The sequence below is a fragment of the Amycolatopsis sp. NPDC031561 genome (assembly GCF_055580625.1).
This window is the reverse complement of sequence record NZ_JBVILA010000001.1, coordinates 378,424-434,727: the sequence shown is the minus strand read 5'-3', so window position 1 is coordinate 434,727 and position 56,304 is coordinate 378,424. Positions and strand designations below refer to the sequence as shown.

Genomic DNA, 56,304 nt, shown 5'->3' with positions numbered 1-56,304 from the left:
GAGGTGTCAAGGTGGACGCATGGACGTCGCCGCATACCTCGACCGCCTCGGGCTCGACCGTCCCGCCACCGCGGACGTCGCCGCGCTGCGGGTGCTGCAGGAACGCCATCTCTCGGTGGTGCCGTTCGAGAACCTGAGCATCCACCTCGGCGAGCCGATCGTCCTGGAAACCGAAGCGCTGTTCGACAAGATCGTGCGACGGCGTCGCGGCGGCTTCTGTTACGAGCTGAACGGGCTTTTCGCCGCCTTGCTGCGAGAACTGGGCTTCGACGCCACGCTGAAGGCCGCGAAGGTCTTCCGGCCGGAAGGCACCCTCGGACCGCCGTTCGACCACGTGGCCGTCCGCGTGGAGCTCGACGAGCCGTGGCTGTCCGACGTCGGCTTCGGCCGGTTCAGCCGGTTCCCGCTACGCCTGTCCGCCACCGAGGCGCAGGCCGACCCGGACGGCGAGTTCCTGGTCCTCGACGCCGCCTACGGCGACATCGACGTCCTCCGGGACGGCGAGCCCCAGTACCGGCTGGAGCAGCGGTCACGGACGCTGAACGAGTTCATCCCGACGGCGTTCTGGCAGTCGGCTTCACCGGAGTCGGGCTTCACGCGGGGACCGAGGTGCTCGCTGCCCGGCAAGCACGGCCGGGTCACCCTGGCGGGTGACAAGCTGATCGTCACCACCCACGGTGTCCGCGAGGAGACCAGGCTTTCGAGTGATCAGGAGATCCTGGACGTCTACCGGAAAGAGTTCGGGATCGAACTCGCCCGGGTGCCGGAACGGCCTTGACCAGACCGGCGGGGTCATCGACCATGAACCCCCGGCATGAACGAAGCCCCGCCTCCGGGGGTAACCCGGTTGCGGGGCTTCGTCCGTTCCCGAACTGACTGCCGCTCCCACCACGAAGCGGACATGTATGAGGTTAGCCTAACCTCATCTACCCCGGCAAGGGGTACGACCGAGAGACGCCGATCTCACCCTTCCGAGTGACGGCAAACTGGTCTCATGAGTCTTCTGAGCGGCAAGGCCGTGGTGATCACCGGCTCCGGACAGGGCCTGGGCAGGGCTTTCGCACACCACGCGGCCGCACAGGGCGCCGCGGTCGTGGTGAACGACGTCGAAGCCGGACTCGCGGACGAGGTCGCGCGTGAGATCCGCGCCGGGGGCGGACGCGCTGTGTCCAATGCGACTCGGTCGCCGACGCCGGACATGCGGCCGGACTGATCGACCAGTGCGTCGCCGAGTTCGGCACACTCGACGGCCTGGTCAACAACGCCGGCGTCAACTACCGCGCCGAACCGTGGGCGGACGACCCCGCCCGGATGCGCGAAGTGGTCGAGGTCAACGTGCTGGGCCCGCTCTTCTGCGGGACCGCGGCGGCGGCGGTGATGCGCGAGCGGGGCGGCGGAGTGATCGTGAACGTGGGCTCCGGCTCGATGATCGGCCAGCGGCGCGCGGCCGCGTACTCGGCCTCGAAAGGCGCCGTCGCCTCCATGACCGCCTCCTGGGCGGCCGATCTGGCCGACCACGGTATCCGCGTCAACGCCGTCGCGCCGGTGGCCTGGACGCGGATGGCCCGGCGGGACCCGAGCGTCGTCCAGACCCCGGAGCACACCCCGGAACGGGTGGCGCCGCTGGTGACCTACCTGCTCAGCGACCTTTCGACGGGGGTCACCGGGCAGATCCTCCGGTTCCGCGGCGACATCCTGTGCGTCCTCCGCCAGACCGCGATCAAGGACCCCGTCCTCGAGCGGGACGAGTGGACCGTCGAGGACATCGCGGAGGCGGTGGGCGGCGACCTGCGGGAGGCGCTGGAGCCGCCTCCCTCGGCCCGGTGGAGGTGACTCAGGGCCGATGCGATCCACCCATCGGGTTGGCGTTTCGCCGGACAGCGGGCGCCCGACGGGCTAGCTTCTCCCCGTGGCCACCGGGAACGATTACCGCAGCATCGCGCGCAAGACCGACCGTCCGATGTGGATCTGGGCGGGCTGCGCGCTGACGAGTGTCCTGCTGCTGTCCGGCGTCGCCATCGCCGTCGCGATCACCGTGCTGAACAAGGACGACCCCGGCACCGGGGCCGAACTGCCGGAGGTCTGGCCGTCCAAATCCGGGCAGGCGCTCCGCCCGGTCCCGATGCCGACGGGCGAGATGGTGACCGCGCTGACGGACGACACCGGCGCGCAGGTGCTCTGCCAGGCGATCCCGGAACGGCGCTGGGAGGAGATCCTCGGCGGCCGCACGCTGCGGGAGGCAGGTGGAGCCTGCCACGCGGTCACCGCGGAACTCGACGTCAGCGCGCAGATGATCCCCGAGTTGCCCAAGGACACGAGCCGGGGCCTGCCGACGAGGACCACCGTCGCCGGCAAGGTCGCGGTCGTCGCCACCGACAAGGAAGGCACCAGCCTGAGCGTCGAACTGGTCGAGGTCGCGCCGCACCACGGCGCCTCGCCGGTGCTGCGCGTCTCCCTCCGCGGCAGGGCCATCGAGAATCCCGAGACCGAGGGCAAGGCGAAAGCGCTCGCCGAGGCGCTGATCGCGGGGGTGACACCGCCGGGGCCGGCGTTGCCGAAAATCGGCGAAGACGGCGAGATCCCGCTGGAGAAGCGCGAACCCGGTCCGATCAAGGACCAGCCGCTCCCGGTGGTCTCCTGGCTGCTGTGCGGGGCACTCGGCCGCGCGCTCGGGGTCCCGGCCGACAACGCGAAACCGACCTTCTTCGCCGCCTGCGAGTTGAACGGGGTGACCGCGGACTACAGCGCGCTGTCCTCGCTCGTCCGCCCGACCACGAGCGTCGCGGGGCTGCCCGCGCAGGTCGACGACGGATCCGTCATCGTGCAGCTCACCAATGACCCGGGCGGGCAGACGCTGAAGTTCAAGGGCACCGGCGATCTCACGGCGCTCGCCGAAAAGATGGTGCCGCCGCTCCTCGGGCGCTAGGCCCGGTAGTTCGACAGCAGGTCGCGGAGCAGGGTCTCGTACGCCTTCCGATCGAACCGGGGCACAGCGAAGGCGAACTCCTGAGCGGGGTCGAAAGGCTCGTAGTCGTACTGCCAGCCGAAACCCCGCCACTCGACCCAGTCATCGCCGAAGACGACCTCGACGCTGTAGCCGCCACAGCCGAGATCGCCGCACAGCGGGCAGAACAGCAACGCGACCCGGCCGTCGTCGAAATCGCCCGGTAGATCGCCGAGCAGGCGGCAAAGCGTCGCGACCGCCGACTCGCGCCACAGGTCCTTGTCCAGGGACAACGGCGTCCGCTCCTGCACAGGGACAATCGAGCGCAACGCGACACCGTCGATCGTCCAGTCCAGGAAGCGGGCTTCGCCGTCGTTCCATCGGGTCACCGACGGTTCGACACCGAGCTTGTTCACACCCGCTCCCTCTTCAGCACGCGCAGCCCGTTTCCGAACCGCCGCACCGGCAAACTCACCCCACCGCGCCGGATCAGCACGACGGCGCACACTACCGCGGCGAGCGCCGAGATCGCACCGCCGATGTAGAACGGCGAGCGGCCACCGAAGGCGTCGGCCATCCAGCCGGTCATCGGGCCGCCGATGGGGTTCCCGCCGATCAGCACCAGGACGTAGAGACCCATCACGCGGCCGCGCATCTCCGGGCTGACGGCGGTCTGCACCAGCGCGTTCGCGGTGTTGAGGAAGGTGATCGTGGCGAAGCCGAGCGGGATCAGCGCGAGGCCGAAGGTCAGGTACGTCGGCATGAACGCGGTGACCACCTCGAACGCGCCGAGCAGGAACGCCGAGATCAGCAGCAGCCGCACGCGGGGACCGCCGCGGGTGTTGCGGCGGGCCGACATCAGCGCGCCGGTGAAGGTGCCGACGGCGACCAGCGTCGACAGGAGACCGTAGCCGTCGGCGTTGGTGTGGAAGACGTTCGCGGCGACGATCGGCAGCGAGGTGAAGTACGTGATGCCGAAGGTGCTCACGAAGAACACCAGCACCATCACGGTCATCAGGTCGCTGCGCCGCCGCACGTACCGCAGCCCTTCGACCAGTTGCCCCTTCTCACGCGGGATGGCCGGGCCGCGGAAGAGCTTGTCCGGGTTCATCATCACCAGTGCGGCGATGACGGCGCCCGTGCTCACCGCGTTCGCCATGAACAGCCAGCCGGTGCCGACCCAGGTGATCGCGAAGCCCGCGATGGCGGGCCCGACGATCCGGGCCATGTTGAAGATCGAGGAGTTGAGCGCGACGGCGTTGGTGACCTTGTCCCTGCCGACCATCTCGGCGACGAACGACTGCCGCGCGGGCACTTCCAGCGACGCGGTGATGCCGAGGGTGAAGCAGAGGAGATACACGTGCCACAGAGCCGCGATACCGCTCAGATCGAGCGCGCCGAGGACGACGGCCTGTGCCAGCACGGCGATCTGGATGCCGATCAGGAGCCGTCGCTTGTCGACGCGGTCGGCCAGCACCCCGGCCCACAGCGAAAGGAACAGCGTCGGCGCGAACTGCAGCGCGACCGCGATGCCGAGCGCGATCGGGTCGTTGCCGCTGAGGGTGAACACCAGCCAGTCCTGCGCGATGCGCTGCATCCAGGTACCGATGTTCGAGATGACCTGGCCGGTGAAGAAGAGCCGGTAGTTCCGCACCTTCAGCGACGAGAACATACTCCCGCGCGGTTTCTCGCGCGCGGGAGGTGGCGGCGGAGCGGGTTCCCGGGTAGCGGCGGTCTTGGAAGGACACTGTGTTTCGCTACCCGTGGTCGTCACCGCTGTTAGTTCCCCGCCATCCTGTCGATGATCTCGGCGGCGCGAGAGAGCACTTCGCGTTCCTCCGCGCTCAACTCCGCCAATTGCTTGTCCAGCCAGATCTCCCGCGCGGTGATCTGCTCGACCACATAGGACCGCCCGCGATCCGACAACTCGACGATCGCCTGACGGCCGTCGGTCGGATGCGGCCTGCGCTCGACGTAATCCATCTCCTCGAGCGCGGCGATCACCCTCGTCATCGAGGGCGGCTGGACGCCTTCCTTCGCGGCGAGCTGGCCTGGGGTCAGCGCGCCGCATTTGTGCAGCGTGGACAGCGCGGACACCTGTGTCAGCGAGATGCCGTCACCGGCGCGCTGGGCCCGTAGCCGGCGATTGAGCCGCACCACCGCGAGACGCAGGCGGCTCGCCAGTGAGCGCTCGTGCGTGTCTCCGGACATATAGTTAGCTTACCTCACGATCGGATCACTGGCCCGTGAGATCGACCACGGGCGACAAAACCGCAGGTCAGTTGAACGCGGCTTGAATGGGGCCGACGGCGAAGTAGGCCAGGAACATCACCGCGATGCCCCACATCAGCGGGTGGATGCCCTTCGCCTTGCCGGTGACGGCGCGGAGGACGACGAAGCTGACGAAGCCCGCCCCGATGCCGTTCGCGATCGAGTAGGTGAACGGCATGACCACGATGGTCAGGAAAGCGGGCAGGGCGACGGTGAAGTCGGAGAAGTCGATCTCCTTGACCTGGCTCATCATCAGCGCGCCGACGACGACCAGCGCCGGAGCCGCGGCCTCGACCGGGACCACCTGGTAGAGCGGGGTCAGGAACATGGCCGCGATGAAGAGCACGCCGGTGACCACGTTCGCGAGCCCGGTCCTGGCGCCCTCGGCGATACCGGACGCGGATTCGACGAAGACGGTGTTCGAACTCGACGACGCGAAGCCGCCCGCCACGGCGGCGGTGCCGTCGACGAACAGGGCCTTGCCGACGTTCGGGAGCTTGCCGTCCGCGGGCAGCAGGTCGGCTTCCTTGGCCAGTCCGGTCATCGAGCCCATGGTGTCGAAGAAGTCGGCCAGCACCAGGGTGAACACCAGCAGGACGACGGTGATGATCGGCAGCCGCGTCCAGGCGCCGAAGGAGATGTCGCCGACCAGGGAGAGGTCCGGCAGCCCGAGGACCTGGTCCGGCAGCGCCGGGTAGCCGAGGTTCCAGCCCTGCGGGTTGACGCCCTTGGACGGACCGACCTTCGTGATCGCCTCGAGGACGATCGCCAGCACGGTCGAGGCGAGGACACCGATCAGGATGGCGCCCTTGACCCGCTTCGCGACCAGGATGCCGGTCAGCAGCAGGCCGACGACGAACACCACTGTCGGCCACGAAGCGATCGAGCCGTTGATGCCCAGCCCGACCGGCACGGTGGTCTTCGCGTCGTCGGGGACGCGCCGGACGAACCCCGCGTCGACCAGGCCGATCAGGCAGATGAACAGGCCGATGCCGACCGCGATCGCGGATTTCAGCGGTGGCGGCACGGCGTTGAACACCGCCGTGCGGATCCCGGCGAAGACCAGCAGGACGATGACCAGGCCCTCGATCACCACCAGGCCCATCGCCTCGGGCCAGCTCATCTGGGAGGCGAAGGTGACCGCGATCAGGCTGTTGATGCCGAGGCCGGTGGCGATGGCGAACGGGTAGTTCGCGACCAGCCCCATGATGATCGTCAGCACCCCGGCGACCAGCGCGGTCACCGCGGCGACCTGCGGCACGGGGAGGATGTTGCCGAGGACGTCCTTGTGCGCGCCCGCGTCGTCCGCGGCGAAGCTGCCGATGATCAGCGGGTTGAGGACGACGATGTACGCCATCGTGAAGAACGTGACGATCCCGCCGCGGACCTCACGTCCCGGTGTCGAGCCGCGCTCGCTGATCTTGAAATACCGGTCCAGTGTGGACCGGGTGCGCTGCTCCGCCATCGCGTACCACCCTTCGCCCGTTGCCGGGTACCCTTCCCCACGTGGGCGAATCGATCAATTCCGGGGAAGTAAACGGTTCATTGCGGCCAACGCCGGAACTGCCGAAGCGGCTGACCGACCTGACGCCGGTCGTGATCGTAGGTACCTCGCTGTGGGCCGTCGCGACCGTGGTCCTGTTCTTTGTGACCGACGGCATCTGGGTGCAGACGGCGTTCTCCGGCCTCGTGCTCGGCTTCATCGGCCTCGCGATCATCGCCTGGCAGCGCGCCGCCGCCCGCCGGGGCTCGAAAAGCGCCCAACGCCTCTGAGTTATCGCGTTCAGCGCCTCTGAGTTATCGCGTTCAGCGCCTCTGCCCCCTCGCGTTTCGTCCTCTAGTTGCGGTCCTTGCGTGTGCAAGGACCGCAACTAGAGGACGAAACGCGGACGGGAGCGGGTTGTACACAGGCGAAGGGTGTTGTGGACAAGTGCGGTGAAGATGATCTTGAACCCCGGGTGACGCCGGAGTCGGATGTCATCGTCGGATCGTGTCCATAAATTCCTGCCGCGAGTTCTCCGGTCCCTTCCTCGGCAGCCACGCCGTCAGCGAAGGGGACCTCACCCGCGCCCAGCTCCGTTCGGGTCTGTACAACCGCCTGTTCCAGGACGTCTATGCCCCAGCGGGTCTTCGCCAAGATCATGAACTGCGATGCAAGGCCGCGGCCCTTGTCGTGCCCGACGGCGCGGTACTGACCGGTTGCTCCGCCGCGGCGGTGCACGGGTTCCCGTTCGCGGACGCGGACGATCCTGTCGAATTCGTCGTGCCCGAACAGAGGGGCTTTCACGGCCTGTCTGGAACGCATCTCCGTCGCACAAGGCTCCTCGGCGAGGATTTCGTGCCCTGGCGCGACGGCCTGATCGCCACTCCGCTGCGGATGACGATGGACATCCTGGCCAACACTCGCCTCCATCGTTCCTTCCCCCGTGTGGTCGGCTTCCTCGATGTCCTGCTCTCCACGGGATTCGTCGACCGCGACCAGCTGGAGGTCTACCTGCGACACCGGCATGACCACGGCATCGTCCGGGCACGCCAGGCTCTCGCCCTCTCGGATGGGCGAGCGGAGTCGATTCCGGAGTCCGAAGTCAGGGTATGGCTGAGACTCCACGACATCGAGGCGGAACCACAGGTGGAGGTCTACCGGGACGCTCGGTTCCTCGGCCGCCTGGATCTCGCGATCCGCGAGGCCGAACTCGCCATCGAGTACGACGGAGCGTGGCACCTCGAAGGCGAACAACCGCGCTTGGACGCCCGGCGGCGGTCACTCATCGAGGCGGAAGGCTGGGAGTTCATCGTCATCACCAAGGAAGAGCTCTACGGCGACCCACGGGCGATGGTCCATCGAGTACGCACGGCCCTCGCCCGCCGCGTTTAGTCCAAGGACCGCAACCAGAGGACGAAACGCGTCAGTTCAGGAGTGCCGAGGGTGAGGGGTCTTCGAGCAGGGCCGTGAGGACGTGCCGGTCGGCCCACCGGTCCGTGGCCCAGGCGAACGCCCGCGCGAGGCCTTCGGGGGTGTCGGCGGCGTGCAGCCTGCCGTCGGACCACCAGGCGACCTCGTGCTCCGCGTCCTCGAAGGCCACCGTCAGCGCCTCGTGCAGCAGCACTCCGCCCTCGGGCGGTTCGACGCCCAGCTGCTCGGCGGCCACCCGGAGCGCGGAAAGTTCCGTCCACGGCACGTACTCGCCGTCTTCGGCGACCTTGGCGTCGAGACCGCTCGCCACCGGCAGGTCCAGCAGCTCCGCCAGCGCGCCGGCGCCGCTCTCCGACACCACGATCCGCGCCGGCGCCAGCACTGCGGCGAACCACGGCACGTCGAGGACGACGGCGTCGCGAGCGTCGGCGGCCGAACCGTCCGCGACCCGGACACGATCCGGAGCCTCGACGTCCACCGCCGCTTCCGCGAGCGCCGCGTGCGCCCGGGCGGCGAGCCCAGGGCTCACCGTGCGTTCGGGATCGCCCAGCCGCTCCAAGAGGTCCTCGACGTCTTCGACCTCGGTGCCCAGCTCGGTCCGGACACCGGCGGCGAGCAGGATCTCCTTGCTCAGCCCCGAATCCGGGACGACGTCGTAAAGTCCGGCCAGCGCGGTGGCTTCCGGCATCCGCCAGTCGAGCGGCGCGTGCCCGTCCAGCAGCGCGTACCGCGCGAGCCACCAGCCGGTGTGCCCACCGGGTTCGGTGAGGGCGCGCCAGGTTTCGGGGCGCGACGCGAGCAGGCGCAACGCCTCCGGCCAGGCGTCGTCGGCGACGAGATCGAGATCGCGCACGCCGAGCACGCGGGACGGCGGGCGTTCCCGCGAGTCCCACCAGTCGTGCTCATCGGGCAGGCCGTGTTCGGGCTCCAACGGATCGTCGTCGGCGATGATCGCGAAGGTGTCGAGCACCCCGACGGCGACAAGCGTGGTCACTGGCCAGTCTTCGGCGAATTCCTCGTCCAGCACGGACAAGGCGCCGTCTTCTTCGAACACCTCGGGGTCGAAGATGTCGCCCAGCGGCGACGTGGGCAGGACGAGTTCGTCCGCGCGCCGCCAGCCGTCTTCGCTCGGCAGGGCCAATGCGCTCGCCCAGCCGGGGGCTTCGTCGCCGACCTCGGCGATCAGGCGGAGCACCGCGCCCGCGAGCGCCATACCGTCCAAACCGGACCGGACGTCCTCGGCACTGCGCTCGACGGCGGCGCTCAGCGCGTCGGCTTCGAGCAGGTCACCCGCCTCGGCGTGCTTGGCGCCCAAGCGTTCCAGCAACGGATGCGCCGCGACCGGGTGCACGAGCCGGAGCCCGAGAATGTCCACATCGGACAGGAGTTCGAGCAGTTCCGCCGATCCGCCGACGAGCAGCGCGTCACGCACGCCGGGCAGGGTGCGGCCGTCCGACATCGGCACCGGCAAGGCTCCGAGGTCGTCCTTGGTGAGGTCGTGCGCTTCGAGTGCCGGGAGCAGCACGTCGTAAAGCGAGTGCCACCACGAGGGTTCGCGCTGGACACCGGTCAGCAGCTCGATGGCCTCGGCGGGCGAAAGCGCCTGGGCGCCGACGGCGCGAAGGTCCACACCGGACAGTGAGATCAGCCCGGGCACGACATCGGCCAGCAGCGGCGCGAGACCCGGCACGTCGACCGAAAGCACCCGCGCGCGCCTGCCCGGCAGGTCGTCGCCTTCCTGCGCCGGAAGCCAGGGAAGATCGGCGAGGTTCTCCAGAATGGACTCCCGCAGCGTTCCGTCCACAGTGGAACGCGGGAAGCCCGCACCGGGCACGAGCAGCAGGCGTTCCTTGCCAGGCAAGGAACAGACGAGATCGACGTACTCCCGCGCGGCGTTCTTCAAGGCCGCCGTCAGCTCCGGCCCCGGCAGCGCGCGACGCCGGGACGGCTCGATCGGCAGCGTCGCGATCAGCCTCGCGGGCAGGGAAAGCTCGTCGTCGGTGGGGGTCGGCGCGTGCAGGACGTCTTCGCCGAGCGGCCGCGGCGAACCGGCTTTGTCCAGCGGGATCGCCCAGACGACGTCGCCGCGATGAACCTGCCAGTGGTCGGCGGAACCGTCCGGCGCCGAGAGTTCGACGACGCCGTCACCGAGATCGGTGCGGCGCCACACCCCGCCGTCGACCTCGATGCTCTCCAGCCAGGACAGCGTGAGCAGCAGGTCGCCGATGTCGTTCTTCAGATCGGTCAGCAGCGCGGGGAGGTCGACACCCTCGCGCACCGGAAGCCGGACCTCGGTGGCGAAGCCTTCGGGCACGGGAGGCTCGCCGTCCTGGACCGGCCACGGAAGCCGGAGCACGGGGACGTCGCCGGCGCGACCGGCCTCGGCCCGGGTGCGCTCCGCGGAGAACGCGACCCCGCCGGTCGCCGAAACGATCCGCGGTTCGGCGGAAACCGTGAGCACGGCGGCGAACCCGACGCCGAATCGGCCGACGGTCTCGTCGCCTTTGCCGGAAGCACGAAGGGAGGCAAGGGATTCGACGCCCCGGGCGTCCAGCGGAGCACCCGTGTTGGCGAACCTCAGCTCACCGTCCACAACGGACACCCGAAGCGTGCCGCGTTCACCGGCCGCGAGTGCGGCGTCGGCGGCGTTCTGCGCCAGTTCGACGAACAACCGGTCACGGTAGCCGCCGACGCGCAGGTCGTTCTCGGTGTTGGTGTCCTCGGTGAACCGCGTCGGCGAATCCGCCCACGCGCGCAGGACGGCGGCGCGTAACCGCTCGGTGCCGAACGGGTCAGTGCTCACTGGGGCTTTCGGTGGTCTCCGCCTCGGCGGACTGGGCGGCTGCCTCGGGTTCGACCTCCGGCTGGACCTCGGCGGTCTCGGGCACCTCGACCACCGGCGCCTCGGACTCGTCGACGACCGTGGCCTCGGCGGCCTCGGCTTCAGCGGACTCGGCCGCGACAGGCTCGTCCGCGACGGGCTCGGCGGGTGCCTCGGGCGCGGGCTCGAAGTCGACCAGCGAGTCGTCGTAGACCAGTTCCGCCACCGGCACCGACGAGGTCACCTCGACCTCGATCTCGGAGTGCGCGCCGCAGCCGTAGGCGACGTCGACGACGTGACCGTCCGCCGGGGAGATGTCATTGGTGCAAGCGCCGAAGGCCGCGCTGAGCGAGCCCGCGAGCGACACGAAAAAGCCGCAGCTCCCGCAGACGTCGGGCGCACTGCGCGCCATATCCGACCGCGGGCCGAATTCGCCGTCGTGCCAGCGGGCGGCGGCGTCGAGCCTGCCGTGCCGGGACAGCACGTGGACCCGGCCGAGGCCGGTCTCCTTGGCGACCGCTTCGACCGCGGGGTCGTCGGACTCCAGGTACGCCGGGGCGAGCCGCGGATCGTCCTTCTCCACCGGGAAGATGTCGCCGACGCCGAGGTCGCCCGCCTGCACGCGGCGATCCCACGGCACCCACGCCGGGGCGACGCGCGCGTCCGGACCCGGGATGAGCACGACCTCGCTGACCGTGATCGGTTCTTCGTCACCGGCGAGCGCGACCGTCACCGACCAGCGCCAGCCCCGATAACCCGTCACGGTCGCCTCGAACAGGTGACTCGCGGAAACCGCGTCCTCCCGATCGACGCCGACGTGCGCGCCGACCAGTTCGGCACCGGCGTCCTCCAGCACCGCCGCGCGGGCCAGATCGACCGCCTCGGCGAGTTTGCGCTGGATAGAGCCGTCGTCCAGGGTCAACAGCAGGGTCATGCCCCCATTCTGCCGCACGCGATATCGCGGTCCGTGTCAGGCTGTCCGCGTGCGCACGCTGATGACCACCTCGCTCCTGCTGGCCGCCGTCCTCGGTGGCTGTGCCGCCGCGCCGGTGAGCGACGCCGCGTCGCCCGCGCCCGAGAAACTCAAGGTGCGGGTGCTCTCGTCCCTGCCCCACGACCCGGCCGCCTTCACCCAGGGGCTCGAGTTCTCCGGCGAGACGCTGTACGAGGGGACCGGCCTGGTCGGGAAGTCGTCGATGCGGGCGGGACCGGCGGGCGCGGCGCCGTCGGTCCGGCAGGAACTGCCCGGCTTGTTCGGCGAGGGCATCACCGTGCTCGGGCCGACGGCGTGGCAGATCACCTGGCAGGACGGCGTCGCGATCGAACGCGACGCCAAGACCCTGGCCGAGCTCAGGCGCGTGAACTACACCGGCGAAGGCTGGGGCCTGTGCCACCAGGACGGGCGGCTGGTGATGAGCGACGGCTCGTCGAAGCTGACCTTCCGCGACCCCGCTTCCTTCGCGCCGACAGGCAGCATCGACGTCGGACGCGACCAGCTGAACGAACTGGAGTGCGTCGGGGACTCGGTGTACGCGAACGTCTGGCAGACCGAGCGGATCCTGCGGATCGACGCCTCGTCGGGGCGGGTGACCGGCGAGATCGACGCGTCGGGGCTGCTCGACGCGGGTGAGAGGGGCTCCGCCGACGTCCTCAACGGCATCGCGGCGGTGCCGGGAACGGACGAATTCCTGATCACCGGCAAGCTCTGGCCCAAGATGTTCAGGGTGAAGTTCGTCCCCGCCGCCTAGAAAGCAGTGGTGAACGCGCGCGGCGGGTCTCGCGTAAGGCAGGATTGACTGGTGGGAATCTTCGGCTCGAACTCTGGACCCGACGGCACGCGTTCCGGCCGGTCGGGCAAGGAGCGCGGCCGCAAGAGCAAGCGGAAGTGGACGCCGGAGCCCGGCGCCACCCAGGCGCGCAGCTGGTCCGCGCCGCCGCCGACCAGGGTCGACCAGCAGCCGGTCCCGCCGCGCCCGGCCCGTCCCCAGCCCCAGTACCAGCCGCATCCGGCCGGGCCGACCGCCGACGAGGCGCGCACCGGCGCGATCCCGATGGGACACCACCAGCCACCGCCGCCTCCGCCCCGGACACCGCCGCCACCACCGCAAACACCTCCTCGCGGCGCGCGGCCGTACCCGGATCCTTCGCAGCGGCAGACCGAACCCGTCCGGCGTCGTCCCGGCGGGTTCTACGACGATCACGCGCCGGGCAGCGGCGAATACGAGCACTACGACACGGGCGGCTACGCGGGCGAACCGCGTGAAGCACCGGAGCATCCGCACGAGAACCCGACGACCGCGGTCCCGCCGCGCGCGGGCTCCCTGCCGAAGATGCCGAAGAAGATCACGGTCACCCGGGTCGCGGCGATGCGCAGCCGCCAGCTCACCGGGCAGGCCGTCGGCGCCTTCCAGCGCGCGACGAAAGCGGACGGCGCCGACAAATCGGGCCTGACTTCGCTGACGTACGCGGTGATGCTGAACTACGCCAGCGACGCCGCGATGGCGATCGCGCTGGCCAACACCCTCTTCTTCGCCGCCACCAGCGGGGAGAGCAAGGGCAAGGTCGCGCTCTACCTGCTCATCACGATCGCCCCGTTCGCGCTGGTCGCGCCGGTGATCGGCCCGGCACTCGACAAGATCCAGCGCGGCCGCAGGCTCGCGATGTGCGTGTCCTCGGCCGGTCAGGCGTTGATGGCCGTCGTGATGGCGCTGCACTTCGACGACTGGCTCCTGTACCCGGCGGCGCTGGGCATGATGGTGCTGTCGAAGTCGTTCACCGTGCTCAAGGCGGCGGTGACGCCCCGGGTGCTGCCACCCGAGATCACCCTGTCGAAGACGAACGCCCGGCTCACCGTGTTCGGCCTGGTCGCCGCCGGTGCGTTCGGCGCGCTGGCGAGCGGTGTCAACGCGATCTGGGGTTCCGCGGGCGCGTTGTGGTTCACCGTGCTGATCTGCGTCGCGGCCGCCGTGCAGTCGATGCGGATCCCGTCGTGGGTCGAGAAGACCGAGGGTGAGGTGCCCGCTTCGCTGTCGGCGCATCCGGAGCGGCGGGTCAAGAAGCAGCGGCAGCCGATGGGGCGGCAGATCGTAGTCTCTTTGTGGGGCAACGGTTCCGTCCGGGTGCTGACCGGGTTCCTGATGATGTTCTCCGCGTTCGCGGTGAAGGCTCAGACCGAGGGCAGCGGGCAGAGCCCGTTCAACCAGCTGTTACTGCTCGGCATCATCGGCGCCGCGGCCGGTGCCGGCGGGTTCCTCGGGAACGCGCTGGGCTCGCGGCTGCACTTCGGCAAACCGGATCAGGTGATCCTGGCCTGCGTCGGGGCGTGCCTGGGCATGTCGGTCATCGCCACCGTGGCGGCCGGGCTGGCGACGGCGGCCATCGTCGCGCTCGTCGGCGCGACGGCGAGCGCGCTGGCGAAGATCAGCCTCGACGCCGTCATCCAGGAAGACCTCCCGGAAGAGTCCCGCGCTTCGGCGTTCGGCCGGTCGGAAACCGTGCTGCAGATGTGCTGGTGCTTCGGCGGTGCCGTCGGCCTGCTGCTGCCGCCGACGTACTGGATCGGGTTCCTGGTGCTGTCGATCCTGCTGGCCGTCGGGTTCACGCAGACGTTCATGGTCCGGCGCGGCACGTCGCTGATCCCCGGCCTCGGCGGCGATCGCCCGCTGCGCCCGGACCCGACCAGCGAATCGCCCATCCCGTCGGAGGCCGGTGACTCCCGGTGGCGGCCTAGCTCGTAATCTTCACCGTATGCGGCGACTTCGTATTTTGGCCCTGCTCGCGGCGGGTGGTTTCGTGGTGGCCGGTTGCTCGGCCCCCGGCCCCGAAGAGGTGACCTTCTTCGCCGACGGGAAGACGGTGAACGTCGCCCCGCTGGCGTCCTGCGACGTCAAGAGCGCCCAGTGCACCACCCGGCCCGACGCCGCGGGCAAGCTGCGCGTCCGGCCGGGGAAGCCGGTGCAGATCTCGGTGCCGAGCCAGATCGCGGAAACGCCGTGGAAGGTCACGGTGCAGTACGTGAACGCCCAGGGCGAGCCGCAGGAGCTGAAGCAGGACATCATCACGTCGCTCGACCGGTTCGCCTACACCGTGACGACGCCCCGGCCCGACGACCAGATCCTCGTCGTCGAGGTCGCGCAGGCTTCGGTGATCAGCCAGACCGGGCGTCCGGAGGACGCCGAGGCGGTCACGACGGCGATCTGGTCGCTGCAGGTCGAATCACCGGCGGTTTGAGCCCCTCGCGCGCGCTATGAAAGTCCCCTTCATTGCAAAATTTGCAATGAAGGGGACTTTCATAGCACTTGAGAACGCGCCGGATCAGGGATCGAGGTCCCGGGCGACGGCGCGCATGATCTCGGCGATCTGCTTGGTGTTCTTGCGGTCGGGGTAGCGGTTACGCCGCAGGTCCGGCTGCGCCTTGAGCTCGAGCAGCTTGATCATGTCCTCGATGAGCCCGTGCAGCTCCTCGGCGGGACGACGGCGCGCCTCGGCGACCGAGGGCGGCGGGTCCAGCAGCCGGACGGAGAGCGCTTGCGGGCCGCGGCGGCCGTCGGCGACACCGAACTCGAGGCGCTGGCCCGCCTTGAGCCCTTCGACGCCCTGCGGCAGCGCGGCTTTACGGATGTAGACGTCGGCGCCCCCATCCTGGGTGACGAAACCGAAACCCTTCTCCGCGTCGTACCACTTGACCTTGCCGGTCGGCACTTTCCTCACCAGTCCTTCGCTGTCCTGCTCACGACGAACGCGCCCGGGGGCGTACCCAGGGCGCGCGTCCCATAAGCGTATCTCGACACATGCCCTGTGGAGAAGCGGATACCGGCGGATACCCTCTGCGTCATGGAGACCGCAGTAAAGGAGGCCGCTGTGGCCGTCCCCGAAAAGCCCGGCAAACCGATCCTCATGCGCGTGGGCATCGGCCTGTTCGCGATCGGCATGATCGCCGTCACAGCCGTGTTCATCCTGTTCGCCGCCGGACTGGAGAACCTGCCGGTGTGGCTGTCCGCCGCGGCGGGCGTGGTCACTCCGCTGGGGCTGGCCCTCGGTCTGATCGCGCTGGTTCGCGAGGCTCGCCGAAAGAGCTGAACCAGCCGGCGAACTCGGTCAGCGAGTCGAACACCACGTCGGCCCCTTCCGCGAGCAGTTCGGCCTTGGTGCACGGGCCCGTCGTGACCCCGACGGGTACCGCGCCCGCCGCCAGCGCGCCGCGGACGTCGCCGACGTGGTCCCCGACGTAGACACTGGCGCCGTGCTCGGTGAGCGCGGCGGCCTTCTCCGTCGACCACAGCTCCCCGACCAGGACGTCGACCTCGAAGCCGAGGGCGTCCAGGTGGAGTTTCGCGTTGGGCGCGTATTTGCCGGTGACGACGACGGTGCGCCCACCGGCCTCACGGACCGCGTGCAGCGCCTCAGCCGCCCCTGGCAGCGCGATCGTCACCGGGACGACGGTCTCCGGGTACATCGCCCGGAACCGTGTCACCAGCTCCGGGATGCGCTCCTCCGGCGCCCCGAAGCCGCGCAGGCTGTCGTCGAGGGGCGGGCCGAGGTTGGCCGCGAAGAACTCGCCGTCCAGCGGCAGGCCGGACTCCACGCCGAGAGCGTTCATCACCGCGACCATGCCCGGCCGCGGATCGATCAGTGTCATGTCGAGGTCGAACCCCACGGTGATGCCCACGTCCGCCACGGTAGCTGCCACCACCCACTGATTTACACCGGCTGGGAAATCGTCAACGCCGTTGACATGGACTCGATCTGTGTCAAGCTGGGAGTGTGGGCGAGATCACGAGCTTCTCCGATCGGACCAAGGCCTCTCTGCGGGAGGCACTGCTCGACGCCGCCACCGAGCTGCTCGCCGAGCGCGGTTTCACGGCGTTGCGGATGGCGGACGTCGCCGCGCACGCCGGGGTGAGCAGGCAGACCGTCTACAACGAGTTCGGCAACAAGGCCGCGCTCGCCCAAGCCGTCGTGCTCCGGACGACCTCGGAGTTCCTGGAGGGCATCCGGCTGCGCGTCCAGCACGCGCAGAACCTCCTCGACGGGATCCGCGAGGCTGTCGTCTACACGATCGAGCACGCCCGGGAGAACCGGCTCGTCGCCTCCACGCTGGGCACCGAGGCCGGCGAGGACCTGCTTCCCCTGCTCACCACCAAGGGCGAGCCGATCCTGACCGCGGCCACCGAGGTCGCGGCCGAGCAGTACAGCGAGTTCGAACCGGCCCTTTCGGCTCGTTCCGCCGCGCTGCTGGCGGAGACCGTCGTGCGGCTTTCCCTGTCCCATCTCGTCATGCCGACCCATTCGGCCGACGAGGCGGCGGCCTCCGTCGTCGCCGTGCTGGCGCCCGCGATACGGGCGCTGACCACCGTTTCGAAGGAGACATTGTGACCGATACGCTTTCCGAGCTGCGGACCGGTTTTTCCTCGTTGCGCAAGGGCGGGCTGAACTGGGACTCGTTCCCGCTGCGGCTGTTCGCCAAGGGAAACAAGAAGTTCTGGAACCCCGCCGACATCGACTTCTCGCGTGAGCGCGAAGGCTGGGACACGCTCAACGCGGATCAGAAGCGATCGGCGACCTACCTGGTGGCGCAGTTCATCGCGGGGGAAGAGGCGGTCACCGAAGACATCCAGCCGTTCATGCGGGCGATGTCCGCGACAGGCCGCTTCGGCGACGAGATGTACCTGACGCAGTTCTGTTTCGAAGAGGCCAAGCACACCGAGGTCTTCCGCCGCTGGATGGACGCCGTCGGGCTGACCGAGGACCTGCATCCCTACGTCGCGGAAAATCCGCACTATCGCAAGCTTTTCTACGAAGAGCTGCCACGGTCACTGCGCGCGCTGGAGGAGGATCCCAGTCCGCTCAACCAGATCCGCGCGAGTGTCACCTACAACCACGTCATCGAAGGCAGCCTCGCGCTGACCGGGTACTACTCGTGGCAGTTGATCTGCACGCAGCACGACATCCTGCCGGGGATGCAGGAACTGGTGCGCCGCATCGGCGACGACGAACGCCGCCACATGGCCTGGGGCACCTTCACCTGCCGCCGTCACGTCGCCGCGGACGACTCGCTGTGGGACGCGGTACAGCAGCGGATGGGCGAGCTGCTTCCCCACGCGCTCAACATGATCCAGTGGGTGCAGGACCAGTTCGACGAGGTCCCGTTCGACAACGATCCGGAGGAGATCATCCAGTACGCGGCGGACCGGGCGCAGCGGCGCCTCGGCGCGATCGAGTCCGCGCGCGGGATGCCGGTGGAGCAGATCGATCTGGACTACTCGCCGGAGAACCTCGAAGAGACCTTCGGCGAAGAAGACGCGAAGGCGATCGCCGCGGCCGCCGCCACCACCGCGGCTTAGCGAGAGCTGAAGGGGACTTTGCCCGCGTCTCACGCGGCGAAGGGCGCTTTCCCCGCATCGCATGCGGGGAAAGCGTCCTTCAGCTCCTACCTCGCGGGCCAGTAGACGGCGTGCCAGCCACCGCCCGCGGCGACCGCGCCGCCCGCGATCGTCCCGTCGAGACCGATCAGCTGCGCCCGGCTGAAACCGCCGCCCGGCAACGTCCCGAGGTCGGTCTTCACGCCGTTCGCGTCCCACAGCGCGGCGTTCACCGCACGGCCGACGATCCGGCCCTGCCCGTCGATGTCCTCGGCCTGACCGTCGAGATCGGACAGCCGGGTCATCGTCCCGTCGGCGGCCCATCGCACCGCGACCTCGTGGGAACCGGCCGGGGTGTCGACGTACCCCCTGCCGACCGAGACCCCGGAACCGTTGAGCGCCAGCACACTCGTGCCGTAGGAGTCCGGTCCGCCGAGTTGGCTCATGGTGCCGTCGGCGGTCCACTTCACCGCCGTGTGCCGGTCGTTGATCACGGTGTCGCCGACGATCTCACCGGAGGCGTTCAGATCGTTGAACCAGCTCTGCACGGCCGCCGGGCCGAGCATGGTGACCGCGCCGGTGGCGTCCCAGCGCAGCACCCGGGTGCTGCCGTCCGCCCCGTAGAGCCGCCCGGCGATGAACTTCCCGTCACGGGTGATGGCGCTCGCGTAGTAGGCCCCTTCCAACGGCGGGGCGGCGAGCACCGTGACGTTTCCGGACGAGTCCCAGCGCAGGGCGCGTTGGCGATCGTCGCCGGCTTTACCCGAACCGACGATGACGCCGGTCGAGCTGATCCCGGTCGCTTCCGAGGTCGAGCCGCCCGGCGGCGCGGACAGTTCGGCGATCGAACCGTCCAGGGACCAGCGCACGGCCCGCAGATTCGACGCGCCGACGATCACCCCGGTCGCGTTGACCGCTTTCGCCTCCGCGAACCCGCCGGGCAAGGGCTCCAGCTGGGAGACCCGGCCCGCCTTGTCCCATTTCACCGCGATGCACGAGTGCGAATGCGGCGAGTTCCAGCAGGCCTCCCCGACGAGCTGTCCCCGGTCACCGATCGCCGTCACCGAGGTCTCGTTGGCACCGGGCACGATGCCGAGTTCGATCGGCCCCGTCGCCGCGGTCGCCACCGCGGGGAGGGAGAACGGAAGAGCCACGGCGACCGCGGCCATGACGAGTAGACGTTTACCCTTTTGCACGAACATGTTCACCCCTGTGCCTTGGGCCAGTAGACGGCATGCCAACGGCCTTCTTCGTTGTACGAGATCCCGGCGATCACGCCGTTCGCGGCGATGTGGGTGGCGTTGCTGTAGGTGCCGCCCGGCAGCGCGCCGAGGACCGTGCGCGTTCCCGAGGCGTCCCACTTGGCCGCGATCTCGTTCTCCAGGCCGACGACGGTTCCGGCACTGTCGATGTCTTTCCCCAGTCCGCGCTCGGTCGACAGCGTCGTCCGAGCGCCGGCGAGGTCCCACCGGGCCGGGTTCGTCGTGCCGAAGACCTGATAACCGCCGCCCGCGGCGACACCGGCGTCGTTGACCGCGCTCGCCCAGGCCGGCCCGTTCTCCGGGTACTCCAGCCAGGTCATCCGCCCGTCCTGCTCCCAGCGCACGGGCTTCGGGTCCCCGCCGAGACGAGCACTTCCGACGATGACGCCGCTGTCGTTCATGTCTTCCGGCGTGCTGTCGGCGATCCCCGGCGAGAGATCGGTGATCACACCTTCGGAATTCCAGCGCACGGCGTGGTTCCGGCCGGCCGCGTCGGTCGCCGTCCCGCCGATGGTCCGGCCGTCCCGGGAGATCCACAGCGCGCTTCCGTAGTCCCCGTCCAGGTCGCCGAGCGCCACGACCGTCCCGTCCGCGTTCCAGCGCAGAGCGTGGGCCTTCCCGTCCGCGCCGTTCCCGGTACCGACGACGACGTCGGTGCCGCTGATCGCGTTCGCGTAGGCGTAGTCCCCGCCCGGCAAGGAAGGCAGCGCGGTGACCGCCCCGTCCGGCGCCCACTTCACGGCCGTCTGGTTCCACGACGTGCCCTTGTGCGCCCAGCCGACGGCGACCCCGTGATCGTCGACGTCGTTGGCCTCGCTCTGTTCGCCGCCGAGGCCGGCCAGCGCGGTGATCCGGCCCTGCGCGTCCCACCTCGTCGCGTGGTGCTTGATCTGCGGTTCGAGCGGGGTCGACGAACCGACCATGACCCCGTGGTCGTTGATCGCGTTGACTTCGCTGAACAGGTCGCCCGGCAGCGTGCCGAGGTCGACCGGGGCGATCGCGGGATCCGCGGCCGCCAACCCTGGCAGCATCAACGGCACTGCCGCCAGCGACCCGGCCAGGGCGAGAAGTCTCGTACTCCGTTCAATGGACATGGTTCCCCTACGCGGCCCCCACACCCCGCGCCTTGCGAAGCTTTCCGCCGCACAGGGGACACGCATCAGGAATGTGACAGGTTGCCCCTAAGTGTCAACTTTTCAGGCGTGCTTCGTGACGGCCGCCGCTTCCAGGCCGAGGATGCTGATCGACTCCTCGCGCATCTCGACCTTGCGCACCTTCCCGGTCACCGTCATCGGGAACTCCTCGACGACGTGGACGTACCTCGGGATCTTGTAGCGCGCCAGTTTCCCTTCGCAGAACTCCCGCATCGCTTCGGCGGTCAGCGGCGTCGCGTCCTCGCGCATCCGCACCCACGCCATCAGCTCCTCGCCGTACTTCGCGTCGGGGACGCCGATGACCTGCGCGTCGAGGACGTCCGGGTGGGTGTAGAGGAACTCCTCGATCTCGCGCGGGTACAGGTTTTCGCCGCCGCGGATGACCATGTCCTTGATCCGGCCGGTGATGTTGACGTACCCGTCGGCGTCCATGATCGCGAGGTCGCCGGTGTGCATCCACCGGGCCGCGTCGATCGCCTCGGCGGTCTTGTCGGCCTGCTCCCAGTAACCGAGCATCACCGAGTAGCCGCGCGTGCAGAGTTCGCCCGGCTCGCCCCGCGGCACGGTCAACCCCGTTTCCGGATCGACGACCTTGACCTCCAGATGCGGACCGACGCGGCCGACGGTCGACACCCGCCGCTCCACCGAATCGTCCGCGCGGGTCTGCGTGGACACCGGCGACGTCTCGGTCATGCCGTAGCAGATCGACACCTCCGCCATGCCCATCCGGTCGATGACCTGCTTCATCACCTCGACCGGGCACGGCGAACCCGCCATGATCCCGGTGCGCAGCGAGGAAAGGTCGTGGGAATCGAAGTCCGGGTCGGCCAGTTCGGCGATGAACATCGTCGGAACCCCGTACAGGGACGTGCATTTCTCGGCCGCGACGGCTTCGAGGGTGGCCTTCGGCTCGAACGCGGGCGCCGGGATGACCATGCAGGCCCCGTGGGTCGTCGCCGCGAGATTGCCCATCACCATGCCGAAACAGTGGTAGAAGGGCACGGGGATGCACACCTTGTCGGCTTCGGTGTAGTTGCAGAGTTCGCCGACGAAGTAGCCGTTGTTGAGGATGTTGTGGTGGCTGAGCGTGGCGCCCTTGGGGAAACCCGTGGTGCCGGAGGTGTACTGGATGTTGATCGGGTCGTCCGCGGAGAGCGCCCTCTGACGTTCGGCCAGGAGCGTGCGATCGGCCTTGCCGCCGATCTCCAGCAGTGACGGCCACGCCGGGCTGTCGAGCAGCACGACGTGTTCCAGCGCCGGGCATTTCGGCCCCGCCTCGGCGATCATGCCCGCGTAGTCGGAGGTCTTGAACGAGTTCGCGGCCACGATGAGCTTGATCCCGGCCTGGTTCAGCACGTACTCGAGTTCGTGCGAGCGGTACGCCGGGTTGATGTTGACCAGGATCGCGCCGAGCTTCGCGGTCGCGTACTGGGTGAGCGTCCACTCCGCGCGGTTCGGCGACCAGATGCCGACACGGTCGCCCTTCGCGATGCCGAGATCCAGCAGGCCGAGCGCGAGCGCGTCCACGTCGGCGGCGAGTTCGGTGTACGTCCAGCGTTTCCCGGCCGCGCGGTCGACCAGCGCGTCCCGGTCACCGAAGGCGGCGACGGTGCGATCGAAGTTGTCGCCGATGGTGTCCCCCAGCAACGGAGTGGCCGAGATTCCCGATGCGTAGCTCGGTAATGCGGGGGCGTCGGGCATGGAGACTCCTGCGTTCGGCGGCATCGACGCGTCGAGTCTAGAAAGCACCGGTGACCTGGGCCACCTGCAAGTGGAGACCCGCGACACCTCGGGGGAAACCTGGAGGCCGGGTTCCCGGATGCCCGATATCGTCGAGGACATGCGCCTCTACATCGTCGACGCCTTCACCTCCGAGGCCTTCGCCGGTAACTCCGCCGGAGTCGTGCTGCTGGACTCGCCGGGCGACGCGGGCTGGATGCAGTCCGTCGCGGCCGAGTTGAAGCACGCCGAGACGGCCTTCGTCGAGGTCAGAGGCGAAGGTCCGAAGTCGCTTCGCTGGTTCACGCCGGAGACCGAGGTCGACCTGTGCGGGCACGCGACGCTGGCGACCACGCACGTCCTCGGCGGCGAACAGACCTTCACGACGAGAAGCGGCGAGCTGCGCTGCCGCGCCGAAGACGGCTGGGTGTCGATGGACTTCCCGTCGGATCCGCCCCGCGAGTCCGACGACGACCTGTCTTCGATCCTGCCGGGCGTCTCCGTCGAGTACGTCGGGCGCAGTCACCAGAACCTGTTCGCGGTGGTGGACAAGGCTTCGGTGGTCCGTTCGCTGGAACCGGACCTGGCCGCGCTGCGCGCGCACTGGACCGGACGGCTGATGGTCACCGCCCCGGGCGACGTCGACGGGGTCGACTTCGTCACCCGGTTCTTCGCGCCGGGCGTCGGCATCGACGAGGACCCGGTCACCGGCTCCGCGCACTGTGTCCTCGCGCCGTACTGGGCCGCGCGCCTCGGCAGGGACAAACTCGTCGGCGAGCAGGCCTCGGCTCGCGGCGGCATCGTCCGGATGAGTCTCGAAGGTGACCGCGTCCTGCTTTCAGGGCAGGCGGTCACCGTGGCCAGTGGGGAGTTGCACGTCTGATGCGCCTGATCCTGAACGTCATCTGGCTCGTGCTGTGCGGCCTGTGGATGGCACTCGGTTACGTCGTCGCCGGCATCATCTGCTGCATCCTGATCGTCACCATCCCGTTCGGGCTGGCGTCGTTCCGGATCGCGGCCTACGCGCTGTGGCCGTTCGGCCGCACGGTCGTCGACCGGCGCGACGCCGGGGCGGCGTCGACGATCGGCAACGTCATCTGGTTCCTCTTCGCCGGGCTGTGGCTCGCGATCGGGCACGTGCTGACCGGGGTCGCGCTGTGCATCACGATCATCGGGATCCCGCTGGGCGTGGCGAACTTCAAGATGATCCCGGTTTCGCTGATGCCGCTCGGCAAGGAGATCGTGGAACTCCCGTAGTGCGGCTCCCGGATGTCATGAAAGGGGCTTTCAGGACATATTTCGTCCTGAAAGCCCCTTTCATGACACTTGCGAACGCTAGACGTCCGGTAAAGCTCAGTCCTCGGGCTCCCACGGCAGCGGGATGATCAGGCAGGGCCCGCCGACGAACAGCCCGCCGTCGATCCCCAGCGCCTTCCCGCCGGCGTAGAGATAAGGCCCCTCGATCTGCGCCGGGTGGATGCCGAGCTGGTCGGCGATGACGCTGTGCCCGTGCACGATCCGCTCGCCGCCGAGCCGGTCCATCAGCTGTTGCGCGACGTCGGCGCCTTCCGGGCCGCGGAAGGCGTAGCGCGTGGTCATCCGCCGCCACACGTCCCACCAGGCCTGGATGTCGCTGCCTTCGAGGATCTCGCGGCCGCGCGCGTTGATCCCGTCGATGTCGGCACCCCAGTCGAGGTACTCGAGGGTGTCCGAGTGCATCAGCAGGTGGTCGGCTGCCAGCGTCAGCATCGGGCGCGAGGTCAGCCATTCGATGTGCTGCGGCGTGAGCCGGTCCTGGTCGGCGAGCAGCCCGCCGTTGATCTCCCAGCTGCGGGCGAAGCTGCGCGGCCCGAAGTCGGACGGCACCTCCGTGTCGCCGAAGTGGTACATCCCGAGCAGCAGGATCTCGTGGTTGCCCAGCAGCGTCCCGCAGTGGCCGCCAGCCTTGGCGGCCTGGCGCTCCAGCCGCATCACCAGGTCGATGACGCCGACGCCGTCGGGCCCCCGGTCGACGAAGTCGCCGAGGAACCAGAGGGTCGCTTCACCGCCGGCCCAGTCGTCGTCGGCGTCGAGCAGCCCCTTTTCGCGGAGCGCCCCGGCCAGCTCGTCCCGGTGTCCGTGCACGTCACCGACCACATAGGTCGGGGACGGAGGCTGATCGTCGTGCATCTCTGTGACGATAATCCCTCCGTCCGCCATTGCCTCGTTCAGCCTTCGCCGAACGGGTCGCCGGTGCGCCCGACCAGATCCGCGATCGAGTCGATGATCATGGTCGGCCGGTACGGATAGTGCTCGGCGCTCTCCCTGCTGGAAATGCCGGTCAGCACCAGGATCGTCTGCAATCCGGCCTCGATTCCCGAGTGGACGTCGGTGTCCATCCGGTCGCCGATCATCAGCGTCGACTCCGAATGCGCGCCGAGGCGCCGCAGCGCCGAGCGCATCATCAGCGGGTTCGGCTTGCCGACGTAGTACGGCGAGCGGCCGGTCGCCTTTTCGATCAGCGCGGCGACCGAGCCGGTGGCGGGCATGGAGCCCTCCACGCTGGGGCCGGTCGCGTCGGGGTTGGTGGCGATGAACTTCGCGCCGCCCTCGATCAGCCTGATCGCGCGGGTTATCGCGCTGAAGCTGTACGTGCGCGTCTCACCGAGGACGACGTAGTCCGGGTCGCGTTCGGTCAGCACGTAGCCGACCTCGTGCAGCGCCGTGGTGAGCCCGGCTTCGCCGATCACGAACGCCGAGCCGTTCGGCCGCTGCGACGCGAGGAACTTCGCGGTCGCCAGCGCGGAGGTCCAGATGGCCTCCTCGGGGATGTCGAGACCGGTCCGCTCGAGCCTCGCCCGCAGGTCACGCGGGGTGTAGATCGAGTTGTTGGTCAGCACCAGGAAGCCGATGTCGTTGGCGCGCAGTTCCTTGAGGAACTCGTCCGCGCCGGGCACGAGGTGCTCCTCCTTGACCAGCACGCCATCCATGTCGCTGAGGTACGTCCAACGGCGCTCGTTCATGGGCACCACCTTAATGATCCGCGACGGCGTGAACAGCCACGGACGCCGCCTTGACCGAAAGGTTGACCGGTGTCCCGGGTTCGAGCGCCAGTTCGGCGACCGCGGCGGGGGTCAGATCGGCGGCGAGACCGGCCGCCCAGTCGTCCCCGCGAGTGCGGACCCGGATCACCGGTCCGTGTGGTTCGAGCGCGTCGACGACTCCCTCGACGGTGTTGCGCGGGCTGCCCCGGTGCTCGCCGTCCCGCGGGTACACGGCGACGGCGCTGGGTGCGAAGACGGCCACGGCCGCTTCGCCATCGATGACGTCGTCCGCCGGGATCCCGGCCAACTGCCCGCCTGACGTGCGCAAACCTCCCCCGGCGGCGATGCCGGGCACCAGGTTCAGCCCGGCGATCCGCGCGGTGAACGCGGTGCGCGGCGCGGAGAGGACCTTCCGGGTCTCGCCGCGTTCGACGATCCGGCCGCCGTCGAGGACGGCGACGTGATCGGCCAGTGCCAGCGCGTCGAGCGGGTCGTGAGTGACCAGCACGGTCGGTGGCCCGGACCGCAGCACGCGCCGAAGCAGACCGCGGATGGCGGGTGCGGCGTCGACGTCGAGAGCGGCGAAGGGCTCGTCCAGCAGCAGAAGTCCCGGTTCGGCCGCCAGTGCCCGCGCGATCGCGACCCGTTGCGCCTGGCCGCCGGAGAGCTGCGCGGGCCGCCGTCCGGCCAGTTCGAGCGCGTCCACTTCGGTCAGCCACTCCCTCGCTTGGCGCTTCGCCTCGGTACGCCCGGCGCCGGTCGAGCGCGGCGCGAAGGCGACGTTGTCCAAAGCGGACAGATGCGGGAAGAGCAGGGCGTCCTGGGAGAGCAGGCCGATGCCGCGCGCGTGCGGCGGGAGATCGCCGAGGCCGCGTCCGTCCAGAGTGATCCGTGCCCGGTCGGGCCGGAGCAGACCGGCGAGGCAGCCGAGCACACTGGACTTCCCCGACCCGTTCGGGCCGAGCAACGCGAGCACGCCGCCGTCGGGAACCTCGAACTCGACATCCAGGGTGAATTCGCCGCGCCGGAGGACGATCCCGGCCGAAAGGGTCACGAGCGGACTCCTTCCAGCGCGCGCGGCCGGGCGAGCGCGATCACCGCGACGGCGACCAGGATGAGCAGCAACGCGAGCGCCACGGCGCTGTCGACGTCGACCTCGGCCTGGGTGTAGACCTCCAGCGGCAAGGTCCGGGTCACGCCTTCGAGGCTGCCCGCGAAGGTGATCGTGGCGCCGAACTCGCCGAGTGCCCGCGCGAAGCTCAGCACGATCCCCGAACCGAGCGCGGGCAGCAGCAGCGGCAACGTGACGCGGCGGAACACCGTCCACGGTTTGGCGCCCAGCGTCGAAGCGACCCGTTCGTACCGGTCACCGGCACCACGCAGCGCGCCTTCGAGGCTGACCACCAGGAACGGCATCGCGACGAAGGTCTGCGCGATGACCACCGCGGCCGTGGTGAACGGCACCTGCTCGCCGGTCAGGGTGGTCACCAGGATGCCGAGGAACCCCTTGCGGCCCAGCAGGTAGAGCAGCGCCAGGCCGCCGACCACCGGCGGCAGGACGAGCGGCAGCAGCACCACCGCGCGCAGCACACGGATGCCGCGCGCCCTGGAGCGCGCGAGCACCACGGCGAGCGGGACGCCGAACAGCACACAGGCCACAGTGGACAGTCCGGCGGTGATCAGCGAGAGCTTGAGCGCATTCAGCGAGGACGACGAGGCGATGAGGCTCGGGAAGCGGCTCAGGTCCGAGCGCACCAGCAGGCCGACGACCGGCAGCACCACCAGCGCCAGCGCGCAGACGGCGGGCGGCCAGAGCACCCACGGGACCCCGGCCCCCGCGTTTCGTCCTCTAGTTGCGTTCTTTGCGCGTGCATCTACCGCAACTAGAGGACTACTTGCGGGGTCAGGGCGCGCCAAAACCGACCTTCGCCAGTTCCTGCCTGCCTTCGGGGCTCAGGACGAACTCAGTGAACTGCTTCGCGAGGGACGTGTCGGACGCCCCTTTGACGACCCCGATCGGATAGTTGTTGATCGCGCCCGCCGCCTCGGGAAAGTCCACTTTGTCCACCTTCGTGGCCGCCGAGGTCGCGTCGGTGACGTACACGAGTCCCGCGTCGGCGTCGCCCGACTGCACCTTCGCGAGCACGGACTTGACGTCCTGCTCCTCACTGGCCGGCTTGAGCGTGACCCCGGACGACTGCTGGACCTTCTTCGCCGCCGCCCCGCACGGCACCTGCGGCGCGCAGACGACCACGGTCAGCCCGTCCTTGGCGAGATCGGCCAGCCCCTTGATGCCCTTGGGGTCGCCCTTGCCGACGGCGATGGCGAGCCGGTTGGTGGCGAACACCGACGGCTGCCCGTCGATCACCTCGCCCTTGGTGGCCTTGTCCATATTGGCCTGGTCCGCGGAGGCGAAGACGTCCGCCTTCGCGCCTTGGGCCAGCTTCTGGACCAGCGCGGAGGAGCCCTCGAAGCTGAACTTCACGGTCACCCCGGAGTTCTGCGCTTCGAACTTCTTGCCCAGCGCCCCGAACGACTCGGTCAGCGACGCCGCCGCGAACACGGTCAACGTCCTCGCCTCGGCCTTCGCGGTGACGGGCTGCTCCGAAGACCCGCACGCAGTCGCGGCCAGTGCCAGCGCGAGCAGGGCTGGCACATACAGGGCTAGGCCGAGTCTCCTCATCGGCTTCCTTCCGGGGTTTCGACCACGACGGTGGTGGCCTTGACGACGGCGACGGCGAGCACTCCCGGCCTCAGCCCGAGCTCGCGGACGGCTTCGGCGCTCATCAGGGAGACCACGCGATGCGGGCCACATTGCAGTTCGACCTGCGCCATCACCTTGTCCGTGATGACCTCGGTGACCAGGCCGACGAACCGGTTGCGCGCGGAACGGCCGACATTCGACGGATCCTCGGGCTGTTCGGCCTGCGCCTTGGCGAACGCGGCGAGTTCGGCGCCGTCGACGACCTTGCGGCCCGCCGAGTCGTCGAACGCGGTCAACTGGCCCGCGCGCACCCAGCGGCGGACGGTGTCGTCGCTGACGCCGAGCAGACGAGCGGCCTCAGACAACCGGAATTGCGGCATGCCAGAGAGATTACTTCCGCAGATGCGGAAAAGCTACGGACGGGAGGAATTGCCGGGCAGTTCGTCGCGGAGGCCATCGAGCAACGCGCTCTGGAAACGCTCCAGCACTTTCCGTTCCTCGGGAGAGAACTCCTCGAGGAGCGTCTTCATGTTCGTGTACGCGGATTCGAAGAGCGGCGCGTGGCGCTCCATGGCGCCCGGAACGACCTCTATCAGGACTTTCCGGCGGTCGGCGGTGTCGCGGACGCGGCGGGTGAGACCCGCCTTCTCGAGCCTGTCCATGACTCCGGTCACAGCGCCCGTCGACAACCCGGTTATTTCGGCGATCCTGCCCGCTGTCAACGGTCCCCGCGCCTGACCGACGAGTTCGAGCACCTTGTGGTCGGTGGCCGACAGGCCCATCCGCTCGGCGATCCTGGCGTGCCGCAGGACGGTCAGCGTGCCGCCTTCCCTGCCGAGATGGGCGAAGCGCGCCAATTCCTCCGCCGAGAGCGGGTATTTCGCCATCCGGAAACCCTTCGGAAGAAAACCAGGCCTCGGGCCGGTGCGGTACGAAATGCATTCTAGACAGTCGGTTTTCGCTCACTTCGGGGTTAGTCTGGTGACAATGACAGCAGTCGATCTCGGGTTTCCCCGTGTCCCCGGTACACGCGGACGCCCCACCGCGCCCAGGCCGGACAATCCCGCCCTGATCGACACCTTCGGCCGGGTGGCGACCGACCTGCGGGTGTCACTCACCGACAAGTGCAATCTGCGCTGTACCTATTGCATGCCCGCCGAGGGCCTGGAATGGATGCCGAGCGCGGACGTGCTGACCGACGACGAACTCGTGCTCCTGCTGCGGATCGCCGTCGAACGGCTCGGCGTCACCGACATCCGGCTCACCGGTGGCGAACCGCTGCTGCGCCAAGGTCTCGAGAAGATCGTCGAGCGGATCGCGGCCCTCGAACCGCGGCCGAGGCTTTCCATGACCACCAACGGGATCGGGCTCGCGAAGCGCGCGAAGTCGCTCGCCGACGCCGGCCTCGACCGGATCAACGTCTCGCTGGACACGGTCGACCGCGCGCTGTTCGAGACGATCACGCGGCGCGACAGGCTGTCGCACGTGCTCGCCGGCATGGCGGCCGCGCGCGAGGCCGGGCTGTCCCCGGTGAAGGTCAACGCGGTGCTGATGCGCGGGCTGAACGAGGATCAGGCGGTGCCGTTGCTGCGGTTCTGCCTCGCCGAGGGCTACCACCTGCGGTTCATCGAGCAGATGCCGCTGGACGCGCAGCACGGCTGGAACCGGCGCGACATGATCACCGCCGAGCAGATCCTCGGCATGCTCGGCGAGGAGTTCTCGCTCTCGCCGTTCCCTGCCGCCCGAGGCGGGGCACCCGCCGAACGCTGGCTGGTCGACGGCGGGCCGGGCGACGTCGGCGTGATCGCGTCGGTGACGAGGCCGTTCTGCGGCGCCTGTGAGCGGACGAGGCTGACCGCCGACGGCGCGGTGCGCTCGTGCCTGTTCAGCAACGACGAAACCGACCTCCGAGCCCTCGTGCGCGCGGGCGCGCGCGAAGAAGAGGTGGCGGACGTCTGGCGGGCGACCATGTGGGGCAAGCTCGCCGGGCACGAGATCAACGAGGCCGGCTTCGCGCAGCCGATCCGGCCGATGAGCGCGATCGGCGGCTGACATGGTGACCATCGTGGTGCGGTACTTCGCCTCGGCCCGCGCGGCCGTCGGCTTCGACGAAGAGAAGGTGTCGCTGCCGGACGGCGCCCGCGTCGCCGACGCCGTCGCCCACCTGCGCGAACTCCACCCGGAGAAGCTGGCGAAGCTGCTCGACGCGGTCTCGTTCCTGCTGGACGGCGTCGCCGTGCGGGATCTCACCAAGCCACTGGCCGACGCCGCCGAACTGGACGTCTTGCCCCCGTTCGCGGGCGGCTGACCTGCGCCAACGGCGAAAGTGGGAGCAAAGGTCCCTTGCTCGCCGTTTCGAATTCACCGGCCGGACGCTGAAGCCCCGGAGGATGCGCAAGTGATCACTCCCCGCCGCATCCTCGCCGCGCTGCTGGCCGCGGTCGCCGCCACGAGCCTGGCGACCGCCCCGGCCTCCGCTCACGAACGCGGCGTCCGGCCACTGCCGCAGGCGCACAGCCACAACGACTACGAGCACACGCGCCCGCTGCACGACGCGCTCGATCAGGGCTTCACCAGCGTCGAGGCCGACATCTACCTGGTGGACGGGCAACTGCTGGTCGCGCACGACCTGGCGGACACCCGCCCGGACCGCACCCTGGAGTCGCTCTATCTGGAGCCGCTGCGCAAGCGCGTCCTGGCCAACCACGGCGTCGGCGTCTACCGGCAGCGCGCACCCTTCGAGGCACGCTTTCCCGCCGAGAAGGCATCAGCGGAGTTCCAGCTGCTGATCGACGTCAAGGGGGACGCGAACAGCACCTACGCGGCGCTGGAGAAGCGGCTGTACGACCCTCGCTACTCCTTCCTCTTCTCTCTGTACGCGTTCGGGCACGTCCAGAAGAGGGCGGTCACCGCGGTGATCTCCGGCGGACGGCCCAAGGACGTGATGCTCGGGCAGAAGTTCCGGCTCGCCTTCTACGACGGCCGGATCAAGGATGAGAGCGACCTCGGCATCGGCTCGGATCGCCGGGTGACCCCGCTGGTCTCGGATTCCTGGACCGGGCTGTTCACCTGGACGGGCGCGGGCGCTTTCCCCGCCGCCGAGCGCGCGAAACTGCACGAGCTGGTCCGCCGGGCTCACGCGGCGGGGCAGCGGGTGCGTTTCTGGGCGACGCCGGACATCGCCGGAGCCGATCGTGACGCTCTGTGGAATGAGCTGGTCACCGCCGGGGTCGACCACCTGAATACGGATGACCTGCGTGGGCTGGCGAACTTCTTGAGGTCTCGCTAAAGTGCGCGGCCCACTAGCGCGCGAAGGCGCACGAATGGGCCAGTCATCCCTTAATCCACGTGATGCAAGCCTCACGATCCGTGAATTATCTCGGCCAGGAAACGGTCCGATAACGGCCAGCTGACCTGCATAAACAGTCGAATCGTTATAGGTTGCGTGCTGTTACTGTGATGTAGGTCACAGCTCGAATAATTTCCGATCAGCCCGTTCGTTACGTACCGTCGCTTTTCGGTTGGCCCCGACCGACCACGCAACACCGGGAACCCGTAGCGCCGAGCCCTGTCCAACGGATTCCCGGACCCAACCCCGAGCGAAAGCATTTCCGGACAGGGACGAGGGGACCGAGCCGACGCGGCGTGCGTCAGGCGAAGTCAGCCGGCCTGAGACGGCCGGCCAGACCCCCGGGTCTTTCCCTCAGCACAGGCTCGTAGGCGCAGGGAGCGAGATTTACTCACATGTCGTACCGAGGCAAGCACCGCAAGATGTCCGCCGCCACCCGCCACATCGCCCGTGTCGCCATCGCCGGCGTCGCGGTCGGCGCCCCCCTCGCCATCGCCGCGACCCCCGCGTCGGCGACCAACTGGGACGCCATCGCCCAGTGCGAGAGCAGCGGCAACTGGAGCGCCAACACCGGCAACAGCTACTCCGGTGGTCTCCAGTTCTCGCAGAGCACCTGGCGTGCCTACGGCGGCACCGGCAGCGCGCACAACGCTTCGCGCGAGCAGCAGATCGCCGTCGCCGAGCGGGTCCTCCAGGGCCAGGGCATCGGCGCGTGGCCGGTCTGTGGCAAGAAGGGCGGCTCCGCCAGCCCCGCCAAGGCGAAGTCGACCGCCCCGAAGGCCACCAAGAAGGTGACCCCGAAGAAGTCGACCGCTCCGGTCACCAAGCAGCAGGCTCCGGCTCCGGCCCCCGCCGTCACCGGCGTCGCGGGCTCGAACCCGGCCGGCGACTACACCGTCGTGGCCGGCGACACGCTGTCCAAGATCGCTTCCAAGTTCAACGTCCAGGGCGGCTTCCAGAAGCTGCAGGACCTGAACAAGGAATTCGTGCCGAACGCCGACTTCATCGTCGTCGGCCAGAAGCTCGCCACCAAGTGAGCTCTTGAGCACCTGTAAGTCGTGATGCCCGCGGGATTCCCCGCGTGGCCACGTCGCGACTGACAGAGCCCCACCGCGCCATTCCCCCGGCGGTGGGGCTCTGTCGTGTCCGGGGTGGGTCACCGGCCGCAGCCCCCTCCAGATGTCATGAAAGGGGCTTTCAGGACGAAAAACGTCCTGAAAGCCCCTTTCATGACACACTGGCGGACGTCGGCGCACGCGCTACGGCGAGTTGACCCACTCGTCGCTGCCATCGGTGAAGTGCTGGTGCTTCCACACCGGCAGCCGCGCCTTGACCTCGTCGACCAGCTCCGAGCAGGCGGCGAAGGCCTGACCCCGGTGCTCGGCCGCCACGGCGCACGCCAGCGCGACGTCCCCGATGGCCAGCGCGCCCAGCCGGTGGCTGACGGCGACGGCACGCACCCCGGTCCACTTCCCCGAGAGATCCGCGACGACCTCCGCGAGCACCTCGGAGGCACTGGGGTGCCCCTCGTAGGCGAGCCGGTCCACCGACCGGCCGCCGTCGTGGTCCCGCACGACCCCGCCGAAGGTGACGACGGCACCCGCGGCCGCGTCGTCCACCAGCCGGGCGTGTTCCTCGACCGAGAGCGGCTCGTCGACCACCGCGATCCGTGCGACCCGAACGCTCACTGCTGTGCCTCCCGTGGATGGTCGCCGCCCGCAAGCTGGTCGACGGCGTGGTCGAGGATCCCGTCGAGTACGCCCAGGCCGTCCTTCACGCCGCCGCGCGAGCCCGGCAGGTTCACCACCAGGGTCCGCCCGGCCACGCCCGCGACCCCGCGCGAGAGCACGGCCGTGGGGACCTTGGGCAGCCCGGCGGCCCGGATCGCGTCCGCGACGCCGGGGAGTTCGTAGTCGAGGACGGCCCGGGTGACGTCGGGGGTGCGGTCGGTCGGCGAGATGCCGGTGCCACCGGTCGTCACGATCACCTGGACCCCGGCCGCGACGGCCTCACGCAGGGCCTCTCCGACGGGTTCCCCGTCCTGGACCACCACGGCTTCGAGCACGTCCCAGCCGCGCGAGGCGAACCACGCCGTGATGACCGGACCGGTCGTGTCCTCGTAGACACCCTTCGCGGCGCGGTTCGACGCCACGATCACCCTCGCGACCCGGCTCACGGTCGCTCCCAGGTGCCGGTCTTGCCGCCGTCCTTGCGGATCAGGCGGACGTCGTCGAGGGTCGCCGCGGGATCGACGGCCTTGATCATGTCGTGCAGGGTCAGCCCGGCGACGGCGACGGCGGTCAGCGCCTCCATCTCGACACCGGTCCGGTCGTTCGTCTTCGCGGTCGCGGTGATGTGCACGGCGGTCTCGTCGAGGACGAACTCGACCTTCACCCCGGACAGCGCGATCTGGTGGCAGAGCGGGATCAGCTCGGGCACCTTCTTCGCGCCCATGATGCCCGCGATCCGGGCGGTCGCGAGGGCGTCGCCCTTGGGGAGCCCGTCCGTCGCCAGCAGGCCGAGGACCTCGGCCGTGGTGTGCACGGTGCCGCCCGCCAGCGCGATCCGGGCGGAGGGCGTCTTGCCGGAAACGTCGACCATACGGGCGGCGCCCGTATGGTCGACGTGGCTGAGTTCACTCACGCCAGCAGGCTAGTCCTTAGAAAACCCGCTGCTTCGAGCGAACCTCGTCGAGCGCCTTCTCGCGTTCCTGACGCTGCTGCGGCGTCATCGAGTCGAACAGCCCGCCCTTGTCCGCGGCGCAGGCCGTGTCGTTCGCGGGACGCTTGCCTTCGACGAAGAACCGGTTGACGGCGTTGTTGCCGCAAGCGTTCTCCGAGCCCAGCCAGACCCCGTGCCCGCCGTCGTCGACCGACACCATCCGCGCCCGGTCGCCCAGCGCGCGCCGCATCTCCTTGGCTCCGCTGAGCGGCGTGGCCGGGTCACGCAGGTTCTGCACCAGCAGGATCGTCGACGGTCCCCGGTCGCCGATCCGCACCGGCGGCTCGATCGGCTCCGACGGCCAGTAGGCACACGCCCAGATGTTCGCCCCGGCCGCGCCGAACATCGGGTACTTCACCCGGTCCTTCTCGACGTTGCGCTGGTAGGTCCCGACGTTCTCGGGCCAGTTCGAGTCGTTGCAGACCACGTGCAACTGACCGGACAGCACATTGCCGACGTCGACCTGCGCCGCCTGCGCGGACTGCTTCATGACGCCTTCGGTGTCGAGCGACTGCCACTGCTGCGCCAGCACCGGGAAGGCGGCGGTCGAGTACAGCGCGCCGAACGTGCCCATCCGGAACGCCGCGCCGTCCACGCCGGGAACCGCGCCGCCGTCGAGCTTGGCGGCGAGTTCGTGGAACTTCGCCGTCACCTGCTGCGGCGTCCGGCCGAGCCCGTAGCTGGCGTGCCGCGCGGCCGCCCACTTCGCGAAGTCCGGGAAGCGGTCCTGGAACCCCTCCGCCAGCCGACGCGAGGTCGCCGGGTCGAGCCCGCCCGGACTGGTCACGCTGTCGAGCACGATCCGATCGGTCCGCTGCGGGAACAGCGTCGAATACGCGGCACCGAGGTAGCTGCCGTACGAGACGCCGTAGTACGAGATCTTCTGCTCGCCGAGGGCTTCGCGGATGCGGTCCATGTCGCGCGCAGTGTTGGCCGTGGTGATGTACGGCAGGTTCGCCGCGGTCTTCGAATCGCCGCACTGCTTCGCGACGCCGGCCACGTACGTCGCCCGCTCGGCCACCGCCGCGGCGTCACGCGCGTACGGCGGGACATTGCTCACCAGCTGCTCGGGCTTGAGATCGCAGGTGACCGGCGTGCTGCGCCCGATCCCCCGCGGGTCGAACCCGATCAGGTCGTACGCGTCGAGCACGCTCGACGGCAGCCCCGCCGCCCGCAGACCGTCCGGCATGGTCAGCCCCGGTCCGCCGGGGCCGCCCGGGTTCATCAGCATGACGCCGCGCCGCTTCGACGGCTTGGTGCTGGCGAGCTTCGACACGGCGACGTCGATGGTCGGCCCGCCCGGGTTCCGGTAGTCGAGCGGGACCTTCAAGGTGGCGCACTCCAGTGTGGGCACGTCCGGACACTGTTCCCACCGCAACGACGAAGTCGCGGCGGACGCCGTGGCCGGTACGAGTACCGCCGTGGTGACCGCCGCGACCGTGAGTGCCCCGATTTTGCTCAGGACGGAACGCTTCATCCCCAACCCCCGTCAAGATCGAATTCCTGGTCGGAACCGAGACTATGAGCGGGCCGGGTACGGGGTCGTCACCCTGAAGTCGACCGCCTGGTCGGCCTCAGTGATGACGTGTCCACCGAATGGAGCAAGGGACCTTTGCTGTCACTTCTCGCTTTTGGCGACGGCCTTCGCGGCCCTCTTCACCGCTTCGGCGACGGCGGGGGCGACGGCGCTGTCGAAGACGCTGGGCACGATGAACGACGCGTTGAGCTTGCCGTTGTCCACGACGTCCGCGATGGCGTCGGCCGCCGCGAGCAGCATCGAGTCGTCGATCTGGTGCGCATGCGCGTCGAGCAGACCGCGGAACACGCCCGGGAACGCGAGCACGTTGTTGATCTGGTTCGGGAAGTCGCTGCGGCCGGTGGCGACGACGGCGGCGTGCTTCTGCGCCTCCAGCGGGTCGATCTCCGGGTCCGGGTTGGCCAGCGCGAACACGACGGCGTCGGACTTCATGGTCGCGACCTGCTCGGCACCGAACAGGTTCGGTGCGGAGACCCCGATGAACACGTCGGCGCCGACGAGCGCCTCGTGCAGCGTGCCCGCCTGCAGCTCCTTGTTCGTGTGCTCGGCGATCCAGGTGAGGTTGTCGTCGAGGTTGCCGCGCGCGGAGTGCACGATGCCGTCGATGTCGGCGGCCACGACGTCGCCGGGGCTCTTGCCCAGCAGCAGCCGGATGATCGCCGAGCCGGCCGCGCCGACCCCGCTGACCACGATCTTGCAGTCTTCGATGTTCTTCCCGACCACGCGCAGGGCGTTGCGGAGCGCGGCGACCACGACGATCGCGGTGCCGTGCTGGTCGTCGTGGAACACCGGGATGTCGAGCTGCTCACGCAGGCGCGCCTCGATCTCGAAGCAGCGCGGCGCGGCGATGTCCTCGAGGTTGATACCGGCGTACACCGGGGCGATCGCCTTGACGATCTTGATGATCTCTTCGGTGTCCTGGGTGTCCAGGCACACCGGCCAGGCGTCGACGTCGGCGAACTTCTTGAACAGCGCCGCCTTGCCCTCCATCACCGGGAGCGCGGCGGCCGGGCCGATGTTGCCCAGCCCCAGCACGGCCGAGCCGTCGGTGACGACGGCGACGGTGTTCCGCTTGATGGTCAGGCGGCGCGCGTCCTCGGGGTTCGCGGCGATCGCCTGGCAGACGCGCGCGACGCCGGGCGTGTACGCGCGGGAGAGGTCGTCACGGTTGCGGAGCGCGACCTTGGGGGTGACCTCGATCTTGCCGCCGAGGTGGATCAGGAAGGTCCGGTCGGAGACCTTGCGGACCCGCACGCCCGGGAGCGAGTCCAGGGTCTGCGTGATGTCCTGCGCGTGGTTCTCCGACAGGGCGTTGGCGCTGATGTCGACGACGATCGACTCGGGGTGCGACTCGACGACGTCGAACGCGGTCAGCACGCCGCCGACCCGGCCGACGGCGGTCGTCAGGTCACCCGCCGCGGTGGACGACGCGGGGGCCTCCACCCGGACGGTGATCGAATATCCGGGACCGGGAACCGGCATGGCACTACCCCCGCTGAGGAAAGCTGAATAGGTCGATCGAAAACCTACTCCCGTGACGACCGCCACGACCCTCCGCAGGGGTGACTGACCAGTAACTTCCGCGCTGACGGAAACCCGCCGAAGGGGCGGTACCCGAACCCGCTCGCGCCGCCTGCGAGCGGCGCCCCCTCATCGGGTTACCGTGGGCCTTCGGCCCGAAAGAGGCGCGCAAGAGAGGCCTCCTCGGGCGCTGGGCGCCCTCAGCAGGCCAGGCCAGTAACTTCTTACCGGTTGATCTCGGTCTGGGGGTGCACGTAAGGCACCGCGTCGAGCGGGAAGGTCAGGTCGCCGAACGGGGACAGCGCGCCCTGCCGATCGGATGCGAGCTCGGTGACGGGGTGCTCCCCGTCTTCACCGGGCCACGTGGGATCGATTCCCGCGCGCTTTTTGTTCTCGCCCTTCGCCACAACGTCCTCCCGAGCATGGTCAAGCCGTTCTCTCCGAGGACAGTCTGCCCGAACGCGGCTGCCGCGCCACCACCCGCCCGGTATCCTGGTCGTCTATGCCCGCGCCATCCCTGGCGGACTGGCTGCGCCAGGAGTCCGACGACGCACTCGCCGCGCTCCTGCGCACGCGTCGCGACCTGTCCACGCCACCCCCGTCCGACACCATCGTGCTCGCCACCCGGGCCGGCACGCCGGGCTCCGTCGCGCGCGCCTGCGAAGACCTCGACACCTTCACCCTCGCCGTGCTCGACGCCTTGCTGCTGGCCGGGGCGGACACCGCTCCGGTCGCCGCGGCCGAGGTCGCCCGGCTCACGGGCACCGAAATCGGCGAGGCGCTGGCGCTGCTGCGCAAGCGGGCGCTGGTCTGGGGCGAGGACGACGCGCTGCGCGTCCCGCCGTCCGCCCGCGACGCGCTCGGTCCGTTCCCCGCCGGTCTGGGGTCGTCGTCACCCGCGCTCACCGGGATCGACATCGACGCCGCGCTCGCGGAGGTCGGTGAGGACGAACGTGCCCTGCTGACGACGCTGGCCGCCGGGCCGCCGATCGGCCGCACCCGCGACGCGTCGGCCGAGGTCCCGCTGGAGCGGGCGCAGAACCCGGTCCAGCGTCTGCTCGCACGGGGGCTGCTGCTGCGCCGGGACGACCAGACCGTCGAACTGCCGCGTGAACTCGGGATCGCCCTGCGCGGCGGGTCGGTGTTCGAACCGGCGTCGCTGCGCGAACCGGAACTCCCCGTGCATCCGCATCAGCGGTCCACAGTGGACACGACGGCGGCGGGCGAGGCGATGGAGTTCTTGCGCCAGACCGAAAGCATGCTTCGCGCGTGGTCCGAGACGCCGCCGCCGGTGCTGAAGTCCGGCGGGCTCGGGGTCCGCGAACTGAAGAAGCTCGCCAAGGATCTCGACGCCGACGAAACGCGGGTGACCCTGCTGGCGGAGATCGCGGTCGGCGCCGGGCTGGCGGCCGACAGCGAGGCGACGACGCCGGAATGGGTACCGACGACGCTGACCGATTCCTGGCTCGCGTCGCCGACGGCGCAGCGCTGGATGACGGTCGCACAGGCTTGGCTCGAACTGCCCCGGTTGCCTGGTCTCGCCGGCGGCAGGGACGCGAAGGACAAGCCGATCGCGCCGCTTTCGGAAGACCTGCGACGACCGTTGGCGCCCACTTCGCGACGGCGGATCCTCCTCGCCTTGGCCGCGTTGCCCGAGGGCGCCGGGGTGAAGAGCGCGGACGAACTGGTCGCCGCGCTCGCTTGGCGCGCGCCGCGGCGGGGCGGGCGGCTGCGGGACGAAACCGTGCGCTGGACGATGGCCGAAGGGGCCGCGCTCGGCCTGATCGGGCTCGGTGGGCTCACCACGGCGACGCGGGCGCTGCTGGCCGAGGACCGGCCCGGAGCGGTCGAGGCGATGCTCGACGCGCTGCCGCGTCCGGTGGACCACGTCCTGGTCCAGGCCGACTTGACCGTGGTCGCGCCGGGACCGCTGGAAGCCGAACTGGCGACCGAGATGACCGCCGTCGCCGACATCGAATCGGCCGGGCACGCGACCGTCTACCGGATCACCGAAACGTCCGTACGGCGCGCGCTCGACACCGGGCGGACGGCGGGCGAACTGCACGCGTTGTTCGCGGCCCGCTCGGCGACGCCGGTGCCCCAGTCTTTGAGCTACCTGATCGACGACGTCGCCCGGCGGCACGGGCGGCTGCGCGGCGGGGCCGCCGAGTCGTTCCTGCGCTGCGACGACGCTTCGCTGCTCGCGGAGGTCATGGGCAGCTCTGTCGCGGCTAACTACGGCTTGCGGATGATCGCGCCGACAGTGCTTATCAGCTCGTACCCGCTCGCCGAGGTCCTCGACGCCCTTCGCACCGCTGGGTTCGCTCCGGCCGCCGAAGGACCCGACGGACGCGTCATGGACATCAGGCCGTCCGGCCGTCGTCTGCCCGCGAAGGCGCGTGCCGCGCGTCGGGCGCCGGGGGAGCCTGCCGGGCTGACAGACGACCAGGTCGGGAAGATCGTCGCGCACGTCCGGGCCGGGGACGCCGCTTCGGCGCGTCGCCGGGGCGAGACGGTGCGCGCGCCGCAGGGAGGCGGCGCCGGAGACACGTCCGCGACGCTGGCGTTGCTGTCCCAGGCGACCATGGAGCGCCGCGAGGTGTGGATCGGTTTCGTCGACTCACGCGGGACGGCGAGCCAGCGCGTCGTACGGCCGATGCGGGTCGGCGGCGGGGTCCTCGAAGGGACCGACAACGAGCGCTACCCCCTGCACCGGATCACCTCGGCGGCCCTCGTCGAAGACTGACCCCCCGCGACTCGTCCTCTAGTTGCGGTAGTTGCACACGCAAGGACCGCAACTAGAGGACTAAACGCGGGGCGTCAGAGGGCGCGAAGGCCTTGCAGGACGCGCTCCATGAAGGCGCGCGAGGAAGAGTCGCCGAGGATCAGTTCCGTTTGGTGGATCAGCACCAGGCCCGCGTCCGCCATGTCGCCGACGAGCACCTTCACGACGCCCAGCGGCAGCCGCAGATGCGCGGCGATCTCCGCGATCGACCGGGTGTCCAGGCAGAGGTCGCAGATCTGCCGGTGCTCCATGGTCCGCACGCCGCGATACCGGCGGCCGTCGTCGCTGGTCGACACCAGCGCCTCCAGCGCCAGGGCGTGCGCGGTCCGGGTGCGCCCGCCGGTGCGGGTGTAGGGCCGGACACGCGAGCCCGAGGACGGCAGGTAGACCGAAGCGGGCGCGCTGCCCGAAGGACCCGAACCGGCGGCGCCGTTCCCCGCGGACGCGGGACGCGGTGTCGACTGGCGGATCGGCGAGGGCATCGACGGAGGGGCCTGCTCCGGCGGCGCGACCTGGCGGCGCGGCATGACCGTGCTGATCGAGCTCAGCTCGAACCTGCTCGGGGAGTCGAAGGCTTCGCGTTCGGTGCCTTGGTAGAGGGAGTCCCAGCCCGGGGGTTCCGGCTCGGTGAATCCGGTGATCTTCATCGGCGGCTACCCACGTACGCCGCCCTGCAGCTGCGCCCGCAGCTCGGGGGTGATCTGCTGGCCGACCCGCTCGACGAGCAGGGTCATCTCGTAGGCCACGGTGCCGATGTCACAGGTCGGCGCGGCCAGCACGGCGAGTGACGAGCCGTCGGCGACCGACATGAGGAAGAGGTACCCGCGTTCCATCTCGACGACGGTCTGGTTGACCCCGCCCGCGTCGAAGCAGCGTGCCGCGCCGGCGGTGAGGCTGATCAATCCGGAAGCGACCGCGGACAGCTGTTCGGCCCGTTCCTGCGGCAGCCCTTCCGACGGCGCGAGAAGAAGACCGTCCGCGGAGACCAGCACGGCGTGCGCGGCACCGGGAACCCGGCGCGCGAAATCCGTGATGAGCCAGCCGAACGAGCTCTGCTGCTGTCCGGATGCCGTCACAAGTCCCTCCTCGCTGCGTCAAGACCACCTGGGCGGCGTGGTCCGGACGTCCTTCCCCGACCAGCACCGACCTGGCACCGGCGAGCCGAAAGACGCCTCCACCCAGCGTATTCGTCCCGCCGATCGTGTCGAGCCCGCCACCCGGACGCAGGTGTTAACCGAACGTAAACGTGCAGCCGCTCACCGCGTCGACGTATCGCGAACCACGCATTCGTGGGTCACCCCGTGGTGGCCGGGTGCGACCGGGCGTGAACCAGCGTCCACGCAGGTCATCGACGGTCCGGCCACCCGATCGGGTTACACCTGCACGGAATCGGCCGCGAGGGATCGCCTCGCCGTCAATCCTGCCGGTGGCGCCACTCCCCGAAGCGGGTGAAGCCTGCCGAGTTCACTCCAACGGCCGCATCCGCTTCGGGCTTTCGTCTGTATTCCACCCCGCGCGCACCCTCTTGTGTCGTGTTTCTACCCCGCGCGCAACGCCGAATCGTGTGCGATGGCGTGCTGCACGACCGAGATCAACACCTGCTTGGCGGACTCACGTTCCCGAGCGTCACAGGCCATGATCGGCACGGACGGTGAGATCGTCAGCGCGTGCCGGACGTCCTCGATCTGGTGGTGCAGCAACCGGTCGAAGCAGTTGATCGCCACGACGTACGGCAGCTTCCGGTTCTCGAAGAAGTCGATCGACGGGAACGCGTCGGCGAGCCGCCGCGTGTCGACCAGCACGACGGCACCGATGGCGCCGACCGCGAGGTCGTCCCACATGAACCAGAACCGGTGCTGGCCCGGCGTACCGAACACGTACAGCACCAGATCCGAGTCCAGCGAAATCCGGCCGAAGTCCATGGCAACGGTCGTCGTCGACTTGTTCGGGGTGGCCGAATTGTCGTCGACGCCGGTACTTGCCTCGGTCATCATGGCCTCGGTGGTCAGCGGATCGATCTCCGAAACCGCTCCGACCAGCGTGGTCTTCCCCGAGCCGAATCCGCCAGCGACCACGATCTTGGCCGACGACGTCGGCCCGGCCACCTGCGGCGCATTCGCGTCGGAGTCAAATTCTCCGAAGCCCACTGAGCACCCTCTCCATGAACTCGATACTGGGCCGGTCACCCACGTTCTGGCTGGCGGTGTGCACCAGGACCAGGCCGAGGCCGGCCACGTCTCCGATCAGCACCCGGACCACGCCGAGCGGCAGGCGCAACAGCGCCGCGACTTCGGCGACGGACCGGGTGTCCAGGCAAAGGTCGCAGATCGACCGGTGTTCGGGGACGCGTACCCGGTCGAGCACACGTCCCTGTTCGCTGGTCGAGATCAACGCCTCGATGGCAAGGTCGTACGTCGGCTTGGTCCGTCCCCGCGTGCGGAAGTACGGCCGGACCAGGCCGGAGGATTCGACGTCGGTGGTGTACTGCTCGTCGACGAACTCGTTCTGCGCCTGCTGCGGCAACGCCGCGGCGAGCGGGTCGGCCGCGGCCGCGCGGCGCTCCTCCTCCTTGTCGAAGGAGAACTTGGCGAACTCGCCCGAGTCGTACAGCGGGCCGCTGCCACCACCGAACAGTTCCGCCCCGGGGCCGCCGAGCAGGCGTTCCCGGTAGTCCGTGACGCTGAAATCGGCGGGTCCCTGTCCCGCGTTCGAATCGGTCAGCCAGCGGGAGGCCTCGTCCGGGGACACGGGGTCGTTGTCCGACCCCTGTGCCCGTCGCGATCGCCATTCGCGGTCGACCCGGTCCCGGAAGGACGTCCAGTCCTCCCGGCCGTCGTCACGTTCCGACCACCCGCCGGAGAAGTCGTCACCGAGCCGGCCATCGCCCCTCAAGCGCCCGTCGTCCACGGCATTCTCCTCGGTTCCCGGTCGCTCAGCGGCGGACCGACGCGCCCTGCAGTTGCGCGCGCATCTCCGGTGTCAGCTGTTGCCCCACGCGTTCCACCAGCAGGGTCATCTCGTAGACGACCAGGCCGATGTCACTCTCCGGCGACCCGAGGACCGCCAGACAGGACCCGTCCGACACCGACATCAGGAAGAGGAAGCCGTTGGCCATCTCGACCACCGTCTGCGCGACCGTGCCGCCTTCGAACACCTTGGCCGCACCGCGCGCGAGGCTGGTGAGCCCCGACGAGACGGCGGCGAGCTGGTCGGCCCTGTCCTTGGGGAGCCCCTTCGAGGAGGCCAGGAGCAAACCGTCCGCCGACACCACCACGGCATGCGCCGCGCCCGGGACCCGGTGCACGAAATCCGTGATCAGCCAGGCAAAGCTGCTCGTGTGTCCTCTACCCTGCGCCTGGCCGCCAGGCTGCGCCGGACCGCCCGGCTGCATCGCACCCGCCCGTGTCACTTTCACTCCTTACTGCTGTCATCGGCAGGGGAATCCGCACCCCTGCCAGTCACCGGAACGCCGTTGTCATCCAGCGCATCGAGCGGGCGGTCCTTCAACGCGTGCCGTCCCGACTTGTAACCCTGCTGGAAGCTTGCCATCCGGCTTCGAGCCGCCGTCGCCGAGCGGGCTATCGCACCCGTTCCCGGCATTCCGGAAGTCTTGTCGGCGAACGAGTCTTCCTTCTTCGGCTCGTTCCCGCCGATCGAACCGGGGACGAGATACTGGTTCGGCACCCGTTTGGGCAGGCCGGCCGGGGTGACCTCGTCGTTCCGGTCTTCGTACAGGACCTGCGCCGCCTGCCAGCCGTCGTCCGACGCGCTGCGCCAGCCATTGTCCTGGAGCACCGTCTCCGGCGGAACACTCTCCGGGGTCCGAGTGGGCAACGCCTCTTCGGCGGGCTCGACGACGTCTTCGGCGGGCTCGTCGAGGCCGTGACGGTTCTGCTCGGGCACGTCCGATCCGGGCGGCTCGACCGGCTCGGTGTAGGTGGTCGGCTGGTCGCCGCCCGCCTCGTCACCTTCGCTGAACCAGCGCGAGAGCACCGACTGGTAGATCGGAAGCCGCCTGGTCGGGACGTCGTCCTCGAGCGCCGACTTGCCCGTGTCCGCGGGCTCCTCGGGCTGACGCGGCGGCTCGGCCGGGGTCACCGGGACGTAGCGAGGCTCCCGCTTGGGCAGCACGAGCGACGCGAACTGCGTCTCCGTGCCGCTGGAGGCACCGTCGCCGTTCGTCGGCGAGATGTCGTCCGCCGTCGGCCACGCCGGGCTTTCCTCCACGGGGGCCGCGGGGCTGAGGAACGGCCCCGCCGCGTTCTTGCCCGCGACGAGGTCGTCGAGGCTGATCGGCTGGTCGAGCGGGACGAGCCCGCCCTGCTGCGCGACAGGCTGGTGAGACGGCGGCTTCGACGGCGGAGGCGGGGTCATCTCCAGGCCGCGGTCGGAAGCGGGGATGCTCGGCAACGAGGTCGACATCTCGGACATCGAGGGCATCGACGGCATGGAGGTTTCCGAGCGGTTCGGCGGCGGCGGGGTGTTCCGCACGCCGGGCCGCATCTGCGTGAGCAGCTCGGCGGGCACGACGACCCGCGCGATCACGCCGCCTTCGATGTCCTCGTTCTCCCGGAGCCGGACCTCGATGCCGTGGCGGCGCGCCAGGCGCGCGACCACGTACAGGCCCATCCGCCGGGTCACCGAGACGTCCAGGTCCGGCGGCTCGGCGAGTCGCGTGTTGACCTCGGCGAGCCGCTCTTCGGTCATGCCGACACCGTGGTCGGTGACCTGGATGGCGAGCGCCTTCTTGCGGGTGATCACCGCGCGGACGGTCACCTTCGTCTCCGGCTCGGAGAAGTAGGTGGCGTTGTCCAGCAGTTCCGCGAGCACGTGCACGAGGTCGTGGATCGTCAGGCCCTGGACGGCGACCTCGGGGACGATCCCGATCTCGATCCGGGCGTACTGCTCGATTTCCGAGACCGCGGCGCCGATGACGTCGGCGGCGGGCACCGGCTTGGGCACCGACTTCGCGAGACCGGCGCCCGAGAGCACCAGGAGGCTTTCACCGTTGCGGCGCAGCCGCGTGGCGAGGTGGTCGAGTTCGAACAGGCTGGCCAAGTGGTCCGGGTCCTGCTCGTCGGCCTCGAGCCGGTCGATCACGCCGAGCTGGCGTTCCACCAGCCTCTGCGACCGGCGGGACAGGTTCACGAAGATGCCGTTGACGTTCTCGCGCAGGAGGGCCTGCTCGGCGGCCATCTTGACGGCCTGCGCGTGGACGACGTCGAACGACCGCGCCACTTCACCGATCTCGTCACGCGAGGTGACGGGCACCGGCTCGACCGACCGCTTCGAGGCGTTGACCGGGTCGGGGTCGTCCAGGATGGCTTGCACGGTTTCCGGCAGTCGTGTGTACGCCACGTCGAGCGCCGTCTTCCGCAGCACCCGCAGCGGGCGCAGCATCAGGCGGGCGATGACGAGCATCAGGAACAGCGCCGCGAGCAGGGCCAGCAGCACGATCGCACCGCCGATCCAGGCCGAGTTGATCGCGTCGGTGGCCAGGCCGTCGGCCTGTGCCCGCAGCTGGCCGAGCAGGTTGGTCTCGACCGCGCGCAGCTTGTCGAGCGCGACCCGGCTGTCGTTGCCGAGCGCCACGTTGTCGATCGAGGGCTGCACGTTCTGCTGGTGCAGCGAGAACGCCATCGTGGTGATCCGGCGGCGGTCGTCGACCTCGGGACCGGAGAAGGTGTCCGAGTAGAGCTGCCGCTGTTCGGGGCTGGCGTTGGCCAGGAAGGCCGCGGTCGAGGCGTCGCCGCTGGCCACCGCCGAACGGGCCTGGTCGAACAGGTCGCCGGGGAACGCGTTGCGGAAGGAGGCGATCAGCAGCGCCGCGTCACCGCGGGCGATGAACTCCTTGCTCTCACTGATGGCCTGCACGGTGACACCGAGCCGGAGCACGTCGCGGTCGGTAACCGCGGTGGTCACCTCTCGGCCGAGCTGGACCAGCGAGTCGAGGATGCCGGAGTAGGCGATGAGGACCGGGGTGTCGCCCAGCAGCGACGTGTTCATCGCGCCGCGCAGCGGGCGCAGGGCGTCGAGCCGCTGCAGACCACGCGAGTAGCGGTCCCTCGTGTCCTGATCGTCCGGGTTGATCTGGTTCGCCGAGGCCCGCAGATCGTCGACCGCGCGGTCGACCTTGGCGATCTGCGCGTCGAGACCGGCTTGGCGCGACGGGTCGTCGGCGGCGATGTTGGCGACGGCGAGCGCGCGTTCGCTCTGCAGCTCATGCACCACGAGCGTGATCTTGTCGGCGAACGCGACCTGGTCGGCCGTGTCCTGGAACCGGGCGGCCTCGCCACCGTCGTCGATCACGCGCAGGGTGCCGAGCGCGAGCGCGGTCAGCGTCGGAATGATCAGGACGGCCGCGAGCTTGGATCGCAGACGCCAGTTACGCAGGCCCAGGAACGACCCGGCCACCTTCCCGCCAGGACCGTCTCCGGTTTCCCGCGCAGGGGTCCCTCCCACCCCCGCGGTGTCTTCGTTCGGCACCGCCGCACCACCATCATCTTCATCCGGGCCGGGAAAGCCCATTTTGGACACGCCGTTCTCGAGCTGGCCGTACTGCTGTCTGGGTCGGTTGTCGGAGACCACTACCCGCACGCTCCTGCCACCCGGCAGGGATGTGCTCGGCGTGAGTATTCACTCCTCCGAATGAGGAGGTCGTCTTCGACGCAGTCTCTCAGGTGCACTTGACCGAAACCCCGTCTGGCGTCATTGGTCTATTCGGCCTAACCCGCCAGTACGCGGGCGCGCACCAGTGAAGCACGGACGTGTTCAACACCCGTTCGGACAAGACGCACTTGTTCCACACAGAGTGCCTTGCACCTCGGGAAAGGTCCAGAGCGTTCGGCCATCCAAGGCACTCTCTTTCACTACATCAGTGGTCCACACCTCACTACCGGTGCATGAGGGTAGCGAACGGCAGGCCCAGATGTAACCCTTTGGACAAGACACACAAGAAGGCACCGGACGGGTCTTGACCTGTTGGCGCTCAGTTGGCAACAAACTCTCGCCACGCGCCTCCGATGAACACGCCCAGTTGTGTTCACTTCTGACAAACAACCTGTTCGGGTGATCGTTACCACTGGGGATCATAGGATGACCACCCATTGTGAGCACGTTGTCCGTTCTCTACAGTGAGCGCGTGGCTCTGACAAAGAGTCACTTCCTAATTCCGCATCAGGCCACGTCATCACGTGTCCTCCCCCTCGATCAGGAGCACCACTTTGCTTTCGAAGAAGGCCTTGAGCGCCAGCCTGAGCCGGCGTGGGGCGATCGCGCTCGCGATGGCGGCCGTCGTCACGACGTCGGTCGGCGGCTGCGGCCTGCTCGGCGGGGACGATTCGTCCTCTTCCGGCGGCTCCGGGAACCTCGAGAAGTCGAAGATCAAGGTGGCGGTGATGTCGACCATCGACCTCGCCCCCCTCCGTCTCGCGCAGGACGGCGGCTACTTCAAGAACGAAGGCCTCGATGTCGAAGCGATCGAAGCCGCCACCGGCCAGGTCTCGCTGACCAAGCTGATCGGCGGCGAGGTCGACATCGCGTACGCGAGCTATACGCCGTTCTTCATCGCGGCGAGCAAGGGCTCCGCCGACATCAAGCTGGTCGCGGACGCCTCCTCCGCGGGGCCTAAGAGCACGATGCTGGTCACGCTGCCGACGTCGACGGTGAAGAGCGTCGCCGACCTGGCGGGCAAGAAGATCGGCATCACCGCGCCGAACACCGTGTCCGACACACTGTCCAAATCGGTCATGAAGGACCACGGTGTCGACACCGCCAAGGTGCAGTGGGTGCCGATCCCGTTGCCGAACGTCGGGGCCGCGCTCAAGAACGGCGACATCGACGCCGGCTTCCTGACCGAACCCTTCATCACCCAGACCGCGAAGCAGGCGGGCACCGTCCCGGTCGTGGACACCGCCACCGGCGCCACCCAGGACTTCCCCACCGCGGGCTACGGCTCCCTCGGCAAGTTCGTGAGCGAGAACCCGAAGACCGTGGCCGCCTTCCAGCGCGCCATGCAGAAGGCGACCCGCGACGCGGCCGACCGCTCCAAGATCGAGCCGTTGCTGGTCAAGTACGCCAAGATCGACCAGGACACCGCCGCGCTGACCACGCTGCTGACGTTCCAGTCCACCCTGGACCCCCGCCGCATCCAGCGGGTCCCGGACCTGCTCCTGCAGATGGGCGCGATCCAGAGCAAGATCGACGTCGGCCCGATGATCGCGGCCCAGACCACGAGTTGATGACACGCGGTTACTCCGAATTGCCACTCCACCAGTAATTCGATCACTAAAAGTAGTGTTGTCCAAGCGGGTGATCACGCGATCAGGCGAATGGCCTAAAATGATCACCCGCTCACGACACCCATTGTGAGTGAGTGGGCAAATCTCTAAGGTGACCGCGTGCCTGGCGAAAATGAAGCCACGACACGGATGAAAACCCAAACGGTGATTCATTGTTTCCGAGGAGTTGGCTTTGTTTCGAGACGCCATGAGCAGGAGCGGTGTACGTAGAGGACGGGGCGCCATCGGTGTCGCCCTGAGCGCGCTCATGTTGGCCACACTGGGCGCGTGCGGCGCCCTCGGGGGCGAGGATTCGTCCAAAGCGGCCGGCGGCGACGGTGCACTGGAGAAGCCGAAGATCAAGGTGGCCCTGCTGCCCGTCGTCGACCTCGCGCCGCTGCGGCTGGCGCAGGAAGGCGGCTACTTCAAGGCCGAAGGTCTCGAGGTCGAAGCGGTCGACGCCCCCAGTGGCCAGGCCTCGATGACCAAGATGATCGGCGGTGAGGTCGACATCGCCTTCTCCACCTACATGCCGTTCTTCATCGCGAAGAGCAAGGGCGCGGCCGACATCCGGCTCGTCGCCGACGCCGTTTCCGCCAGTCCCAAGAGCAACGCGGTCGTCACGGTGCCGGCCTCGCCGGTCAAGACGATCAACGACCTCGCGGGCAAGAAGATCGCGATCACCGACAAGAACACCGCTTCGCACCTGCTCACCGTCTCGGTGATGAAGGACCACGGCGTCGACACCAGCAAGGTCCAGTGGGTGCCGATGGCGCTGCCGAACATCGTCGCCGCGCTCTCTTCGGGCCAGGTCGACGCGGGCTACCTGCCCGAGCCGTTCCTGACCCAGGCCTCCAAGGTGGCGGGCGCGACCCCGGTCGTCGACATCGCGACCGGTGCCACCCAGGACTTCCCCCTGGCGGGCTTCGGTTCGCTCGGCTCCTTCGTGGACAAGAACCCCAAGACGCTGGCCGCGTTCCAGCGCGCGATGGCCAAGGCCGTGCGCGACTCGGCCGACCGCTCCAAGATCGAACCGCTGATCGTCAAGTACGCCAAGGTCGACGCCGAAACCGCGTCACTGCTCACGCTGCCGACGTTCGGGGCCACCCTGGACCCGCGCCGCCTGCAGCGCGTACCGGATCTGCTGCTGCAGACCGGAGTGCTGACGACCAAGCTCGATGCCGCCCCGATGCTCTCCCCTCAAGCTGGATAAAGGTAAAGGTGTCACGACTTCTCCGTGCCCTGGCCGGTCTGGCCGGTTTCTTCCTCATCTGGGAAGTGATCGTCCAGGCCGGCCTGGTCCGTAAAGAGTTCCTCCCCCCGCCGTCCGTCGTCCTCGTGACGATCTTCGAACAGTTCGGCGAGACCCAGTTCATCCGGGACCTGGTCGCCACGTTCCTCGCGTGGGCGATCGCCCTGCTCATCGCGGTCGCCATCGCCGTGCCCGCCGGTCTGCTGCTCGGCAGCATCCCCGGCCTGCGCACCGCGACCGCGGTGGTCGTCGAGTTCCTGCGGCCGATCCCCGCCGTCGCGCTGATCCCGCTGGTGCTCCTGCTGATCGGCGGCGGCCCCGAAGCGAAGATCACGCTCGCCGTGTACGCCTCGCTGTGGCCCATCATGTTCAACACGATCTACGCGCTCGGCGAGATCGACCCCGTGCTGATGGAGACCGCGAAGGCCTGCGGCACGAGCAAGTTCCGGACGCTGACGTCGGTGGCGCTGCCGCATACCGCGCCGTTCGTGTTCACCGGGGTCCGGCTGTCCGCCAACATCGCGCTGATCGCGGTGGTCAGCACCGAATTCCTGGCCGGTGCCAAACTCGGCATCGGCAACTTCATCATGCAGGCCAGTACCGGTTCGACCAGGTTCGATCTCGTCCTCGCCGGCACCGTGGTGGTCGGCGCGCTCGGCTTCCTCATCAACGGCGGGCTCGAAATGATCGGCAGGCGGGCGTTCCGCTGGAGCACGGTCGACCGGGAGGCGATCTCGTGACGACCCTCACGCTGACCAGCCGCGTCGGCAGGCGCGTCGGCCGGGGCCTCGGCATCCTGGTCCGCAACTGGCTGCTGTTCTTCGCCCTGCTCGGGATCTGGGAGCTTTCGACCCGGCTCGCGAAGAGCCCGTTCTTCCCGCCGCCGACCGAAATCCTGACCACCTCGGCGAAACTGTGGTTCACGGGCCCGGCCTCGCAGCTGTTCCTGACCGACACCGTGTTCGACAACGTCTTGCCCAGCCTCGGCCGGACGCTCGGCGGCTGGCTGCTGGCCGGTGCCCTCGGTGTCGCGCTGGGTGTCGCGCTGGGCCGGTCCAAGACCGGGATGGACTACGTCGGACCGCTTTTCGCGTTCTTCCGCTCGGTGCCGCCGCCCGCGCTGATCCCGGTGTTCATCGTCCTCTTCGGACTCGGGCCGGGCATGCAGACCGGGTCGATCATCTTCGGCGCGATCTGGCCGGTGCTGCTCAACACCGTGGACGGCGTCCGGTCGGTGGACCAGGTGAAGATCGACACCGCGAAGTCGTTCCGGACCCCGCGGTCGTACTGGGTGCGCTCGATCGTGCTGCCCGCCGCCGGGCCGAAGATCTTCGCGGGCCTGCGGCTGAGCCTGTCCATTTCCCTGCTGCTGATGGTGATCTCGGAACTGGTCGGCTCCTACAACGGCATCGGCCGGTCCCTGATGGACGCCCAGCAGGCGTTCGACTTCCCGCTCATGTGGTCGTGGCTGGTCCTGCTCGGACTGCTCGGCTTCGGGTTCAACGCGGCGTTCCTCGCGGTGGAGCAGAGAGTGCTTCGCTGGCAGCCCACCCGCAACGGCCGTATCTAGTTCTTCTCGAAGGGTCAGCAAGATGTCAACCATGCTCGAAGTCTCCGGGCTGAACCACCGGTACGGCGCGGGAGAAAAGGCGCACGTCGCGGTCAACGACCTGTCGTTCACCGTGGAAACCGGCCAGCTCGCGAGCATCGTGGGCCCGTCGGGCTGCGGGAAGTCGACCCTGCTGCGCTGCATCGCCGGGCTGATCAAGCCGACGTCCGGTCAGGTCAGCCTGCACGGCGAAGCCATCTCCTCCGGCGTGCCCGACGATCTGGCCGTGGTGTTCCAGGACTACAGCCGCTCGCTGTTCCCCTGGCTCTCGGTCGCCAAGAACGTCGAGTTCCCCTTGCGGTGGCGCAACTTGAGCCGCTCAGAGCGCCGGACGCGGGCGCAGGACGCGCTGGAGTCGGTCGGCCTGGCCGGCGTCGGCTCGAAGTTCCCGTGGCAGCTCTCGGGCGGTATGCAGCAGCGTGTGTCGATCGCGCGGGCCCTGGCCAGCCAGCCCGCCCTGCTGCTGATGGACGAGCCGTTCGCGTCGGTCGACGCGCAGACGCGGTTCGAACTCGAGGACCTCACCCGGCGCGTGCAGCGCGAGAACGGGAGCACGGTTCTCGTGGTCACGCACGACATCGACGAGAGCGTCTACCTGTCGGACCGGGTGCTGGTGCTGTCGAAGTCGCCGGCGACCATCGTCGCGGACCTGCCGGTCGGGCTGCCCGCGGAGCGGAACCAGATCACCACGCGCGAGTCCGCGGAGTTCGTGACGCTGCGCGGTGAGGTCGCGCGGCTGCTGCACGGCGGTGCCCCTGAAGCCGTCACCGCGGCCTCTGACGCTGCCGAGTACGAGCTGGCGCAGAAGGCCGCGGAGTCGTCCTCTGTGGACGCTGACGCTCACTCGAAGGGCTGATCCTTCCCGCTCGCCAAGTGCTATGAAAGGCCCGTTACTGGCAAATTTTGCCAGTAACGGGCCTTTCATAGCGCGCGCGAGGGCCTCGGCACCGAAGCCTCGAGCGGTCAGTACAGCGTGCTCGGGTTCGCGTCGATGCGGACGTGCACCAGATGCGGCCGCTCGTCCGGCAGCGCGGCCTCCAGCGTCGGCTTGAGGTCCTCCGCGTTCTCGACGACCGACGTCGCCAGGCCCAGGCTCTTCGCCAGCGCGGGGAAGTCGATGCCGCCGAGGTCGACGCCGGGCACCTTCTCCCCGCCCGCCGCCTCGCCGAGGATGCGCACGGCGGCGTACTGCGAGTTGTCGAAGATCACGAACGTCACCGGCAGGTTGTTCTGCGCCGCCGTCCACAGCGCCTGGACGCAGTACATGCTCGACCCGTCGCCGAGGATGGCGACCACCTTGCGGTCCGGGCGGGCCAGCGCGGCGCCGACGGCGGCGGGGAGGCCGTAGCCCAGGGTGCCGCTGGCGACGGTGAGGAAGCCGGTGTCGGTGGACTTGATCGGCAGGTGGTCGTGCAGGTCGTTGCGGTGGCTCGGCGTCTCCTCGACGACGATCGCGTTGTCCGGCAGGACTTCCGAGATCACGGAGTAGGCGAAGCCGGGCGTGATCGGGGTGACCGCGGCGGGCTTTTCCATCCGGGTACGGGACTTCGGCGCTTCCCGCGGCGCGGCGCGGTCCAGCAGCGCGCGGATCGCGAGTTTCGGCGTCGCCCGGATCCCGGTGCCTTCGGCGGCCCTGGCGAGGATCTGTTCGTCGTCGCTGATCAGGAACAGCGGCGGCAGCGTGGTTTCCGACTCGCCCCGGTACACGTGGTAGGTGAACGCCGGGGCGCCGATGACGACCACGAGGTCGTGCTCGGCCAGCGCGCCCGCGAGCGTTTTCCGTTCCGGCTGCAGGAAGCCGAAGAACTGCGGGTGGTCCTCGGGGAAGGAGCAGCGCGCGCCCATCGGCGGCGCCCAGACCCCGGCGCCCACCTTCTCGGCCAGCGCGACGACGTCCGGCACGGCGCCTTCACCGTCGATGCCGGGGCCGACCACGATCGCCGGGCGCTCGGCGGCGTCCAAGGCGGACACCAGTTCGTCCAAAGCGGACGGATCGGGCGCGAAGCCGCGGATCGGCGGCCGGGAGATGATCGGCTTCGTGGTCTCGACGTCCCAGTCGTCGACGGGCACCGAGACGAAAACCGGGCCCATGGGCGCCTGCGTCGCGATGTGATACGCCCGCGCCAGCGCCGCCGGGACGTCCTCGGCCCTGGCCGGTTCGCAGCTCCACTTCACGTACGGCTTGGGGAAGTTCGTCGCCTCGACGGCCCCGAGGAAGGGGTCGTCCGGCAGCAGCGACCTGGTCTGCTGGCCGGCGAGGATGATCAGCGGGGCGTTGTTGCGGTACGCGGTGAAGATGTGCCCGAGGGCATGGCCGACCCCGCCCGCCGAGTGCAGGTTCACCAGCGCCGGCCGTCGCGCGGCGCGGGCGTACCCGTCTGCCATCGCGACGACGGACGCCTCGTGGAGCGCGAGCACGTAGGTGAAGTCGTCGGGCCAGTCCGTCAGGAAGGCGATCTCGGTGGTGCCGGGATTGCCGAAAATCGTGGTCAGGCCCAGATCGCGCAGCAATTCCCTGGTCGCGTCACGTACGGTGCGGGTAGCCATGGGCCCCACGCTATCTGGTCCTATGCGGATAGTTGAAGATGCAACCTCATATCACCGTCTGTGGTCTGGACCTGACCCGTTGCGTACGGCTAGTCCTTGACCAGCGCCGCCCACTCGCGGACGGCGGCGGCGTCCACATCGGACTCCCAGCCGCCGGGCCGGACCGCGCTGCCGACGTGGAACGCGCGCACCCCGCCCGCCCGCAGCAGATGCACCTGCTGCGCCCGCAGGCCGCCGCCGACGAGCAGCCGGGGCCCGTCCGTCCGGCGGGCGAGCCGCTGCAGTACCGAGAGGCCGTGCGCCACCCCGTGCGGATGCCCGGCCGCGAGCACCGTGTCGCAGCCGAGCGCGGCCAGCTGGTCGTAGGCGCGCAACGGGTCCCGCGCGCGGTCGATGGCGCGGTGGAAGGTCCACGGCAGCCCGCCGAGCTCCTTGACCAGTGTCTCGCAGGCGTCGACGTCGATTTCGCTTTCCAGGTCCAGGAAACCGAAGACGAACTCCCGCGCGCCCGCGTCGATCAGCCGGGCGGTGTCCGCGCGCAGCCCGTCGAGGTCGCCGGCGGCGAAGGACATGTTGTCGCGCAGCATGACCCGCACCGGGAGATCGGTGGCGGCGAGTACCTCGCGCAGCGTCCCGGCCGACGGCGAGAGACCGTCGCTGGCCATGTCACTGACCAGTTCGAGGCGATCTGCCCCGCCCTCCTGTGCGCGCTCCGCGTCCGCGGCGGTCAGCGCGATCACTTCCAGCAGGCCGGTTTTCGAACTCATGGACCTTCCAATTCGCTAAGCCGAGGGGTTGTCGTCACCCCTGGCGTGGCGACCGCGCCGGAACCCGCCTTGCAGGCTGGTCATCCGTTCGCGGACCGCTTCGGGGGAAAGTGAGAGTATCGGCCTCTCCCCTCGCGGCTTCTCCGGCCTGTCGTCCTGCGACCGCGCCTCGGGGACGACGGCGGGCAGGAAGGGCCAGGTTTCCTCGGCCCCGTCCTCTTGCTCCAGCTCGGCGGAAGTCGGCCAAGCGGGCTCGGGTTCGGGCGCCCTTTCCTTCGGTTCCGGGGCTTTCGGCGCCGAAGCCTCTGGTGCCAGATCTTTCGGTGCCAGATCTTTCGGTGCCACTGGCTTCAGCGTCGGTTCGGTCGGCTCGTCCGGATCCTGTGCGGGTTCCTCACTCGCGGCGCTCTCCTGGGCCGCCTTCACCGGCTCGAACGAAGGCAAAGAAGGCGGACCGGGTTCGGCGGGCGAAGGTCCTTCGCGCGGGCCGCCGTGGTCGAACCACTGCGAAAGCACGCTCTGGTACTTGGGCATCCGCTCGGTCGGCGAGTCCAGCTCGAGGTGGTTGCCCGCGTCGTCGTCCGACGAAGGCCACTCCGGCGGGTTCTCGCGCTCGACGACGGGCGCGCGCCGCAACGGCCCGGGGTCCAGCACGGGCGCGAAGCGCGACTCCTCGGCCCCGCTCTCCTCCGGCTCGGGCAGCGACGGGACTTCCAGCGGTGGTTCGGGTTCCGGCTCGGGCGGGGTGGCGACGGGTGGGGGTTCCGGCATCGGGGAGGGCTGGGGCGCTTCGACGATGAGCCCCGAGGGAACGACGACCACCGCGGTGATCCCGCCGCCGTCGGCGGACCGCAGGCGGACGTCGATCCGGTGCCGGACGGCCAGCGTCGCGACCACGAACAGGCCCATCCGCCGCGAAACCTCGACGTCGACGTCCGGCGGATTCGCCAGCCGCGTGTTGGTCCGGTCGATCTCCGCCTGCGGCATCCCGGCGCCGTGGTCGGTGATCTCGATCTGCCATTCGCCGCGTTCGGTCTCGTGCCCCTCGACCTGCACCATCGTGCTCTGGTCCGAATACCGGGTCGCGTTCTCCAGCAGCTCGGAGACCACGTGCACGAGGTCGTTGACGGCCTCGCCGCGGACCGCGATCCGCGGCGCCGCACCGAGTTCGATGCGCTGGTAGTGCTCGACCTCGGAAAGCGCGGCACCGATGATCTCGTCGGCGACGACGGCTCCACCGTCCTCACGGACGACGTCGGTTCCGGAGAGCACCAGCAGGTTCTCGCTGTTGCGCCGCATCCGCGTCGCGAGGTGGTCGAGTTCGAAGAGCCCGGCGAGCGTGTCGGGATCCTGTTCGTCGGCCTCCATCCGGTCCAGCACGGAAAGCTGCCGCTCGACGAGATCCTGGCTGCGCTGCGACAGGTTCACGAACATCGCGTTGATGTTCTCCCGCAGCATCGCCTGTTCGCCCGCGAGCCGGACGGCCTCGCCGTGCACCGCGTCGAACGCCCGCGCCACCTGGCCGAGTTCCTCCCGGCTGAACACCGGGACCGGCGCGACGGCCAGCCGTCGCCGCAGGTTCTCCGGCTGCGGTTCGGGATCGCTGAGCAGTCCTTGGACGGCCGCGGGGAGCTGGTGTTCGGCGACCTGGAGCGCGCTGCGGCGCAGGATCCGCAGCGGCCGCAACAGCGACCGCGCGATGATCACCGAGAGCACACCGGCGACCACCAGTACGGCGAGCACGATGCCGCCGTCCCAGATGGC

At 69.3% G+C, this 56,304-nt stretch carries 53 protein-coding genes and 2 pseudogenes (1 of these 55 only partly in view); 23 read left to right on the top strand and 32 right to left on the bottom strand.

Features of this window, described 5'->3' with window-relative positions:
- Window positions 1-19 precede the first annotated feature (19 nt).
- From ACZ5IK_RS02090 to ACZ5IK_RS02080, 3 genes and pseudogenes are all read left to right on the top strand, one after another.
- Complete coding sequence (locus ACZ5IK_RS02090) at window positions 20-778, top strand: arylamine N-acetyltransferase family protein (RefSeq protein WP_465486159.1); 759 nt, start codon at window positions 20-22, stop codon at window positions 776-778.
- 216 nt (window positions 779-994) lie between these two features.
- Window positions 995-1,833, top strand: a pseudogene (locus ACZ5IK_RS02085) (SDR family NAD(P)-dependent oxidoreductase).
- 76 nt (window positions 1,834-1,909) lie between these two features.
- A complete protein-coding gene (locus ACZ5IK_RS02080; RefSeq protein WP_465486158.1) occupies window positions 1,910-2,926 on the top strand; it encodes a hypothetical protein in 1,017 nt (338 codons plus the stop codon).
- Here the strand turns inward: ACZ5IK_RS02080 and ACZ5IK_RS02075 are convergent.
- The 4 genes from ACZ5IK_RS02075 to ACZ5IK_RS02060 all read right to left on the bottom strand — a co-directional run bounded on the left by ACZ5IK_RS02075 (window position 2,923) and on the right by ACZ5IK_RS02060 (window position 6,680).
- Window positions 2,923-3,360, bottom strand: a complete 438-nt coding sequence (locus ACZ5IK_RS02075; protein ID WP_465486157.1) for a hypothetical protein — start codon at window positions 3,358-3,360, stop codon at window positions 2,923-2,925. The genes ACZ5IK_RS02080 and ACZ5IK_RS02075 overlap by 4 nt on opposite strands.
- The gene (locus tag ACZ5IK_RS02070; protein ID WP_101610868.1) at window positions 3,357-4,616 is read right to left on the bottom strand and encodes an MFS transporter; all 1,260 of its coding nucleotides are present in this window, start codon (window positions 4,614-4,616) and stop codon (window positions 3,357-3,359) included. Before ACZ5IK_RS02070 ends, ACZ5IK_RS02075 begins: the two co-directional genes overlap by 4 nt.
- A 107-nt stretch (window positions 4,617-4,723) precedes the next feature.
- Window positions 4,724-5,155, bottom strand: a complete 432-nt coding sequence (locus tag ACZ5IK_RS02065) for a MarR family winged helix-turn-helix transcriptional regulator (protein ID WP_101610869.1) — start codon at window positions 5,153-5,155, stop codon at window positions 4,724-4,726.
- A 67-nt stretch (window positions 5,156-5,222) separates the two neighbouring features.
- Complete coding sequence (locus ACZ5IK_RS02060) at window positions 5,223-6,680, bottom strand: NCS2 family permease (RefSeq protein WP_465486156.1); 1,458 nt, start codon at window positions 6,678-6,680, stop codon at window positions 5,223-5,225.
- A gap of 80 nt (window positions 6,681-6,760) precedes the next feature.
- Between ACZ5IK_RS02060 and ACZ5IK_RS02055 the strand changes: the two genes are divergently transcribed.
- Together ACZ5IK_RS02055 and ACZ5IK_RS02050 are read left to right on the top strand one after the other, a co-directional pair.
- Window positions 6,761-6,988 carry a DUF2530 domain-containing protein gene (locus ACZ5IK_RS02055; RefSeq protein ID WP_101610871.1) on the top strand — a complete coding sequence of 76 codons (228 nt, stop codon included), beginning with the start codon at window positions 6,761-6,763 and terminating at the stop codon, window positions 6,986-6,988.
- A gap of 217 nt (window positions 6,989-7,205) precedes the next feature.
- Window positions 7,206-8,090 carry an endonuclease domain-containing protein gene (locus ACZ5IK_RS02050; protein ID WP_465486155.1) on the top strand — a complete coding sequence of 295 codons (885 nt, stop codon included), beginning with the start codon at window positions 7,206-7,208 and terminating at the stop codon, window positions 8,088-8,090.
- 31 nt (window positions 8,091-8,121) lie between these two features.
- Here the strand turns inward: ACZ5IK_RS02050 and ACZ5IK_RS02045 are convergent, their stop codons facing one another.
- Both ACZ5IK_RS02045 and ACZ5IK_RS02040 read right to left on the bottom strand, forming a co-directional pair.
- Entirely contained in the window at window positions 8,122-10,932 is a 2,811-nt protein-coding gene (locus ACZ5IK_RS02045) for a sacsin N-terminal ATP-binding-like domain-containing protein (protein ID WP_465486154.1), read from the bottom strand.
- Entirely contained in the window at window positions 10,922-11,884 is a 963-nt protein-coding gene (locus tag ACZ5IK_RS02040; protein ID WP_465486153.1) for a DUF3027 domain-containing protein, read from the bottom strand. The genes ACZ5IK_RS02045 and ACZ5IK_RS02040 overlap by 11 nt, the downstream gene beginning before the upstream one ends.
- Before the next feature lie 49 nt (window positions 11,885-11,933).
- Here ACZ5IK_RS02040 and ACZ5IK_RS02035 point away from each other — a divergent pair, with 49 nt between their 5' ends.
- From ACZ5IK_RS02035 to ACZ5IK_RS02025, 3 genes are read left to right on the top strand one after another with little or no spacing between them, the layout of a single operon-like run.
- Window positions 11,934-12,698: a glutaminyl-peptide cyclotransferase gene (locus tag ACZ5IK_RS02035; protein WP_465486152.1), complete on the top strand. Its 765-nt coding sequence runs from the start codon at window positions 11,934-11,936 to the stop codon at window positions 12,696-12,698.
- Window positions 12,699-12,749: 51 nt separating this feature from the next.
- A complete protein-coding gene (locus ACZ5IK_RS02030; RefSeq protein ID WP_465486151.1) occupies window positions 12,750-14,687 on the top strand; it encodes an MFS transporter in 1,938 nt (645 codons plus the stop codon).
- A 28-nt stretch (window positions 14,688-14,715) separates the two neighbouring features.
- Entirely contained in the window at window positions 14,716-15,180 is a 465-nt protein-coding gene (locus tag ACZ5IK_RS02025) for a DUF2771 family protein (RefSeq protein WP_465486683.1), read from the top strand.
- Between the two features lie 84 nt (window positions 15,181-15,264).
- Here the strand turns inward: ACZ5IK_RS02025 and ACZ5IK_RS02020 are convergent, their stop codons facing one another.
- Window positions 15,265-15,651, bottom strand: coding sequence for a cold-shock protein (locus ACZ5IK_RS02020; RefSeq protein WP_101610878.1), 387 nt, complete (start codon window positions 15,649-15,651; stop codon window positions 15,265-15,267).
- A 132-nt stretch (window positions 15,652-15,783) separates the two neighbouring features.
- Here ACZ5IK_RS02020 and ACZ5IK_RS02015 point away from each other — a divergent pair, with 132 nt between their 5' ends.
- Window positions 15,784-16,029 carry a hypothetical protein gene (locus ACZ5IK_RS02015; protein ID WP_465463906.1) on the top strand — a complete coding sequence of 82 codons (246 nt, stop codon included), beginning with the start codon at window positions 15,784-15,786 and terminating at the stop codon, window positions 16,027-16,029.
- Here the strand turns inward: ACZ5IK_RS02015 and ACZ5IK_RS02010 are convergent.
- Entirely contained in the window at window positions 15,965-16,618 is a 654-nt protein-coding gene (locus ACZ5IK_RS02010; protein ID WP_465486150.1) for an HAD family hydrolase, read from the bottom strand. The genes ACZ5IK_RS02015 and ACZ5IK_RS02010 overlap by 65 nt on opposite strands.
- Before the next feature lie 95 nt (window positions 16,619-16,713).
- Between ACZ5IK_RS02010 and ACZ5IK_RS02005 the strand changes: the two genes are divergently transcribed.
- Window positions 16,714-17,325 (top strand): TetR/AcrR family transcriptional regulator, encoded by a 612-nt coding sequence (locus ACZ5IK_RS02005; RefSeq protein WP_465486149.1) that lies wholly within the window; start codon window positions 16,714-16,716, stop codon window positions 17,323-17,325.
- A complete protein-coding gene (locus ACZ5IK_RS02000) occupies window positions 17,322-18,293 on the top strand; it encodes a R2-like ligand-binding oxidase (RefSeq protein WP_465486148.1) in 972 nt (323 codons plus the stop codon). The genes ACZ5IK_RS02005 and ACZ5IK_RS02000 overlap by 4 nt, the downstream gene beginning before the upstream one ends.
- Window positions 18,294-18,379: 86 nt before the next feature.
- Here ACZ5IK_RS02000 and ACZ5IK_RS01995 read toward each other — a convergent pair whose 3' ends face one another.
- From ACZ5IK_RS01995 to ACZ5IK_RS01985, 3 genes are all read right to left on the bottom strand, one after another.
- Window positions 18,380-19,513: a hypothetical protein gene (locus tag ACZ5IK_RS01995; RefSeq protein ID WP_465486147.1), complete on the bottom strand. Its 1,134-nt coding sequence runs from the start codon at window positions 19,511-19,513 to the stop codon at window positions 18,380-18,382.
- A 2-nt stretch (window positions 19,514-19,515) separates the two neighbouring features.
- On the bottom strand, window positions 19,516-20,667 hold the full coding sequence (locus ACZ5IK_RS01990) for a hypothetical protein (protein WP_465486146.1): 1,152 nt from the start codon (window positions 20,665-20,667) through the stop codon (window positions 19,516-19,518).
- Between the two features lie 102 nt (window positions 20,668-20,769).
- Window positions 20,770-22,428, bottom strand: coding sequence for an AMP-binding protein (locus ACZ5IK_RS01985; protein ID WP_465486145.1), 1,659 nt, complete (start codon window positions 22,426-22,428; stop codon window positions 20,770-20,772).
- 139 nt (window positions 22,429-22,567) lie between these two features.
- Between ACZ5IK_RS01985 and ACZ5IK_RS01980 the strand changes: the two genes are divergently transcribed.
- Both ACZ5IK_RS01980 and ACZ5IK_RS01975 read left to right on the top strand, forming a co-directional pair.
- On the top strand, window positions 22,568-23,329 hold the full coding sequence (locus ACZ5IK_RS01980; protein ID WP_465486682.1) for a PhzF family phenazine biosynthesis protein: 762 nt from the start codon (window positions 22,568-22,570) through the stop codon (window positions 23,327-23,329).
- Entirely contained in the window at window positions 23,329-23,703 is a 375-nt protein-coding gene (locus ACZ5IK_RS01975; protein WP_240599453.1) for a YccF domain-containing protein, read from the top strand. The genes ACZ5IK_RS01980 and ACZ5IK_RS01975 overlap by 1 nt, the downstream gene beginning before the upstream one ends.
- A gap of 96 nt (window positions 23,704-23,799) precedes the next feature.
- Here ACZ5IK_RS01975 and ACZ5IK_RS01970 read toward each other — a convergent pair whose 3' ends face one another.
- The 7 genes from ACZ5IK_RS01970 to ACZ5IK_RS01940 form a co-directional block, all read right to left on the bottom strand.
- Entirely contained in the window at window positions 23,800-24,615 is an 816-nt protein-coding gene (locus tag ACZ5IK_RS01970) for a metallophosphoesterase family protein (protein WP_101610885.1), read from the bottom strand.
- A gap of 38 nt (window positions 24,616-24,653) precedes the next feature.
- Window positions 24,654-25,448 carry an HAD-IIA family hydrolase gene (locus tag ACZ5IK_RS01965; protein ID WP_037318851.1) on the bottom strand — a complete coding sequence of 265 codons (795 nt, stop codon included), beginning with the start codon at window positions 25,446-25,448 and terminating at the stop codon, window positions 24,654-24,656.
- A 10-nt stretch (window positions 25,449-25,458) separates the two neighbouring features.
- Window positions 25,459-26,523, bottom strand: coding sequence for a sulfate/molybdate ABC transporter ATP-binding protein (locus ACZ5IK_RS01960; RefSeq protein WP_465486144.1), 1,065 nt, complete (start codon window positions 26,521-26,523; stop codon window positions 25,459-25,461).
- Window positions 26,520-27,287 (bottom strand): ABC transporter permease, encoded by a 768-nt coding sequence (locus ACZ5IK_RS01955; RefSeq protein WP_465486143.1) that lies wholly within the window; start codon window positions 27,285-27,287, stop codon window positions 26,520-26,522. Before ACZ5IK_RS01955 ends, ACZ5IK_RS01960 begins: the two co-directional genes overlap by 4 nt.
- 85 nt (window positions 27,288-27,372) lie before the next feature.
- Window positions 27,373-28,152: a molybdate ABC transporter substrate-binding protein gene (gene modA, locus ACZ5IK_RS01950; RefSeq protein WP_465486142.1), complete on the bottom strand. Its 780-nt coding sequence runs from the start codon at window positions 28,150-28,152 to the stop codon at window positions 27,373-27,375.
- Window positions 28,149-28,553: a TOBE domain-containing protein gene (locus tag ACZ5IK_RS01945; protein WP_101610889.1), complete on the bottom strand. Its 405-nt coding sequence runs from the start codon at window positions 28,551-28,553 to the stop codon at window positions 28,149-28,151. Before ACZ5IK_RS01945 ends, modA begins: the two co-directional genes overlap by 4 nt.
- Before the next feature lie 33 nt (window positions 28,554-28,586).
- Window positions 28,587-29,060: a MarR family winged helix-turn-helix transcriptional regulator gene (locus ACZ5IK_RS01940; protein WP_465486141.1), complete on the bottom strand. Its 474-nt coding sequence runs from the start codon at window positions 29,058-29,060 to the stop codon at window positions 28,587-28,589.
- Window positions 29,061-29,160: 100 nt separating this feature from the next.
- On the opposite strand from ACZ5IK_RS01940, the gene moaA reads away from it, so the two are divergent.
- The 4 genes from moaA (at window position 29,161) to ACZ5IK_RS01920 (ending at window position 32,559) form a co-directional block, all read left to right on the top strand.
- Complete coding sequence (moaA, locus tag ACZ5IK_RS01935; protein WP_101610891.1) at window positions 29,161-30,225, top strand: GTP 3',8-cyclase MoaA; 1,065 nt, start codon at window positions 29,161-29,163, stop codon at window positions 30,223-30,225.
- Between the two features lies 1 nt (window position 30,226).
- The gene (locus ACZ5IK_RS01930; RefSeq protein WP_101610892.1) at window positions 30,227-30,481 is read left to right on the top strand and encodes a MoaD/ThiS family protein; all 255 of its coding nucleotides are present in this window, start codon (window positions 30,227-30,229) and stop codon (window positions 30,479-30,481) included.
- Window positions 30,482-30,571: 90 nt separating this feature from the next.
- Complete coding sequence (locus tag ACZ5IK_RS01925) at window positions 30,572-31,462, top strand: phosphatidylinositol-specific phospholipase C/glycerophosphodiester phosphodiesterase family protein (RefSeq protein WP_465486140.1); 891 nt, start codon at window positions 30,572-30,574, stop codon at window positions 31,460-31,462.
- Window positions 31,463-31,917: 455 nt separating this feature from the next.
- Window positions 31,918-32,559, top strand: coding sequence for a transglycosylase family protein (locus ACZ5IK_RS01920; RefSeq protein WP_465486139.1), 642 nt, complete (start codon window positions 31,918-31,920; stop codon window positions 32,557-32,559).
- Between the two features lie 222 nt (window positions 32,560-32,781).
- Here the strand turns inward: ACZ5IK_RS01920 and ACZ5IK_RS01915 are convergent.
- From ACZ5IK_RS01915 to ACZ5IK_RS01895, 5 genes and pseudogenes are all read right to left on the bottom strand, one after another.
- A pseudogene (locus ACZ5IK_RS01915) lies at window positions 32,782-33,698 on the bottom strand (molybdenum cofactor biosynthesis protein MoaE).
- Complete coding sequence (gene moaC / locus ACZ5IK_RS01910; protein ID WP_184896309.1) at window positions 33,695-34,165, bottom strand: cyclic pyranopterin monophosphate synthase MoaC; 471 nt, start codon at window positions 34,163-34,165, stop codon at window positions 33,695-33,697. The pseudogene ACZ5IK_RS01915 and the gene moaC overlap by 4 nt, the downstream one beginning before the upstream one ends.
- A 16-nt stretch (window positions 34,166-34,181) precedes the next feature.
- A complete protein-coding gene (locus tag ACZ5IK_RS01905; RefSeq protein WP_465486138.1) occupies window positions 34,182-35,720 on the bottom strand; it encodes an alpha/beta hydrolase in 1,539 nt (512 codons plus the stop codon).
- A 141-nt stretch (window positions 35,721-35,861) separates the two neighbouring features.
- Window positions 35,862-37,262 carry an NAD-dependent malic enzyme gene (locus tag ACZ5IK_RS01900; RefSeq protein WP_465486137.1) on the bottom strand — a complete coding sequence of 467 codons (1,401 nt, stop codon included), beginning with the start codon at window positions 37,260-37,262 and terminating at the stop codon, window positions 35,862-35,864.
- A gap of 263 nt (window positions 37,263-37,525) precedes the next feature.
- Window positions 37,526-37,708 (bottom strand): hypothetical protein, encoded by a 183-nt coding sequence (locus ACZ5IK_RS01895; protein ID WP_410665632.1) that lies wholly within the window; start codon window positions 37,706-37,708, stop codon window positions 37,526-37,528.
- Between the two features lie 95 nt (window positions 37,709-37,803).
- Here ACZ5IK_RS01895 and ACZ5IK_RS01890 point away from each other — a divergent pair, with 95 nt between their 5' ends.
- On the top strand, window positions 37,804-40,047 hold the full coding sequence (locus ACZ5IK_RS01890) for a helicase-associated domain-containing protein (protein WP_465486136.1): 2,244 nt from the start codon (window positions 37,804-37,806) through the stop codon (window positions 40,045-40,047).
- Window positions 40,048-40,121: 74 nt separating this feature from the next.
- Here ACZ5IK_RS01890 and ACZ5IK_RS01885 read toward each other — a convergent pair whose 3' ends face one another.
- The 6 genes from ACZ5IK_RS01885 to ACZ5IK_RS01860 form a co-directional block, all read right to left on the bottom strand.
- The gene (locus ACZ5IK_RS01885) at window positions 40,122-40,733 is read right to left on the bottom strand and encodes a DUF742 domain-containing protein (protein ID WP_410665630.1); all 612 of its coding nucleotides are present in this window, start codon (window positions 40,731-40,733) and stop codon (window positions 40,122-40,124) included.
- Between the two features lie 6 nt (window positions 40,734-40,739).
- On the bottom strand, window positions 40,740-41,162 hold the full coding sequence (locus ACZ5IK_RS01880) for a roadblock/LC7 domain-containing protein (protein ID WP_020631857.1): 423 nt from the start codon (window positions 41,160-41,162) through the stop codon (window positions 40,740-40,742).
- A gap of 462 nt (window positions 41,163-41,624) precedes the next feature.
- Window positions 41,625-42,233, bottom strand: a complete 609-nt coding sequence (locus ACZ5IK_RS01875) for a GTP-binding protein (RefSeq protein ID WP_026467043.1) — start codon at window positions 42,231-42,233, stop codon at window positions 41,625-41,627.
- Window positions 42,214-42,993 (bottom strand): DUF742 domain-containing protein, encoded by a 780-nt coding sequence (locus tag ACZ5IK_RS01870; protein WP_076158620.1) that lies wholly within the window; start codon window positions 42,991-42,993, stop codon window positions 42,214-42,216. Before ACZ5IK_RS01870 ends, ACZ5IK_RS01875 begins: the two co-directional genes overlap by 20 nt.
- A gap of 25 nt (window positions 42,994-43,018) precedes the next feature.
- The gene (locus ACZ5IK_RS01865) at window positions 43,019-43,477 is read right to left on the bottom strand and encodes a roadblock/LC7 domain-containing protein (RefSeq protein ID WP_101613540.1); all 459 of its coding nucleotides are present in this window, start codon (window positions 43,475-43,477) and stop codon (window positions 43,019-43,021) included.
- 20 nt (window positions 43,478-43,497) lie between these two features.
- Entirely contained in the window at window positions 43,498-46,614 is a 3,117-nt protein-coding gene (locus tag ACZ5IK_RS01860) for a sensor histidine kinase (protein WP_465486681.1), read from the bottom strand.
- 695 nt (window positions 46,615-47,309) lie between these two features.
- Here ACZ5IK_RS01860 and ACZ5IK_RS01855 point away from each other — a divergent pair.
- From ACZ5IK_RS01855 to ACZ5IK_RS01835, 5 genes are all read left to right on the top strand, one after another.
- A complete protein-coding gene (locus tag ACZ5IK_RS01855; RefSeq protein ID WP_465486135.1) occupies window positions 47,310-48,326 on the top strand; it encodes an ABC transporter substrate-binding protein in 1,017 nt (338 codons plus the stop codon).
- 307 nt (window positions 48,327-48,633) lie between these two features.
- On the top strand, window positions 48,634-49,578 hold the full coding sequence (locus ACZ5IK_RS01850; RefSeq protein WP_465486134.1) for an ABC transporter substrate-binding protein: 945 nt from the start codon (window positions 48,634-48,636) through the stop codon (window positions 49,576-49,578).
- Between the two features lie 8 nt (window positions 49,579-49,586).
- On the top strand, window positions 49,587-50,357 hold the full coding sequence (locus ACZ5IK_RS01845) for an ABC transporter permease (RefSeq protein ID WP_465486133.1): 771 nt from the start codon (window positions 49,587-49,589) through the stop codon (window positions 50,355-50,357).
- The gene (locus tag ACZ5IK_RS01840; protein ID WP_465486132.1) at window positions 50,354-51,187 is read left to right on the top strand and encodes an ABC transporter permease; all 834 of its coding nucleotides are present in this window, start codon (window positions 50,354-50,356) and stop codon (window positions 51,185-51,187) included. Before ACZ5IK_RS01845 ends, ACZ5IK_RS01840 begins: the two co-directional genes overlap by 4 nt.
- Before the next feature lie 22 nt (window positions 51,188-51,209).
- Window positions 51,210-52,082, top strand: a complete 873-nt coding sequence (locus ACZ5IK_RS01835) for an ABC transporter ATP-binding protein (protein WP_465486131.1) — start codon at window positions 51,210-51,212, stop codon at window positions 52,080-52,082.
- Window positions 52,083-52,189: 107 nt separating this feature from the next.
- Here ACZ5IK_RS01835 and mdlC read toward each other — a convergent pair whose 3' ends face one another.
- The 3 genes from mdlC to ACZ5IK_RS01820 form a co-directional block, all read right to left on the bottom strand.
- The gene (mdlC, locus tag ACZ5IK_RS01830) at window positions 52,190-53,773 is read right to left on the bottom strand and encodes a benzoylformate decarboxylase (protein WP_465486130.1); all 1,584 of its coding nucleotides are present in this window, start codon (window positions 53,771-53,773) and stop codon (window positions 52,190-52,192) included.
- An 89-nt stretch (window positions 53,774-53,862) separates the two neighbouring features.
- Window positions 53,863-54,540 carry a copper homeostasis protein CutC gene (locus ACZ5IK_RS01825; protein WP_465486129.1) on the bottom strand — a complete coding sequence of 226 codons (678 nt, stop codon included), beginning with the start codon at window positions 54,538-54,540 and terminating at the stop codon, window positions 53,863-53,865.
- 15 nt (window positions 54,541-54,555) lie between these two features.
- On the bottom strand, window positions 54,556-56,304 hold the 3' portion of the coding sequence (locus ACZ5IK_RS01820; RefSeq protein ID WP_465486128.1) for a sensor histidine kinase. Its footprint extends 999 nt past the window's final position; the window shows 1,749 of its 2,748 coding nt (coding positions 1,000-2,748); its start codon lies off the right edge, out of view; it ends in the stop codon at window positions 54,556-54,558.

What these genes read in the sequence shown, in the direction of transcription:
- ACZ5IK_RS02090 (WP_465486159.1), top strand. Translation starts at nt 20, where the DNA reads ATGGACGTCGCCGCATACCTCGACCGCCTCGGGCTCGACCGTCCCGCC.
- ACZ5IK_RS02070 (WP_101610868.1), bottom strand. Translation starts at nt 4,616, where the DNA reads ATGTTCTCGTCGCTGAAGGTGCGGAACTACCGGCTCTTCTTCACCGGC.
- ACZ5IK_RS02065 (WP_101610869.1), bottom strand. Translation starts at nt 5,155, where the DNA reads ATGTCCGGAGACACGCACGAGCGCTCACTGGCGAGCCGCCTGCGTCTC.
- ACZ5IK_RS02060 (WP_465486156.1), bottom strand. Translation starts at nt 6,680, where the DNA reads ATGGCGGAGCAGCGCACCCGGTCCACACTGGACCGGTATTTCAAGATC.
- ACZ5IK_RS02040 (WP_465486153.1), bottom strand. Translation starts at nt 11,884, where the DNA reads ATGACCCTGCTGTTGACCCTGGACGACGGCTCTATCCAGCGCAAACTC.
- ACZ5IK_RS02015 (WP_465463906.1), top strand. Translation starts at nt 15,784, where the DNA reads ATGGAGACCGCAGTAAAGGAGGCCGCTGTGGCCGTCCCCGAAAAGCCC.
- ACZ5IK_RS01995 (WP_465486147.1), bottom strand. Translation starts at nt 19,513, where the DNA reads ATGTTCGTGCAAAAGGGTAAACGTCTACTCGTCATGGCCGCGGTCGCC.
- ACZ5IK_RS01990 (WP_465486146.1), bottom strand. Translation starts at nt 20,667, where the DNA reads ATGTCCATTGAACGGAGTACGAGACTTCTCGCCCTGGCCGGGTCGCTG.
- ACZ5IK_RS01985 (WP_465486145.1), bottom strand. Translation starts at nt 22,428, where the DNA reads ATGCCCGACGCCCCCGCATTACCGAGCTACGCATCGGGAATCTCGGCC.
- ACZ5IK_RS01980 (WP_465486682.1), top strand. Translation starts at nt 22,568, where the DNA reads ATGCGCCTCTACATCGTCGACGCCTTCACCTCCGAGGCCTTCGCCGGT.
- ACZ5IK_RS01975 (WP_240599453.1), top strand. Translation starts at nt 23,329, where the DNA reads ATGCGCCTGATCCTGAACGTCATCTGGCTCGTGCTGTGCGGCCTGTGG.
- ACZ5IK_RS01970 (WP_101610885.1), bottom strand. Translation starts at nt 24,615, where the DNA reads ATGCACGACGATCAGCCTCCGTCCCCGACCTATGTGGTCGGTGACGTG.
- ACZ5IK_RS01965 (WP_037318851.1), bottom strand. Translation starts at nt 25,448, where the DNA reads ATGAACGAGCGCCGTTGGACGTACCTCAGCGACATGGATGGCGTGCTG.
- modA (WP_465486142.1), bottom strand. Translation starts at nt 28,152, where the DNA reads ATGAGGAGACTCGGCCTAGCCCTGTATGTGCCAGCCCTGCTCGCGCTG.
- ACZ5IK_RS01945 (WP_101610889.1), bottom strand. Translation starts at nt 28,553, where the DNA reads ATGCCGCAATTCCGGTTGTCTGAGGCCGCTCGTCTGCTCGGCGTCAGC.
- ACZ5IK_RS01940 (WP_465486141.1), bottom strand. Translation starts at nt 29,060, where the DNA reads ATGGCGAAATACCCGCTCTCGGCGGAGGAATTGGCGCGCTTCGCCCAT.
- moaA (WP_101610891.1), top strand. Translation starts at nt 29,161, where the DNA reads ATGACAGCAGTCGATCTCGGGTTTCCCCGTGTCCCCGGTACACGCGGA.
- ACZ5IK_RS01930 (WP_101610892.1), top strand. Translation starts at nt 30,227, where the DNA reads ATGGTGACCATCGTGGTGCGGTACTTCGCCTCGGCCCGCGCGGCCGTC.
- ACZ5IK_RS01920 (WP_465486139.1), top strand. Translation starts at nt 31,918, where the DNA reads ATGTCGTACCGAGGCAAGCACCGCAAGATGTCCGCCGCCACCCGCCAC.
- ACZ5IK_RS01905 (WP_465486138.1), bottom strand. Translation starts at nt 35,720, where the DNA reads ATGAAGCGTTCCGTCCTGAGCAAAATCGGGGCACTCACGGTCGCGGCG.
- ACZ5IK_RS01900 (WP_465486137.1), bottom strand. Translation starts at nt 37,262, where the DNA reads ATGCCGGTTCCCGGTCCCGGATATTCGATCACCGTCCGGGTGGAGGCC.
- ACZ5IK_RS01890 (WP_465486136.1), top strand. Translation starts at nt 37,804, where the DNA reads ATGCCCGCGCCATCCCTGGCGGACTGGCTGCGCCAGGAGTCCGACGAC.
- ACZ5IK_RS01885 (WP_410665630.1), bottom strand. Translation starts at nt 40,733, where the DNA reads ATGAAGATCACCGGATTCACCGAGCCGGAACCCCCGGGCTGGGACTCC.
- ACZ5IK_RS01865 (WP_101613540.1), bottom strand. Translation starts at nt 43,477, where the DNA reads ATGCAGCCGGGCGGTCCGGCGCAGCCTGGCGGCCAGGCGCAGGGTAGA.
- ACZ5IK_RS01860 (WP_465486681.1), bottom strand. Translation starts at nt 46,614, where the DNA reads ATGGGCTTTCCCGGCCCGGATGAAGATGATGGTGGTGCGGCGGTGCCG.
- ACZ5IK_RS01850 (WP_465486134.1), top strand. Translation starts at nt 48,634, where the DNA reads ATGTTGGCCACACTGGGCGCGTGCGGCGCCCTCGGGGGCGAGGATTCG.
- ACZ5IK_RS01835 (WP_465486131.1), top strand. Translation starts at nt 51,210, where the DNA reads ATGTCAACCATGCTCGAAGTCTCCGGGCTGAACCACCGGTACGGCGCG.
- mdlC (WP_465486130.1), bottom strand. Translation starts at nt 53,773, where the DNA reads ATGGCTACCCGCACCGTACGTGACGCGACCAGGGAATTGCTGCGCGAT.
- ACZ5IK_RS01825 (WP_465486129.1), bottom strand. Translation starts at nt 54,540, where the DNA reads ATGAGTTCGAAAACCGGCCTGCTGGAAGTGATCGCGCTGACCGCCGCG.